The 57,671-nt window shown below is 62.2% G+C and carries 48 protein-coding genes, 1 tRNA gene and 4 pseudogenes (2 of these 53 running past the window's edge); 29 read left to right on the forward strand and 24 right to left on the reverse strand.

The features are described from left to right. The 7 genes and pseudogenes from A7A09_RS07080 to A7A09_RS07110 all read left to right on the forward strand — a co-directional run. A protein-coding gene (locus A7A09_RS07080) for an RsmB/NOP family class I SAM-dependent RNA methyltransferase (RefSeq protein WP_106690696.1) crosses the window boundary here: on the forward strand, window positions 1-721 show its 3' portion. The gene continues 536 nt to the left of window position 1, outside the view; the window shows 721 of its 1,257 coding nt (coding positions 537-1,257); its start codon lies off the left edge, out of view; its stop codon occupies window positions 719-721. A gap of 61 nt (window positions 722-782) precedes the next feature. Beyond that, complete coding sequence (gene purH / locus A7A09_RS07085) at window positions 783-2,372, forward strand: bifunctional phosphoribosylaminoimidazolecarboxamide formyltransferase/IMP cyclohydrolase (protein WP_106690697.1); 1,590 nt, start codon at window positions 783-785, stop codon at window positions 2,370-2,372. Between the two features lie 89 nt (window positions 2,373-2,461). Beyond that, complete coding sequence (gene lspA / locus A7A09_RS07090; RefSeq protein ID WP_106690799.1) at window positions 2,462-3,010, forward strand: signal peptidase II; 549 nt, start codon at window positions 2,462-2,464, stop codon at window positions 3,008-3,010. A gap of 29 nt (window positions 3,011-3,039) precedes the next feature. Next, a complete protein-coding gene (locus A7A09_RS07095; RefSeq protein WP_106690800.1) occupies window positions 3,040-3,561 on the forward strand; it encodes a DUF3035 domain-containing protein in 522 nt (173 codons plus the stop codon). A gap of 219 nt (window positions 3,562-3,780) precedes the next feature. Continuing rightward, a complete protein-coding gene (locus A7A09_RS07100) occupies window positions 3,781-5,190 on the forward strand; it encodes a circularly permuted type 2 ATP-grasp protein (RefSeq protein ID WP_170167039.1) in 1,410 nt (469 codons plus the stop codon). Between the two features lie 15 nt (window positions 5,191-5,205). After that, a complete protein-coding gene (locus A7A09_RS07105) occupies window positions 5,206-6,162 on the forward strand; it encodes an alpha-E domain-containing protein (RefSeq protein WP_106690699.1) in 957 nt (318 codons plus the stop codon). Between the two features lie 3 nt (window positions 6,163-6,165). After that, window positions 6,166-6,974, forward strand: a pseudogene (locus tag A7A09_RS07110) (transglutaminase family protein). A 102-nt stretch (window positions 6,975-7,076) separates the two neighbouring features. Here A7A09_RS07110 and yghU read toward each other — a convergent pair. Continuing rightward, window positions 7,077-7,946, reverse strand: coding sequence for a glutathione-dependent disulfide-bond oxidoreductase (yghU, locus tag A7A09_RS07115; RefSeq protein ID WP_106690700.1), 870 nt, complete (start codon window positions 7,944-7,946; stop codon window positions 7,077-7,079). A 263-nt stretch (window positions 7,947-8,209) separates the two neighbouring features. Here yghU and A7A09_RS07120 point away from each other — a divergent pair, with 263 nt between their 5' ends. Beyond that, a complete protein-coding gene (locus A7A09_RS07120) occupies window positions 8,210-10,366 on the forward strand; it encodes a malate synthase G (protein ID WP_106690701.1) in 2,157 nt (718 codons plus the stop codon). A 93-nt stretch (window positions 10,367-10,459) separates the two neighbouring features. Here A7A09_RS07120 and cobT read toward each other — a convergent pair whose 3' ends face one another. Continuing rightward, complete coding sequence (gene cobT, locus A7A09_RS07125) at window positions 10,460-12,328, reverse strand: cobaltochelatase subunit CobT (RefSeq protein ID WP_106690702.1); 1,869 nt, start codon at window positions 12,326-12,328, stop codon at window positions 10,460-10,462. A gap of 53 nt (window positions 12,329-12,381) precedes the next feature. After that, entirely contained in the window at window positions 12,382-13,353 is a 972-nt protein-coding gene (gene cobS, locus A7A09_RS07130; protein WP_106690703.1) for a cobaltochelatase subunit CobS, read from the reverse strand. Window positions 13,354-13,756: 403 nt separating this feature from the next. Here cobS and A7A09_RS07135 point away from each other — a divergent pair, with 403 nt between their 5' ends. From A7A09_RS07135 to A7A09_RS07165, 7 genes and pseudogenes are all read left to right on the forward strand, one after another. Beyond that, window positions 13,757-14,317 (forward strand): sigma-70 family RNA polymerase sigma factor, encoded by a 561-nt coding sequence (locus tag A7A09_RS07135; RefSeq protein WP_245999200.1) that lies wholly within the window; start codon window positions 13,757-13,759, stop codon window positions 14,315-14,317. Further along, window positions 14,314-14,676, forward strand: coding sequence for a hypothetical protein (locus A7A09_RS07140; protein WP_106690704.1), 363 nt, complete (start codon window positions 14,314-14,316; stop codon window positions 14,674-14,676). Before A7A09_RS07135 ends, A7A09_RS07140 begins: the two co-directional genes overlap by 4 nt. 81 nt (window positions 14,677-14,757) lie before the next feature. Then, a pseudogene (locus A7A09_RS07145) lies at window positions 14,758-15,761 on the forward strand (DUF808 domain-containing protein). A 203-nt stretch (window positions 15,762-15,964) separates the two neighbouring features. Continuing rightward, window positions 15,965-17,284 carry a sn-glycerol-3-phosphate ABC transporter substrate-binding protein UgpB gene (gene ugpB, locus A7A09_RS07150; RefSeq protein ID WP_106690705.1) on the forward strand — a complete coding sequence of 440 codons (1,320 nt, stop codon included), beginning with the start codon at window positions 15,965-15,967 and terminating at the stop codon, window positions 17,282-17,284. Window positions 17,285-17,344: 60 nt separating this feature from the next. Then, complete coding sequence (gene ugpA / locus A7A09_RS07155; protein ID WP_106690706.1) at window positions 17,345-18,223, forward strand: sn-glycerol-3-phosphate ABC transporter permease UgpA; 879 nt, start codon at window positions 17,345-17,347, stop codon at window positions 18,221-18,223. Further along, window positions 18,223-19,071 carry a sn-glycerol-3-phosphate ABC transporter permease UgpE gene (ugpE, locus tag A7A09_RS07160; RefSeq protein WP_106690707.1) on the forward strand — a complete coding sequence of 283 codons (849 nt, stop codon included), beginning with the start codon at window positions 18,223-18,225 and terminating at the stop codon, window positions 19,069-19,071. Before ugpA ends, ugpE begins: the two co-directional genes overlap by 1 nt. A gap of 1 nt (window position 19,072) precedes the next feature. Further along, the gene (locus tag A7A09_RS07165; protein ID WP_106690708.1) at window positions 19,073-20,080 is read left to right on the forward strand and encodes a sn-glycerol-3-phosphate import ATP-binding protein UgpC; all 1,008 of its coding nucleotides are present in this window, start codon (window positions 19,073-19,075) and stop codon (window positions 20,078-20,080) included. An 84-nt stretch (window positions 20,081-20,164) separates the two neighbouring features. Here the strand turns inward: A7A09_RS07165 and ntrX are convergent, their stop codons facing one another. The 5 genes and pseudogenes from ntrX to dusB form a co-directional block, all read right to left on the reverse strand. Next, window positions 20,165-21,556, reverse strand: coding sequence for a nitrogen assimilation response regulator NtrX (ntrX, locus tag A7A09_RS07170; protein ID WP_106690709.1), 1,392 nt, complete (start codon window positions 21,554-21,556; stop codon window positions 20,165-20,167). Then, complete coding sequence (locus A7A09_RS07175) at window positions 21,553-23,817, reverse strand: sensor histidine kinase NtrY-like (RefSeq protein ID WP_106690710.1); 2,265 nt, start codon at window positions 23,815-23,817, stop codon at window positions 21,553-21,555. Before A7A09_RS07175 ends, ntrX begins: the two co-directional genes overlap by 4 nt. A gap of 73 nt (window positions 23,818-23,890) precedes the next feature. Further along, a pseudogene (locus A7A09_RS07180) lies at window positions 23,891-25,320 on the reverse strand (response regulator). Window positions 25,321-25,332: 12 nt separating this feature from the next. Continuing rightward, window positions 25,333-26,451 (reverse strand): two-component system sensor histidine kinase NtrB, encoded by a 1,119-nt coding sequence (locus A7A09_RS07185; RefSeq protein WP_106690711.1) that lies wholly within the window; start codon window positions 26,449-26,451, stop codon window positions 25,333-25,335. Next, a pseudogene (gene dusB / locus A7A09_RS07190) lies at window positions 26,448-27,463 on the reverse strand (tRNA dihydrouridine synthase DusB). Before dusB ends, A7A09_RS07185 begins: the two are co-directional and overlap by 4 nt. A 227-nt stretch (window positions 27,464-27,690) precedes the next feature. Here dusB and A7A09_RS07195 point away from each other — a divergent pair. The 4 genes from A7A09_RS07195 (at window position 27,691) to A7A09_RS07210 (ending at window position 32,718) form a co-directional block, all read left to right on the forward strand. Further along, a complete protein-coding gene (locus tag A7A09_RS07195) occupies window positions 27,691-29,073 on the forward strand; it encodes an L-serine ammonia-lyase (RefSeq protein WP_106690802.1) in 1,383 nt (460 codons plus the stop codon). A gap of 109 nt (window positions 29,074-29,182) precedes the next feature. Beyond that, window positions 29,183-29,725, forward strand: a complete 543-nt coding sequence (locus tag A7A09_RS07200; protein WP_106690712.1) for a COG3650 family protein — start codon at window positions 29,183-29,185, stop codon at window positions 29,723-29,725. Between the two features lie 135 nt (window positions 29,726-29,860). Further along, window positions 29,861-32,050, forward strand: a complete 2,190-nt coding sequence (locus A7A09_RS07205; protein WP_106690713.1) for a YjbH domain-containing protein — start codon at window positions 29,861-29,863, stop codon at window positions 32,048-32,050. Beyond that, window positions 32,047-32,718, forward strand: a complete 672-nt coding sequence (locus A7A09_RS07210) for a YjbF family lipoprotein (protein WP_106690714.1) — start codon at window positions 32,047-32,049, stop codon at window positions 32,716-32,718. The genes A7A09_RS07205 and A7A09_RS07210 overlap by 4 nt, the downstream gene beginning before the upstream one ends. Before the next feature lie 506 nt (window positions 32,719-33,224). Here the strand turns inward: A7A09_RS07210 and A7A09_RS07215 are convergent. The 5 genes from A7A09_RS07215 to A7A09_RS07235 form a co-directional block, all read right to left on the reverse strand. Next, window positions 33,225-33,806, reverse strand: a complete 582-nt coding sequence (locus A7A09_RS07215; RefSeq protein WP_245999201.1) for a DUF1697 domain-containing protein — start codon at window positions 33,804-33,806, stop codon at window positions 33,225-33,227. 99 nt (window positions 33,807-33,905) lie between these two features. Next, complete coding sequence (locus tag A7A09_RS07220) at window positions 33,906-34,109, reverse strand: hypothetical protein (protein ID WP_419181811.1); 204 nt, start codon at window positions 34,107-34,109, stop codon at window positions 33,906-33,908. Window positions 34,110-34,308: 199 nt separating this feature from the next. After that, a complete protein-coding gene (locus A7A09_RS07225; RefSeq protein ID WP_106690715.1) occupies window positions 34,309-35,091 on the reverse strand; it encodes a metal ABC transporter permease in 783 nt (260 codons plus the stop codon). 23 nt (window positions 35,092-35,114) lie between these two features. Next, window positions 35,115-35,873: a metal ABC transporter ATP-binding protein gene (locus A7A09_RS07230; RefSeq protein WP_106690716.1), complete on the reverse strand. Its 759-nt coding sequence runs from the start codon at window positions 35,871-35,873 to the stop codon at window positions 35,115-35,117. Further along, the gene (locus tag A7A09_RS07235; protein WP_106690717.1) at window positions 35,870-36,364 is read right to left on the reverse strand and encodes a Fur family transcriptional regulator; all 495 of its coding nucleotides are present in this window, start codon (window positions 36,362-36,364) and stop codon (window positions 35,870-35,872) included. The genes A7A09_RS07230 and A7A09_RS07235 overlap by 4 nt, the downstream gene beginning before the upstream one ends. A gap of 95 nt (window positions 36,365-36,459) precedes the next feature. On the opposite strand from A7A09_RS07235, the gene A7A09_RS07245 reads away from it, so the two are divergent. Together A7A09_RS07245 and hemP are read left to right on the forward strand one after the other, a co-directional pair. Further along, window positions 36,460-37,506, forward strand: coding sequence for a zinc ABC transporter substrate-binding protein (locus A7A09_RS07245; RefSeq protein WP_106690718.1), 1,047 nt, complete (start codon window positions 36,460-36,462; stop codon window positions 37,504-37,506). 131 nt (window positions 37,507-37,637) lie between these two features. Then, window positions 37,638-37,814: a hemin uptake protein HemP gene (gene hemP, locus A7A09_RS07250; protein ID WP_106690805.1), complete on the forward strand. Its 177-nt coding sequence runs from the start codon at window positions 37,638-37,640 to the stop codon at window positions 37,812-37,814. Between the two features lie 39 nt (window positions 37,815-37,853). Here the strand turns inward: hemP and A7A09_RS07255 are convergent, their stop codons facing one another. Further along, window positions 37,854-39,074, reverse strand: a complete 1,221-nt coding sequence (locus A7A09_RS07255) for a pseudouridine synthase (RefSeq protein ID WP_106690719.1) — start codon at window positions 39,072-39,074, stop codon at window positions 37,854-37,856. Window positions 39,075-39,192: 118 nt separating this feature from the next. Between A7A09_RS07255 and A7A09_RS07260 the strand changes: the two genes are divergently transcribed. The 8 genes from A7A09_RS07260 to A7A09_RS07290 all read left to right on the forward strand — a co-directional run bounded on the left by A7A09_RS07260 (window position 39,193) and on the right by A7A09_RS07290 (window position 48,611). Beyond that, a complete protein-coding gene (locus A7A09_RS07260) occupies window positions 39,193-39,645 on the forward strand; it encodes a nucleoside deaminase (protein ID WP_106690720.1) in 453 nt (150 codons plus the stop codon). After that, on the forward strand, window positions 39,642-40,244 hold the full coding sequence (locus tag A7A09_RS07265) for an HAD family hydrolase (protein WP_106690721.1): 603 nt from the start codon (window positions 39,642-39,644) through the stop codon (window positions 40,242-40,244). The genes A7A09_RS07260 and A7A09_RS07265 overlap by 4 nt, the downstream gene beginning before the upstream one ends. Before the next feature lie 39 nt (window positions 40,245-40,283). Next, window positions 40,284-40,357 (forward strand) — tRNA-Gly (locus A7A09_RS07270). 493 nt (window positions 40,358-40,850) lie between these two features. Beyond that, entirely contained in the window at window positions 40,851-41,258 is a 408-nt protein-coding gene (locus tag A7A09_RS07275) for a toxin-activating lysine-acyltransferase (protein WP_106690722.1), read from the forward strand. Next, a complete protein-coding gene (locus tag A7A09_RS20505; protein WP_148043621.1) occupies window positions 41,255-42,130 on the forward strand; it encodes a hypothetical protein in 876 nt (291 codons plus the stop codon). The genes A7A09_RS07275 and A7A09_RS20505 overlap by 4 nt, the downstream gene beginning before the upstream one ends. Before the next feature lie 47 nt (window positions 42,131-42,177). Beyond that, complete coding sequence (locus A7A09_RS20510) at window positions 42,178-42,597, forward strand: hypothetical protein (protein WP_148043622.1); 420 nt, start codon at window positions 42,178-42,180, stop codon at window positions 42,595-42,597. Window positions 42,598-42,883: 286 nt separating this feature from the next. Further along, entirely contained in the window at window positions 42,884-47,752 is a 4,869-nt protein-coding gene (locus A7A09_RS07285) for a hypothetical protein (protein ID WP_170167040.1), read from the forward strand. A gap of 511 nt (window positions 47,753-48,263) precedes the next feature. After that, the gene (locus A7A09_RS07290; protein WP_106690729.1) at window positions 48,264-48,611 is read left to right on the forward strand and encodes a hypothetical protein; all 348 of its coding nucleotides are present in this window, start codon (window positions 48,264-48,266) and stop codon (window positions 48,609-48,611) included. 128 nt (window positions 48,612-48,739) lie between these two features. Here A7A09_RS07290 and A7A09_RS07295 read toward each other — a convergent pair whose 3' ends face one another. The 10 genes from A7A09_RS07295 to A7A09_RS07340 all read right to left on the reverse strand — a co-directional run. Beyond that, window positions 48,740-49,144: a hypothetical protein gene (locus tag A7A09_RS07295; protein ID WP_106690730.1), complete on the reverse strand. Its 405-nt coding sequence runs from the start codon at window positions 49,142-49,144 to the stop codon at window positions 48,740-48,742. A 3-nt stretch (window positions 49,145-49,147) separates the two neighbouring features. After that, window positions 49,148-49,684: a lysozyme gene (locus A7A09_RS07300; RefSeq protein WP_106690731.1), complete on the reverse strand. Its 537-nt coding sequence runs from the start codon at window positions 49,682-49,684 to the stop codon at window positions 49,148-49,150. Between the two features lie 445 nt (window positions 49,685-50,129). Further along, complete coding sequence (locus A7A09_RS07305) at window positions 50,130-50,408, reverse strand: hypothetical protein (protein ID WP_106690732.1); 279 nt, start codon at window positions 50,406-50,408, stop codon at window positions 50,130-50,132. A gap of 116 nt (window positions 50,409-50,524) precedes the next feature. Next, the gene (locus tag A7A09_RS07310) at window positions 50,525-50,713 is read right to left on the reverse strand and encodes a hypothetical protein (protein ID WP_106690733.1); all 189 of its coding nucleotides are present in this window, start codon (window positions 50,711-50,713) and stop codon (window positions 50,525-50,527) included. A 74-nt stretch (window positions 50,714-50,787) separates the two neighbouring features. Next, window positions 50,788-51,441 carry a hypothetical protein gene (locus A7A09_RS07315; RefSeq protein ID WP_106690734.1) on the reverse strand — a complete coding sequence of 218 codons (654 nt, stop codon included), beginning with the start codon at window positions 51,439-51,441 and terminating at the stop codon, window positions 50,788-50,790. Next, window positions 51,438-55,370, reverse strand: coding sequence for a phage tail protein (locus tag A7A09_RS07320; RefSeq protein WP_106690735.1), 3,933 nt, complete (start codon window positions 55,368-55,370; stop codon window positions 51,438-51,440). The genes A7A09_RS07315 and A7A09_RS07320 overlap by 4 nt, the downstream gene beginning before the upstream one ends. Before the next feature lie 2 nt (window positions 55,371-55,372). Beyond that, window positions 55,373-55,798, reverse strand: coding sequence for a DUF6950 family protein (locus A7A09_RS07325; protein ID WP_106690806.1), 426 nt, complete (start codon window positions 55,796-55,798; stop codon window positions 55,373-55,375). Between the two features lie 66 nt (window positions 55,799-55,864). Further along, a complete protein-coding gene (locus A7A09_RS07330) occupies window positions 55,865-56,419 on the reverse strand; it encodes a hypothetical protein (protein ID WP_245999203.1) in 555 nt (184 codons plus the stop codon). After that, window positions 56,416-57,060: a hypothetical protein gene (locus A7A09_RS07335; protein WP_106690736.1), complete on the reverse strand. Its 645-nt coding sequence runs from the start codon at window positions 57,058-57,060 to the stop codon at window positions 56,416-56,418. Before A7A09_RS07335 ends, A7A09_RS07330 begins: the two co-directional genes overlap by 4 nt. Beyond that, a protein-coding gene (locus tag A7A09_RS07340; protein WP_106690737.1) for a hypothetical protein crosses the window boundary here: on the reverse strand, window positions 57,060-57,671 show its 3' end. Its footprint extends 1,458 nt past the window's final position; 612 of the gene's 2,070 nt are visible here — the last part of the coding sequence; its start codon lies beyond the right edge, outside the window — the gene reads right to left on this strand; it ends in the stop codon at window positions 57,060-57,062. The genes A7A09_RS07335 and A7A09_RS07340 overlap by 1 nt, the downstream gene beginning before the upstream one ends.

Raw genomic sequence — 57,671 nt, forward strand, 5'->3', positions numbered from 1 at the left:
CGAAGGCGCAACAGAGCTGCCGACCGGATCGCTGCGCATCTCCGGCCATGTCCAGGTCTCGGCCCTGCCGGGCTACACCGAGGGGGCATGGTGGGTGCAGGACGCTGCTGCGGCCCTGCCGGTGTGCCTGCTCGATCCGCAACCGGGCGAGAGGATCGCAGATATCTGCGCAGCCCCCGGGGGCAAGACGCTGCAACTCGCGACAAGCGGTGCACAGGTGACGGCGGTGGATATCAGCGCCCCGCGGCTAAAGCGCGTCGCCGAGAACCTCAAACGCTGCCGCCTGAGCGCCGATCTGATCACGGCCGACGCCCTGGAATGGCAAGCCGATACAGCCCCCGACGCGATCCTGCTGGATGCCCCTTGCTCGGCCACCGGCACGATCCGCCGCCATCCCGACCTGCCCTTCCTGCGCGACGGCAGCGGCATTCCCGATCTGGTGGCGCTGCAATCGCGCCTGCTCGATCACGCGCTGGCCCAGCTCCCTCCCGGCGGAAGGCTGGTCTATGCCGTCTGCTCGCTGCTGCCCGAAGAGGGGGAGGCGCAGATTCGCGCCGCCTTGACCCGCCATCCCGGCCTTGTCGCCCGCCCCCCTGCACTGCCCGGCATCGACCCGGCATGGATCACCCCCGAGGGCGGGCTGCGCCTGCGCCCCGATTACTGGCCGGATCTGGGCGGGATGGACGGATTTTACATGGCGCGCCTTGGAAAGCCCGCCTGACGCTGGACCTTCTGCCCGCAGGCGGTTAGTTGATCGCCAAACCAGATGCGAGGCCCGCCACATGTCCCATCCCGTCACCCTGAAACGCGCCCTGATCTCGGTCTCCGACAAGACCGGGTTGATCGAATTCGCCCGGAAACTGTCGGCCCGTGGTGTCGAACTGCTCTCGACCGGGGGCAGCGCCAAGGCCCTGCGCGAGGCCGGGCTGACGGTGGTGGATGTCGCCGATGTCACCGGCTTCCCCGAGATGATGGATGGCCGCGTCAAGACCTTGCATCCAGTCGTGCATGGCGGATTGCTGGCGCTGCGCGACAATGCCGAGCATCTGGCCGCGATGGAGGCGCATGGTATCGGCCCGATCGACCTGCTGGTGGTGAACCTCTATCCCTTCGAGGAAACCGTGGCGAAGGGTGCCGCCTACGAGGATTGCATCGAGAATATCGATATCGGCGGTCCGGCGATGATCCGCGCGGCGGCCAAGAATCACGGTTTCGTCAGCGTCATCGTGGATGTGCAGGATTACGACGCCCTGCTGGCCGAGCTGGACGCAAATGACGATCACACGACATTGGAATTCCGCCAGCGCCAGGCGCAGATTGCCTATGCCCGCACCGCCGCCTATGATGCCGCCGTATCGACATGGATGGCGGGTGCCATCGGCGAGGAAACCCCGCGCCGCCGCGCCTTTGCCGGGACGTTGGCCCAAGGGCTCCGCTATGGCGAGAACCCGCATCAATCCGCGGCCTTCTACGTAACGGGCGAGGCCCGCCCCGGAGTCGCCAGCGCCAGGCAATGGCAGGGCAAGGAACTCAGCTACAACAATATCAACGATACCGACGCGGCATTCGAACTGGCCGCCGAGTTCGACCCGGCCCGAGGCCCTGCCTGCGCGATCGTCAAACATGCCAATCCCTGCGGCGTGGCACGCGGAGAGACCGCCATCGACGCCTACAAGCGCGCCTTCGATTGCGACCGGACCTCGGCCTTCGGTGGGATCGTGGCGTTGAACCAGCCCCTGGACGGTGCGACCGCCGAGGAAATCGTCAAGATCTTCACCGAAGTGGTCATCGCTCCGGATGCCGATGAGGACGCCAAGCGCATCTTTGCCGCCAAGAAGAACCTGCGCCTGCTGACCACTGGCGGACTGCCCGACCCGGCTGCAGCCGGAACGACATTCCGGCAGGTGGCGGGCGGATTCCTGGTGCAGGGACGCGATAACGGCCATGTCGCCCTCGACGCGCTGAAGATCGTGACCGAGCGCCAGCCTTCGGAAGACGAGTTGAACGACCTGCTCTTCGCCTGGACCGTCGCCAAGCATGTCAAGTCCAACGCCATCGTCTATGCCAGGGACATGGCAACCGTCGGTATCGGCGCGGGCCAGATGAGCCGCGTGGATTCCACCCGCATCGGCCGCCGCAAATCCGAGGACATGGCCGAGGCGCTTGGCCTGTCCCGACCACTGACCGAGGGTGCGGCGGTCGCCTCTGACGCCTTCTTCCCCTTTGCCGACGGAATCGAGGCGCTGGCCGAGGCGGGCGCAAAAGCCGTGATCCAACCGGGCGGTTCCATGCGCGACGAAGAGGTGATTGCCGCCGCCAACCGGCTTGGCCTGGCAATGGTCTTTACCGGCCAGCGGCATTTCCGTCACTGATGGCCGAGGCTCCGAAATCCGGGGGCGTCAGGCCCAAGGCGCCACGTGCGCGCAGGCCCACCCCCCCGCCCGAGCCGGTTCGCGCCGATATGCGGCTGACGGGCTGGATCGCTGCAGCGATCATCGCACTCGACCAGGCATTGAAATACTGGGTCGTGCATGTCCTGCAGCTCGACCGGCTCCACGAGATCGATGTGCTGTCCCCGTGGCTCAACCTGCGCATGGCATGGAACCAGGGGGTGAATTTCGGGCTGTTCTCATCCGGGGAAAACACCATGCGTTGGGTGCTGATCGGCATCGCGCTGGCGATTTCGCTCTGGGTCTGGATCTGGATCTGGCGGGCGGCTCCGGGACTGCTTGCGCGAATATCCGCCGGGTTGCTGATCGGCGGCGCGCTTGGCAACGTGATCGACCGGATCGCCTATGGCGCGGTCGCGGATTTCCTGAACATGTCGCTGCCCAGCTGGCAAAACCCCTACAGTTTCAATGTCGCGGATATCGCAATCTTCGCGGGTGCCATCGGTCTGGTCCTGATACCGCAGAGAAAACCCGATCCCGAACCGCAGAAGCCGGCAAGAAAGCCACGCGCCAAACCCAGGAACGACAAGCCTCGTGACGAGGCGGATAATTCGGGTTAGAACGGGGCGGAATGATAAAGGGGCGGATCATGCGGGCAATCTCGCTGACAATCGGTATCGCGGCGCTGATGGGCATGACCGCTTGCGGCGGCAACCCGAAGCTGATGAATCTTGAAAGCGGGCAAAAATCGCCGGATGAATTCGCGATCCTGCCGACCAAGCCGATCAGCATGCCACCGGATCTCGCCCTGCTGCCCACTCCGACGCCCGGTAGTTCCAACATCACCGACCCGACCCCGGTCGCGGATGCGGTGGGTGCCATGGGCGGCAATCCTGCCGCATTGACCGATCAGGGCGTTGCCGCGTCGGATCAGGCGATGGTGGCCTACGCCTCGCGCGCGGGCAACGATCCCGCCATCCGCACGACGCTGGCACAGGCCGACCAGAGATGGCGGGAGCGCAACAAGCCCCGCCCGCTTGAGCGTCTGGCGGGCACCAGCGTCTATCACCGCGCCTACAGGCCGGTATCGCTCGATCCCTATGCGGAACAACAGCGCTGGCAGCGCGCGGGCGCCCGCACGCCAAGCGCCCCTCCCCGGCCGGAGGAATAACCACTTCCCGGCATCTGCGTGAAGAGACGCGGGTTTTCAATCTGCCCGGAAGATCGACGTACAGGCCGATGACGGCGATACGATCCCTGCATGACCTGCACAAACCCGTGTTTTCTCGCGATCGCGGCCTTTCCGCTATAGACTTCGCCAAATCTCTCCCCAATCATTGACCCAAAGAATGCCCATCAAGGGCGTCGCGTTCAGAGTCCGGGGGAAATCATGGTCTACTATAACGAGATGTTCGAGGGCGAGTCCGTCCGCGATCCATATGCCCGCCTCAGCGAATGGGTCGAAACCATGCCGGAGGATTTCCGGCAGATGAAACAGGCCGAGGCCGAGGCCCTGTTCCGGCGTATCGGCATCACCTTCGCGGTTTACGGCGAGGGAGGCGATCCCGACCGGCTGATCCCCTTCGACATGATGCCCCGAGTCTTCGAGCAATCCGAATGGCGCAGGCTGGAACGCGGCATCAAGCAACGCGCCCGCGCCCTGAACGCCTTTCTGCGCGACGTCTATGGCCGGGGCGAGATCATCCGCGCCGGCCGCATCCCGGCACGGCTGGTCTATCGGAACGAGGCCTATGAAAAGGCTGTTACCGGCATCGTGCCGCCGCGCGGCGTCTATAGCCATATCATCGGCATCGACCTTGTCCGCACCGCCAAGGACGAGTTCTTCGTGCTCGAGGATAATTGCCGCACCCCCTCGGGCGTCAGCTACATGCTGGAAAACCGCGAGATCATGATGCGCATGTTCCCGCAGCTTTTCCGCCAGAACCGCATCGAGCCGGTCGAGCAGTATCCCGATTTGCTGCGCCGGACCCTGGAATCGGTGGCGCCCGCGAAATGCGACAGCCGTCCGACCTGCGTGATTTTGACGCCGGGCCATTACAACAGCGCCTATTACGAGCACAGTTTCCTTGCCAACCTGATGGGCGTCGAACTGGTCGAGGGGCAGGATCTCTTCGTCGATGGCGAATTCGTCTATATGCGCACGACGCAGGGGCCAAGGCGCGTCGATGTCATCTATCGTCGGATCGACGACCCGTTCCTGGACCCGCTCTGCTTCCGCCCCGATTCCATGCTGGGCGTGCCGGGGCTGATGGATGTCTATCGCTCGGGCGGGGTGTCGATCTGCTCGGCCCCCGGCGCGGGCGTGGCCGATGACAAGGCGATCTATACTTTCGTGCCGGAAATGGTCCGCTTCTACCTGGGCGAGGAACCGCTCCTGAACAATGTCCAGACCTGGACGCTGTGGAAGGACGAGGATTACAAATATGTCATGGCGAACCTGTCCGATCTGGTGGTGAAAGAGGTCCATGGCTCGGGCGGCTACGGCATGCTGGTCGGGCCAAGGGCCAGCAAGGAGGAGATCGAAACCTTCCGCAAGAAGATCGAGGCCAACCCCTCGAACTACATCGCCCAGCCAACCCTGTCGCTTTCCACCTGCCCGACCTTCGTCGAGCAGGGCATCGCCCCGCGCCATGTCGATCTGCGCCCCTTCTGCCTTTGCGGCGACCGGATCGAGCTGGTGCCGGGCGGGCTGACCCGTGTCGCGCTGCGCGAGGGCAGCCTTGTCGTCAACTCGTCGCAGGGCGGGGGCGTCAAGGACACCTGGGTCCTGTCGGAATAAGGGGAGGGATCAGACATGCTCAGCCGCACCGCCTCGAACCTGTTCTGGATGGGCCGCCACCTGGAACGCGCCGAAACCGCCGCCCGCCTGCTGGATGTCGGCCAGCGCATCACGCTGCTGCCCAATACCGCGGTCGGGTATCAGAACGAATGGAACTCGCTTTTGCAGGCATCCGGGGCCTCCGACCAGTTCCGGCAGAAATACAGCGAGGTCACGCAGGAGAATATCGAGGAATTCATCTTCTTCGACCGCGACAACCCCTCGTCGGTCGCCAACTGCATCGAAAGGGCCCGCGAAAGCGGCCGGATCGTGCGCACCGCCCTGACGGGACAGGTCTGGGACGCGCTCAATGTCACCTACCAGGAATTGCGCAAGATCGAGAAAACCCCGCGTTCCAAGCTGGACACCGCGACGCTGACCGATTTCACCACCAGCCATACCTCGACCGTGCGCGGGGCCATCAACGCCACGCAATTGCGCAATGATGGCTGGCATTTCATACATACCGGCTTCGGGCTGGAGCGCGCCGACGCCACCGCCCGGCTGCTGGATGTGAAATATTTCGTGCTGCTGCCCCGGATCGAGTTCGTCGGCTCTGGCCTGGATACCTATCAATGGATGGTGATCCTGCGGGCACTCTCGGCCCATCGCGCCTTTCATTGGGCCTATGGCGGCGACATCACCGCCGCGCGGGTCGCCGATTTCCTGATCCTGAACGGGGAAAGCCCGCGTTCGCTGGTCACCTCGCTTTACGAAACGGTCTGGCATCTGGACGGGCTCGTCCGGCGCTATGGCGAGAACGCGCCCGCCACCGCCCGCAACCAGGCCCGGGCCACGCTGGACGCCTTGCAGGCGCGCGATATCGACACGATCTTCGACGAGGGGCTGCATGAATTCCTCAGTTGGTTCATCGGCGAGATCGGCACCGTCTCGAACCTGGTGCATCAGGACTACCTGCTGGGAGGGGCGTGATCCATGAAACTGCGTATCTCGCATGAAACCGTCTATGGCTATGACCAGCCGATCCGGAACCTGGTGCAAAGCCTGCGCCTGACGCCCTCGGTCTTCGAGGGGCAGAAAACCCATGACTGGCTGATCGAGATCCCGGGCGGCATCAGGGGGCCGGGATTCCGGGACGCGCCGGCGACTGGATCGAGGGCTGGACCCTGCGCGGCCCGGCCCAGGAGATCGCCGTGCGGATCAGCGGCCATGTCGAAACCCGCGACTTGGCTGGCGTGCTGCGCGGCCATCGCGAGACGATCCACCCGCTCGCCTATCTGCGCGACACGCAGGCGACGGCGCCGGACAAGGCATTGCGGAAACTGGCGCAATCGGTCGGCACGCATGACGACGCGCTGGACCTGGCCCATAGACTATCGGCTGCGGTCAACGAGGCGATCGCCTTCCGCCCCGGCGTGACCCAGGCACGAACCACCGCCGCCGAGGCGCTGGCCCTGGGCGAGGGCGTCTGCCAGGATCACGCCCATGCGCTGATCGCGCTTGCCCGCCTACGCGATCTGCCTGCCCGCTATGTCTCGGGCTACCTGCACTCGACGCAGGACGGACAGCCGCACGAGGCCGCCCATGCATGGGCTGAAATTCATGTCAGTAATCTGGGTTGGGTCGGTTTCGACGCCGCAAATGGGTGCTGCCCGGATGAACGCTATGTCCGCCTTGGCTCCGGCCTGGATGCGACCGATGCCGCTCCGATCCGTGGAGTTGCGATGGGCAGCGGGGCAGAGCGGCTGGCGGTGACCGTGCAGGTGGAAGAGATGGCGCAGTAACCGCGTCACTTCCCTGCCCCGCATCAGCAAACTTGCCAGGGCGGGGCAGGAAAACAGAGTTGCAAGCGAAAGACCGTTCCGGCGAATGCGACGGCCGGAATGCTAGCCCTGGTCAGAGGGTTTCTGCGGCAGCTTGTCGAAATCCGAGGCATCGTGGCGCTCGTCCATCTGCTCCCACGGCTCGCCGTTCCTGCGGTTGACGATCCGGCCGCGCTGCACAGCGGGACGCTCCGCGATCTCGTCTGCCCACCGGCGCAGATGCTTGTATTCCGAGACGTTCAGGAACTCACCCGCGTCATATTGCCTACCGAAGACCAGATTCCCGTACCATGGCCAGATTGCCATGTCGGCGATGCTGTATTCCTCGCCACCGATGAAGCGCCGCTCGGCAAGCGTGCTGTCCAGAAGATGCATCTGCCGCTTGGTTTCCATGGTGAAGCGGTCGATGGGATATTGCATTGGCCAGGGCGCATAGGCGTAGAAGTGACCAAAGCCGCCACCCAGATAGGGGGCCGATCCCTGCAACCAGAACAGCCAGTTCATCGCCTCGGTCCGGGCGGCGTGATCGCGCGGCAGGAAGCGTCCGAATTTCTCGGCCAGGTACAGCAGGATATGGCCGGACTCGAAGACGCGCACCGGCTGGCTTCCGGAACGGTCCACCATCGCCGGGATCTTGGAGTTCGGGTTGACGGCGACGAAACCCGACGAGAACTGGTCACTGTCGCCGATCTTGATCAGCCATGCGTCATATTCAGCGCCGCTCTCTCCGGCGGCAAGCAGTTCCTCCAGCATGATCGTGACCTTCTGCCCGTTGGGCGTGGCCAGCGAATACAGTTGGAACGGGTGTTTCCCGACCGGCAGATCCCGGTCGAACTGCGCGCCGGAGGTAGGCCGGTTGATGCCCGCCCATTCGCCGCCATTCTCTGCATCCCAGGACCAGACACTGGGCGGCTGATATTGCGTATCGTTCATGATGTGATCTCCTGAGGGGATGCCCGAGACATAGGGAACCCGGCACGGTTGTGCAATTCGGAAGCGCAGATATTGCGAGGACGGAAAAACGCGCGCTTTACCCTCACTCTCTGGAAAATTTTTCCCGAATCTCTTGGCAGCCGCCGCAGCTTGGCTTAGCTCGGGTTTGAGTTTCGGTCTGCGACGGTATACCGAGACATCGGAGACAAGACGGAATCACCGAAACGGCGGGTGCCGGTCAGCCAGACAGAAGGTCCAAGAAGATGGAAGCCACATATATCCAGCGCCATGGTTTGGAAGTCGATCAGGGCTTCGCCCGTTTCATCGAGGAGCAGGTCCTGCCCGGCACGGATATCGACGCCGATCGCTTCTGGTCGGGCTATGCCGAATTGCTGGACGGTTTCGCCGCCGAGAACCGCGGCCTGCTGGCCCGGCGCGAGGAGTTGCAGGCGGCCATCGACGAATGGCACCGCGCCCGCGGCAATCAGCCATGGGATGCGGCGGCCTATCGGACCTTCCTGACAGAGATCGGCTACCTGGTTCCCCAGCCCGCGCCCTTCAGCGTCGAGAATGGCGCCGTCGATCCCGAGATCGCCAGCATCGCCGGGCCACAACTGGTCGTGCCGGTCAGCAATGCCCGTTTCGCGCTGAATGCCGCCAATGCGCGTTGGGGCTCGCTTTACGATGCGCTTTACGGAACCGACGTGATGGGTCCGCCCCCCGCAGGTGGCGGCATCGATCCGGCTCGCCGCGACGCCGTGGTGGCGCGGGCGGCGCAATTCCTGGACGAGACATTCCCGCTTGCCTCGGGCAGCCATGCCGATGTCACAGCCTATCGTACCGATGCAAGCGGGCTGGTCGCGCTGGTTGACGGGACCGAGGTCGCGCTGGCCGATCCGTCGGCCTTCATCGGCGCGCGGCAGGAGGGGAAGGATACCGCGCATGTGCTGCGCCATCACGGGTTGCATGTCGAACTGGTCATCAATCCCGGTCATCCGATCGGCGCGGCCTCGGCCTCGGGCCTGCGCGATGTCGTGATCGAGGCGGCGCTGACCGCGATCCAGGATTGCGAGGACAGCGTCGCCGCCGTCGATGCCGAGGACAAGATCGGCGTTTACGCCAACTGGTTGGGGCTGATGAAAGGCGATCTGGCCGAGACCTTCGAGAAGGGCGGCAAGAGCACGACCCGCCGGCTGGCCGATGACCGCGAAGTGACGCGACCCGACGGCAGCCGGATCACCTTGCCCGGTCGCGCGTTGTTGCTGGTGCGCAATGTCGGGCTGTTGATGACCACGGATGTCGTGCGGCTGAACGGCGAGGACACGCCTGAAGGACTGATGGATGCGATGGTGACCATCGCCTGCGCCCTGCATGACCTGAAGCGGGGCAAAGGCCCGAGCAACAGCCGCGTGGGTTCGATCTATGTCGTCAAGCCGAAGATGCATGGCCCGGACGAGGCGGCGTTCACCGACCGCGTCTTTACCCATGTCGAGAAAGTCATGGGCCTGCCCGCCAATACCGTCAAGCTGGGCCTGATGGACGAGGAGCGCCGGACCTCGGCCAATCTCGCCGCCTGCATCCACGCGATCCGCAACCGGGTGGTTTTCATCAACACGGGTTTCCTCGACCGCACCGGGGACGAGATCCATACCTTGATGCAGGCCGGTGCCTTTGTCGGGCGCGAGGGGATGCGGAAATCCGCGTGGTTGCAGGCCTATGAGGATGGCAATGTGCTGATCGGGCTGGCCTGCGGAATGCGCGGCAAGGGACAGATCGGCAAGGGCATGTGGGCCAAGCCCGACGCCATGGCCGAGATGCTGGAGGCCAAGATCACCCATCCGATGGCGGGCGCGAATACGGCCTGGGTCCCCAGCCCGACCGCCGCGACCCTGCATGCGCTGCATTACCACAAGGTCGATGTGGCCGCGCGCCAGGAAGAACTGGCGGGCAACCCGATGCCCGATCCCGACCTGCTGCTGACCCCCGCCCTGACCGGCGACGAGCCTATGTCGCGCGACGAGATCCTGCGCGAGGTGGATAATAGCTGCCAGGGCATCCTGGGCTATGTCGTGCGGTGGGTCGATCAGGGGATCGGTTGCTCGAAAGTGCCGGATATCGACGACGTCCCCTTGATGGAGGATCGCGCCACCTGCCGGATCAGCGCGCAATATATGGCGAACTGGCTGGAGCAGGGGCTGGTCAGCCGCGATGAGATCGAGGATGCGCTGCGCCGCATGGCCACCAAGGTCGATGAGCAGAATGCGGGCGATCCTGCCTATATTCCCATGGCCCCCGCATTCGATGGCCCGGCCTTCGCAGCGGCGCGGGACCTGATCGTTGACGGGACGCGCCAGCCTTCGGGATATACCGAACCGGCGCTGCATGCCCGGAGGAAAGAGGCAAAGGCGATGCGCGGCTGATCGAGTTATTGCTGCTGACCGCTGACACAGACCGGTTCCCGGGTCCCGCCGAGGAAAGAACAAGATACTTACGGCGGGAACCAGGTGCGAAGATCACGCCCGGCGCAGCGCCGACATTCCCATCACCCGGGCACGCTTGCGCGGATCGCTGTCGAACAACGCCGCCAATTGCTCGGTGATCGCGCCCGCCAGTTGCTCGGCATCGGTGATCGTCACGGCGCGTTCGTAATAGCGGGTCACGTCATGGCCGATCCCGATGGCCAGAAGCTCGACCGCCTTCTTGCGCTCGACCATGGCGATCACGTCGCGCAGATGCTTTTCCAGGTAATTCGCCGGGTTCACAGACAGCGTCGAGTCATCGACCGGCGCACCGTCCGAGATCACCATCAGGATCTTGCGCGCCTCGGGCCGCTTGACCAGCCGCTTATGCGCCCATTCCAGCGCCTCGCCGTCGATGTTTTCCTTCAGCAGCCCCTCTTTCATCATCAGCCCCAGATTGGGCCGCACCCGCCGCCATGGCGCATCGGCGGGCTTGTAGATGATATGGCGCAAATCGTTCAGCCGCCCCGGCGTCGCGGGCCGTCCGGCCTGCAACCACGCCTCGCGTGCCTGCCCGCCCTTCCATGCCCGGGTAGTGAAGCCGAGGATCTCGACCTTGACGCTGCAGCGTTCAAGCGTCCGCGCCAGCACATCGGCGCAGATCGCCGCGATCGAGATCGGACGCCCCCGCATGGAACCGGAATTGTCCAGAAGCAGCGTCACCACCGTATCGCGGAACTCCATATCCTTCTCGACCTTGAAGCTCAGCGGCGTGGTCGGATTCGCGACGACCCGGGCAAGGCGTCCGGCGTCCAGAACGCCCTCTTCCTTGTCGAATTCCCATGACCGGTTCTGCTGCGCCTGCAAGCGCCGCTGCAACTTGTTCGCCAGGCGGCTGACCGCGCCGCGCAAGGGTTCAAGCTGCTTGTCCAGATAGGCGCGCAGCCGCTCCAGCTCCGCCGGATCGGCCAGATCCTCGGCACGGATTTCCTCGTCCCATTGCTGGCTGAACACCTTGTAGTCGGGCGACGCCTCGCTGACCGGAGGGGGGATGTCCGGCGGGCTCTCGGCCTCGGGCATCTCGGCTTCGTCGGTCAGCTCGTCTTCGGACTGGTCGTCCATGCTGACCTGCGCCTGCCGCTCGTCCTGCTGCTGCTCCTGGCTGTTTTCGGGTGAGGCCTCGGCATCCTCGCTGTCATCCTGGTCGCGGGACTGGTTGTCGCCGGCCTCCTCGTCCTGTTCGGCGTTTTCCTCGGCATCGTCCTCTTCGGGCTCGTCCGGATCCTCGCCCAATTGGTCGCCATAGCCCAGATCGCTGATGACCCGGCGGGCAAGGCGCGCGAAGGCGGCCTGATCGGCCAGAACCTCGTTCACCTCGCCAAGCGTACCGCCGGCCTGCTGCTCGACAAAGGGCCGCCAGAGATCGGCCACGTGCTGTGCACCGGCAGGCAAGGGCCGCCCGGTCGCGGCCTGCCGCAGGATATAGCCTGCCGCCACCGACAGCGGCGCATCCGAGGCCGCCTTGATCTGCGCATAGCCCTTCTTCTCGGCATCCGCGCCGATCTTGGCGTCGATATTCGACAATGCGCCGGGCATGTCGCGCGCGCCCAAGGCCTCGCAACGGGCAGTCTCCATCGCCTCGTAAAGCTCGCGCGCCATCGGCCCGGCGGGGGCGAATTTGGCATGGGTCGCGGCGTCGTGATGGCGCATCCGCATGGCGAGCGCGTCGGCGGTGCCGCGCGCCAGCAACACCTCGTCCCGCCCCATCCGGCGGCTGACCTGCGGCAGCCGCATCGTATCGCCCGAGACCCCGGCAGGATCGGCGCTGAAGGTGACGTTCAACTCGTGCTCGTCGGCCAGCGTGCGGGTGGCCTCGGTCAGGGCCTTCTTGAACGGATCGGCGGGGTTGTCGGTGGTCTTCATGTTCTATTCATACTCCCCCGGATCAGCCGAGTCGAACCCGCGGCATGCCGCGATCACCCGGCCATTGCCGCCGCGCTTTCCGGCAGTTCCTCGTCGAACAGGCGCTGATAGAACTCGGCCACGGTCTGGCGCTCCAACTCGTCGCATTTGTTCAGGAAGGTCAGCCGGAAGGCATAGCCGATATTGTCGAAGATGCGGGCGTTCTGAGCCCATGTGATCACCGTGCGCGGCGACATCACCGTGGACAGGTCGCCCTGCATGAAGGCGGTCCGGGTCAGGTCGGCCAGCGTCACCATCTGGCTGATCACCTTGCGGCCCTTTTCGTTATTGTAGTTCGGGTTCTTGGCCAGCACGATGGCGGCCTCGGCGTCATGCGACAGATAATTCAGCGTCGAGACCAGCGACCAGCGGTCCATCTGGCCCTGGTTGATCTGCTGCGTGCCGTGATACAGCCCGGTCGTGTCGCCCAGCCCCACCGTATTCGAGGTGGCGAACAGCCGGAAGAAGGGATTCGGCGTGATCACCTCGTTCTGGTCCAGAAGCGTCAGCTTGCCGTCAGCCTCCAGCACACGCTGGATCACGAACATCACGTCGGCGCGGCCCGCGTCATATTCGTCAAAGACGATAGCGGTCGGGTTGCGCAACGCCCATGGCAGGATGCCCTCGTGGAACACCGTCACCTGCTTGCCATCGACCAGCTTGATTGCATCCTTGCCGATCAGGTCGATCCGCGACACGTGGCTGTCGAGATTCACGCGAACGCAGGGCCAGTTCAGGCGTGCGGCGACCTGCTCGATATGGGTCGATTTGCCGGTGCCGTGATAGCCCTGGATCATCACCCGGCGGTTATAGGCAAAGCCCGCCAGAATCGCGAGCGTCGTGTCGGGGTCGAATTTATAGGTGCTGTCAATATCGGGCACGCGATCGCTGGACTCGGCAAAACCCTTTACCTTCATATCGCTGTCCAGACCGAATGTTTCGCGCAGGTCGATCTCTTCGGTGGGTTTGGCGTTCATGTCCAACATTGTCTGGCCCTTTCCTCGCATCCGCGCCTTGATTGCGCATTCATTCGCCGGGTGCAAGCATGAGCAGCGGGAAGAGCACGACAATCGCAATCATTCCCGCAGGATTATGCTTACCCCGACACAAGGGAAACTCTGCCGACAGGACTGGATGGCATTTTCGGGCCGCGCAGGGGGCAGGGACATCCAGCAACCTGTCTATTGACGATAAATTGGCATTTCCGATCCCGCCGGCACGGTTCTTCCCAACGGCGCCACTTGCCGGGGGTTTCCGCGATTCTCACGCGTCGCCGCGCGCCTGGATGCACCTGCGGGACCCTGGGCGACGCCCGTCCGGTGTTGCGTTGACGCTGTCTGCCGCACCCAATAAGGTTGACGCCGACCGCACCCCGAACCGAGGCCACGCGTGAAGGATTCCGCCAGAAATCGATTGGAAGAGATGATCGCAAGCACCGCTTCTGGGGATCGCGACGCCTTCGCGATGCTTTACGAGGCGACGTCTTCCAAGCTGCATGCCATTTGCGTTTCGGTGCTGAAGGATCGCCCCGAAGCGGAAGAGACGCTGCAAGAGATCTATATCAGGATATGGCGGGAAGCGGACCGTTATGGGGCGAGTGACCTCTCGCCCATGACCTGGTTGATCACCATCGCCCGCAACCGCGCCGTCGACCGGCTGCGCGCCCGCAAGTCGCGCACCGCGACCTCTCCCTCGGATGAGGCCGCATCACTTCCTTTGACCGGACTGGGAGCCGAGCCCGGGGTCGCCACGACCCGCGTGCAGGAGCGCAGGCTACCGGACGATTGCCGGGCCGAGATCGGCAACGATCGGGCCGAGGCCGTCCGTGCCGTCTATATGGAAGGTCTCACCTATGCTGATCTCGCCTCCCGCCACGACATGCCAATCGGCAGCGTCCGCGACTGGCTGCGCCGCAGCTTGGTGCGCCTGGGGGATTGTGTCAGCCAATGACGGAAGAAACCCCGCTTACCCCGCAGCAAGAGGATGACGCGCTGGCGGCCGAGCTGGCGCTCGGCCTATTGGACGGCGAGGACGCGCAGAACGCCGTGGCACGCCTGTCGGCGGATCCGGCATTCGCGCAGAATGTCCGTGACTGGCAGGAACGTCTTGCAGGCATGGCCGAGGGGATGACCCCGGTGATGGCCCCTGCCCGCGCCTGGCAGGGTATCCGCGAAAGGCTCGGCCATATCGCCGCGCCACTGACCGAGGATCCGACCAGGACGCTTCCATGGTGGCGTGGGCCTGCGGGCCTGCTGGCCGGGCTGATCGCGATTGCCGCCATCGCCGCCTTCCTGTGGCTGCGGAACTAGGTGACAAAGGTCATGCGGACTTGAAACTACTCCCTCTCCTTGCGCAGATGGGTGACAGGCAGGAAACGGGTTGAGGGAAACATGAGCGGGTTGATTGCGCTTCTGGACGACGTGGCAAGCATTTCCAAGGTCGCGGCGGCATCGATAGACGACGTGGCGGGACAGGCCGCCAAGGCCGGGGCCAAGGCAGCGGGCGCGGTCATCGACGACGCGGCCGTGACCCCGAAATACGTCCATGGCTTCGATGCCAGCCGCGAACTCCCCATCGTCTGGAAGATCGCCCGCGGCTCGATCTTCAACAAGCTGGTGATCCTCCTGCCCGTGGCGCTGCTGCTGTCGGCCTTCGCGCCCTGGCTGATCGCGCCGCTGCTGATGATCGGCGGCGCTATCTGTGTTTCGAGGGCGCGGAAAAGATCGCCCATGCCCTTGGCCACGGACAGGAGCATGACAGCGAGCAGCATACACATCCCGAAAGCGACGGCGCCGCGCTGGAAGAACAGCGGGTGGCCGGTGCGATCAAGACCGATTTCATTCTCTCGGCCGAGATCATGACCATCGCGCTCTCGACCATCCCGATCGAGGACTCGCTGCTGGCGAAGGCACTGATCCTCGCCGTGGTCGCGGTCGGCATCACGGTTGCGGTCTACGGTTTCGTCGCGCTTATCGTGAAGGCCGATGATGTCGGCGTCCACCTGGCGACCGAGCGCGGCGGAGCCATTGCCGCGTTCGGGCGGGGGATCGTCAAGTTCATGCCGGGTTTCATGAAGGCGCTGACCATTATCGGCACCGCCGCGATGATCTGGGTCGGCGGACAGATCATCCTGCACGGGCTGGGCGAGATGGGCTGGCACGCACCCTATGACTGGGTGCATCACATGGCCGAGACCGCTGCCCATGCCCTGCCACAGGTTTCCGGGCTGGCCGAATGGGTAACCACCGCCTTCCTGGATGGCGTTTTCGGCCTGATCCTGGGGCTGATCCTGATTCCGGTCGTGGAAAAAGTCCTCAACCCGGTCCTGTCGGCAACGATCCTGCCATTGATCGGGGCTGCGAAACGGTTGCTCGGCGGGGCCGGGCAAGGCTGAATCGGCATTTTCGCGCGGGTTTCCCCACCGACCCTTGCAGAACATCCGGGAACATAATCGAACATTTTCGCATATCCGGCGGCTCGAAACCGTTGACCGGACGGTCAAAGGCTGTCACATTTCATTCACAATAATGTTGCGCCTTCGTCACAACCGCCGGTTAGGTCCGGCTGCGAACCGCAACTCCATGGGGAGGAAAATAAATGCTTCGACTTTGCACCGCATCCGCGGTGGCGCTGGCTGCTTCGCTATCCGCTGCCAATGCCAAGACCGATATCCAGTGGTGGCACGCCATGGGCGGCGAACTGGGCTCCAAGCTCGAGGAAATCGTTCAGGGCTTCAATGAAAGCCAGGGCGAATACAATGTGATCCCTTCCTACAAGGGCACCTACCCCGAAACCATGACCGCCGCGATCGCGGCCTTCCGGGCCAAGGAACAGCCTGCCATCGTGCAGGTCTTCGAGGTCGGCACCGGCACGATGATGGCAGCCGAAGGCGCCATCGTTCCCGTGCATCAGCTGATGGAAGAGCAAGGCGCCGAATTCGACCCAACCGCCTTCCTGCCAGCCGTTGTGGGTTACTACACCGACACCGACGGCAACATGCTGTCCATGCCGTTCAACAGCTCGACCCCGATCCTGTATTACAACAAGGACGTGTTCGAGAAGGCCGGCCTCGACCCCGAGACCCCGCCCAAGACCTGGGGCGAGATGGAAGAATTTTCCAACAAGATCATCGAATCCGGCGCGGCCTCCTGCGGTTTCACCACCGGCTGGATCAGCTGGATCCAGGTCGAGAACTTCAACGCCTGGCACAACCAGCCCATCGGCACCGAGCAGAACGGCTTCGGCGGCCCGCAGGCACGTTTGAGCGTGAACGGCCCGGTGCAGGTGAAGCATTGGGAAAACCTGAAAAAATGGGCCGATGAAGGGATCTTCGAATATGGCGGCCCGGTCGGCGGTGACGACGCTCCCCCGAAATTCTACTCGCAGGAATGCGCGATGATCATGAACAGCTCGGCCAGCCGGGCGGGCGTCATCGCCAATGCCAAGGATTTCGAACTGGGCTACGGCATGCTGCCCTATTATGACGATGTCGAGGGCGCGCCGCAGAACTCGATCATCGGTGGGGCCACGCTCTGGGTGCTGTCGGGCCGCCCGGACGAGGAATATGCCGGGGTCGCGGAATTCTTCGAATATCTCTCCAGCCCCGAGGTCCAGGCCGACTGGCACCAGTTCTCGGGCTACCTGCCGATCACGCAGGCGGCCTATGACCTGGGCAAGGAGCAGGGCTATTACGAAGAGAACCCGGGTTCCGAGGTGGGGCTTCAGCAGATCACGCTGAACGAGCCGACCGAGAACTCCAAGGGGCTGCGCTTTGGCAATTACGTCCAGATCCGCGGCATCATCGACGAGGAATTCGAACAGCTGCTGTCCGGGGACAAGGACGCCCAGGGCGCGCTGGACAGCCTGGTCGAACGCGGCAACGCGCTGTTGGAAGAGTTCGAAGGCCAGAGCCAGTAACCACATTTCGGGGGCCGCGCCGGATCGCGGCCCCCGTTTCCCTTTTCGACCGGACCCCCGATGAAGCGCACGATTTTCAACAACCAGTTGCTGCCCTGGCTCTTGCTGGCGCCTCAGCTTGCCATCACCTTCATCTTCTTCATCTGGCCAGCCGGTCAGGCCATCCGGCAAAGTTTCCTGCGCGAAGACGCATTCGGCATCAATACCAGCTTTGCCGGGCTGAATAATTTCCAGGGACTGCTGGGCAATGCCCAATACCTGAACTCGATGAAGGTCACGGTGATCTTCGCCGTCTCGGTCACCGTGTTGTCGATGGGCGTGGCGCTTCTGCTCGCCGTCGCGGTGGACCGTATGCTGCGCAGCTCGCGCGTCTACACGACGCTTCTGGTCTGGCCCTATGCGGTCGCCCCTGCCGTCGCCGGTATCCTGTGGTGGTTCATCTTCAACCCGACCGTCGGCATCATGCCCTATATCCTCGACGTGATCGGCTATGACTGGAACCACAACCGCTCGAAGACCGACGCGATGATCCTTGTCGTCATCGCCAGTGCATGGAAGCAGATCAGCTACAATTTCCTGTTCTTCGTGGCGGGCCTTCAGGCCATCCCGGCCAGCCTGCGCGAAGCGGCCGCCATAGACGGCGCGGGCCCGGTGCGGCGCTTCTTCGACATCACCTTCCCGCTTCTGTCGCCCACAACCTTCTTCCTGCTGGTGGTCAATATCGTCTACGCCATGTTCGAGACCTTCGCGGTCATCGATTCCACCACCGCCGGCGGCCCGGCGCAGGCCACCAATATCATGGTCTACAAGGTCTATTTCGACGGCTTCATCGGCCAGAATCTCGGCAGTTCGGCGGCGCAATCCGTGATACTGATGCTGATCGTCATCGCCCTGACCGTCATCCAGTTCCGTTGGGTCGAGAAAAAGGTCGAATACTGATGATCGAGAACCGTCCCGGACTGACCTTCCTTGCCCATCTGGTGCTGATCGCCGGAGTCCTGATCGTCGCCCTGCCTGTCTGGGTGGCCTTCGTCGCCTCGACCCGCGGCGCGACCGATTTCATGTCCGGCACCATCCCGATGTGGCCCGGCCCGCATCTGATCGAGAATTACAGCCGGATGCTGGATACAGGACTGTCGACCAGCGGCACCCCGCCCGTCGGGCTGATGATGTTCAACAGCCTTGTGATGGCGCTCTCCATCGCCATCGGCAAGATCGCCATCTCGATGCTCTCGGCCTTCGCCATCGTCTATTTCCGCTTTCCCTTCCGCGGGCTGGCTTTCTGGTGCATCTTCATCACCCTGATGCTGCCGGTCGAGGTCCGCATCGTGCCCAGTTTCCAGGTCGTCGCCGGGCTGGGGCTGCTGAACTCCTATGCCGGCCTGTCGCTGCCGCTGATCGCCTCGGCCACGGCGACCTTCCTGTTCCGGCAGGTCTTCCTGACCATCCCGGACGAGCTGACCGAAGCCGCCCGCATCGACGGTGCCGGACCGATGAAATTCTTCCGCGACATCCTGCTGCCGCTGTCGCGCACCAATATGGCGGCGCTGTTCGTCATCCTGTTCATCTATGGCTGGAACCAGTATCTCTGGCCACTGCTCATCACCACCGACGCGCAGTATTACACCATCGTCGCCGGCATCAAGCGCATGGCCGACGTTGTGGACGGCCTGCCCCAATGGCACCTGGTCATGGCGACCGCCATCCTGGCGATGCTGCCGCCCGTGGCGGTGGTCATCGGCATGCAGCGGCTGTTCGTCAAAGGTCTTGTCGAGACGGAGAAATAAATTGGCATCGATCACGCTTGATAATCTCGGCAAGGTCTATCCCGGCGGCACCCGCGCCGTGGGGGACGTGAATATCGACATCGCGGATGGTGAATTCATCGTGCTGGTCGGCCCCTCGGGCTGCGGCAAATCCACGCTGCTGCGCATGGTCGCGGGGCTGGAAAGCATCAGCGAGGGCGAGGTCCGCATCGGCGATCGCGTCGTCAACGATGTCGAACCCGCCGACCGCGACATCGCCATGGTGTTCCAGAACTACGCGCTTTACCCGCATATGTCGGTGCGCCAGAATCTCGCCTACGGGCTGAAGAACCGCGGCACTCCGAAAGCCGAGATCGAGCGCCGCGTGAAGGAGGCCGCAGAGATCCTGCAGATCGGTCCCTTCCTCGACCGCAAGCCCCGCGCGTTGTCGGGCGGACAACGCCAGCGCGTCGCCATGGGCCGGGCCATCACCCGCGAACCGGCGGTCTTCCTGTTCGACGAGCCCTTGTCCAATCTTGATGCCAAGCTGCGCGTGGCCATGCGGCTGGAGATCAAGGAGTTGCAGAAACGCCTGCGCACGACCTCGATCTATGTCACCCATGACCAGTTGGAGGCAATGACGCTGGCCGATCGCCTGGTGGTGCTGAACGGAGGCCGGATCGAGCAGATCGGCACCCCGCTCGACGTCTATCGCCGCCCGGCCTCGACCTTCGTGGCAAGCTTCATCGGCAGCCCGGCAATGAACCTGCTCGACGCGAAGGCCGTGCCGCATCTGCCCGGCACCGCCCATGCGGGCACCATCGGCATCCGCCCCGAGGACCTGAGCCTCGCCGAGGATGGCCTGATCGAAATGAACGTGATGGCGGTGGAAGAGCTTGGTGCGCAACGGCTGGTGCATGGCCGGACCAGCGGCGAAGCGATCACCATCGCACTGCCTTCGGACGCTCCCCTCGGCGATACGCTAAAGTTGGGATTCGACCGCAAGAACCTGCATCTGTTCAGCCGCGACTCGGGTGCCCGGATCGATTGATCGTCCTGTCCCGGAACCGGATATGCCCCCGGCCGGGATCCGGCCGCACGGAACAGCGCGAGTGGCTCGCGGCCTGTCCCCCGGTCACTTCCCGGTCATCGCCTCTTCCTCTGCCCGCATGCCACCGACGACGCCAAGGGATTTCAGCTTGCGGTGCAGGGCGCTGCGTTCCATGCCGACGAATTGCGCCGTGCGGCTGATATTGCCGCCGAAACGGTTGATCTGGGCCAGCAGGTATTCGCGCTCGAACATCTCGCGGGCCTCGCGCAGCGCCATGGCCGTGACCTGTGGGCCAAGGCTGAGCGCATCGCTATTGTCCGGGGTCGCACCCTGAGGCTCCAGTTCGGAAGGCTTGATCGGGCCGCTTTCCTCGGCAAGGATCAGGACCCGCTCGATCACGTTGCGCAACTGCCGGATATTGCCCGGCCATCGCATCGCCTGTAGCGCCGCGATGGTGTCGTCGGGCAATTCACGGCCGATCAATCCCTGCGTCTTGTTGAATTGCTCGATGAAATGCTGCGCCAGCGGGCCGATGTCCTCGCGCCGTTCGGACAGCGGCGGCACGACGACCGGCACCACGTTCAGCCGGTCATAGAGTTCCTGGCGGAAGCGGCCGGCGGCGATTTCGGCGGGCAGGTCGCGATTGGTCGAGGAGATCACCCGAAGATCGACCCGCACCTTGTCCGATCCACCCGCGCGGGTGAATTGCTGCTCGGTCAGCACCCGCAGGATCTTGGGCTGTGTGCCAAGCGGCATGTCACCCACCTCGTCGAAATAGATCACCCCGCCATGCGCCTGTTCGAGAAGCCCCGGCTCGATCCCTCTTTCCGGGGATTCCCTGCCGAAGAGCACCTCTTCCATCCGCTCGGGCTCGATCCCGGCGCAGGAGACGGTCACGAAGGGTGCGGATTCACGGGGACTGTGGGCGTGGATGTAACGGGCGGCAAGTTCCTTGCCCGCGCCCGGTTCGCCCGCCAGCATAACGCGGCCATTCGACTTGGCCACCTTGTCGAGATTGTCGCGTAGCCGCTTGAAGGCCGCTGAATGGCCGATCATCTCGGTCAGGCGGGGCTCGCCGCGCTTGAGGCTGTTGTTCTCGCGCCGCAGGCGGCTGGCCTCCATCGCGCGGTTGATGACCACCATCAGCTGGTCGATATTGAAGGGCTTCTCGATGAAGTCATAGGCACCCTGCTTGATCGCGGCGACGGCGATCTCGATATTGCCGTGGCCCGAGATGATGATCACCGGCACCTCGGGATTGTTGTGCTTGACCTGCTTGAGGATGTCGATCCCGTCCATCCGGCTATCCTTGAGCCAGATATCCAGCACCATCAAAGCGGGTTCCTGTTCGTTCAGCGCCGCCACGGCCTCGTCCGAATCGGCGGCCAGCCGGGTCTGGAAACCCTCGTCCTTCAGGATGTCCGCGATCAGTTCGCGGATGTCGCGTTCGTCATCGACGATCAGAATATCAGTCATGTCGTACCTGCCTCGTCTCTCTCTTGCCTGGTTCTTCGTTGCATTCCGCGTACGGGGTTGCGTTCCCGCGGTAGACGGATCTCGGCCATTGCGCCGTCGCGGTCCGGCGCATCGGTCAGGGAAAGGCTGCCGCCATGCTCCTCGACGATCTTCTTGACGATGGGCAGACCGAGGCCGGTGCCCTGCGTCTTGAGCGTCACATAGGGTTCGAACAGCCGCGAGCGGTCGGCGGGCAGGCCCGGGCCGTTATCGATGATGCGGATCGTCACGCTGTCATGATCCGTCTCCATCGTGACCGAGACGCGCGGTGTCCAGCCTTCGGGCGGCTTCCCGGCGCGCTCCTCCACGGCCTCGCCCGCGTTCTTCAGGAGATTGGTGAAAGCCTGCCGCAACATGCCCTCGTCGCAATCGACGATCACCGGCTGGTCGGGGATAGCGGCTTCGAGCGCGCCTTTCAGCGCGTCCTGCTGAAGCAAGACCGACGCGCGCAGCAATTCGGCGAGGTCGATCTCGGCCCGGTCGGGTTCGGGCATCCGGGCGAAGCGGCTGAATTCATCGACGATCCGGCGCAGGTCGCCGGTCTGGCGGATGATCACCTCGACATATTGATCCAGCGAGGCCTTGTCCTCGGGCCCCGCCAGCGGCGCGAACTTGCGCCGCAGCCGCTCGGCGGAAAGCTGGATCGGAGTGAGCGGGTTCTTGATCTCATGCGCAACCCGGCGGGCAACATCGCCCCACGCGGCCATGCGCTGCGCGCTGACCAGTTCGGTCACGTCATCAAAGGCGACCACGTAACCTTCCAGATCACCTTCGGTATTGCGCCGCACCGCCATCCGCACCAGCAGGCTTTCCATCTGGCCGTTGCGGGTCAGGCGGATCTCATCCTGCACCGTTTCCGCAACAGAGGCGGAGAGGCGCTGGAAAAGCGCCGCGAATTCGGGCACGGCATCGGACAGGGGAGCATCGATATCGCGGCCCGGCTCCAGCCCCAGAAGGCGAATGGCCGAGCGGTTGAGGAAATCGATCCCGCCCTGCGCGTCCAGGCCGATCACGCCCGAAGTCACCGAGGTCAGCACATTGTCGAAAAGCCGCCGCTGCTCATCCGAGGCGCGATAGCTTTCGACCAGTTCCTCGCGCTGCGTCTTGAGCTGGCGGGTCATGCGGTTGAAACTTTGCCCGAGCGTCTGGATCTCGTCGCCGGTATCGGGTTCGGGAATCTGCAGGTCGAGATTGCCGCGCCCGACCTGTTCGCTGGCCTCGGCCAAAAGGCCGATCGGACGTGACAGGCGGCTGGCGAACCAGAGCCCCATCCACATCGCCGCCGCGACCAGCAGCAGGGCAAAGCCCAGATAGACCAGCGAGAATTCGAACAGCACCTGCCCGCGGGTCTGCTCCAACTGTCGGTAATCGCCGATGGTTGCCCTTGTATCGTCGAGCAGCCCCAGCAGGTTGCCGTCCACGTCGCGGGTGACATAAAGGTAACGGTCTGCCAGCGGCGGCAAGGCGACCAGCGCCCGGAATTCGTTATTGTCCCAATCCTCGATCAGGACCAGACCGTCGGATTGCGCCCGGTCAAGCTGCTCGCTGCTTGGTTCCTCGTACCAGAACAGATAGCTGCGCTCGCCGCGCGACCGGATCGTCCCGGTGCCGTCGATGACATAGGCTTCGCGCAGCCCACGCTGGATCAGTGCCTGCCCCTGCACCAAAAGCTGGCGCATCTCGCCATCGCCGATCATGGGATTGGCCCGGCCCGCCTGTGTCAGCACCCCGGCCAGGGCGCGGGCATCCTCGGTCAGGTCGTGGCGGTGTTCCTCCTGATAGGCCTCGGCGGCGGCCTGCGAATTGGTGACGACCTGCTGCACCCGGTCGGAGAACCAGCCCTCGAGGCCGATATTGACGAGGAACCCCGCGAACAGGGCGACCAGCACCGTCGGCACCAGCGCCAGCCCGGCAAAGATCATCACCAGCCGGCGATGCAGCCGCGACCCGGCATCCGAGTGGCGCCGCGCCGAGATCAGCCGGGCCATCCGGGCCAGCACCAGCGCGATCAGCACGATCAGGTAGAACAGGTCGAGCAGCAGGACCATCCGCAAGGCCTGCCCCTGCGCATCCAGGCTCAGCGGCCCCAGAACGCTGAGCGTGGCCACCATCAGCAGCGCACCCGCGATCAGCAATCCCCAGGTGAGCACGCCACGCCATTGCCGCCCCAACCGGATTTGCGCCAGCCTGTCCCAAGTCAGCCCGGATATGGACTCTGCCATGACCCCCACTCGCCGTCTTTCGCGGCTTCACTGTTGCAGCGCCGTGACTCCGGCGCGCCTACCTGTGGCGGTTTTACATCAGTTTGCGGCGGCGTGTCACCTCGATATTCAGCTCTGTCAGTTTTTTGCGCAGTGTATTGCGGTTAATTCCCAGCAGATCGGCACATTTCAGCTGATTTCCGCCGGTCGCATCCAGCGCGACCTCCAGAAGCGGGCGCTCAATCTCGTGCAGGATGCGGTCATAGAGGCCCGGAGGCGGCAATTCATCGCCATGCAGGTCGAAATATCGCTGCAAATGCGCCTCGACCGTATCCGACAGCCGCGCATTGGCGGCGGGGGCGGTCCCGCCGCTTCCGGTCTCTGCCGCCAATGCGCCAGTTCCCGCAGCCGCTCGCACACCGCCCTGCTGGCTCAGCGCCTCGCGCATTTCGGTGGCGGAAATCTCCGGACCGCTGGCGGTCAATGCGAGGCGCCGCATCAGGTTTTCCAGTTCCCGCACATTACCGGGGAAGGCATAGGCACGCAGCAATCCCGCCGCCTCCTCGGCCAGGCCACGCTCGGGCAGGCCCTGGGTGGCGGCACGGGCCAGAAGATGCTCTGCAAGCGGCAGGATGTCGTCAACGCGGGCGCGCAGGGGCGGCACCGAGACCGTCACCCCCGCCAGCCGGTAATAGAGATCCGAGCGCAGCCGGCCCGCCGCCATGTCGGCCTGCGGATCGGGACCGGTGGTACTGACGATACGCGGCAGCCGGATCCGCTCGGATTCGGCCTCCAGCGTCTCGATAAGCCCGATCAGGCGGGCCTGTGCGGCCTGGTCGAATCCCGCGGGATTCTCGATGATGATCGTGCCGCCCCGGGTCTTGTCGGCGACACGGGCGAAGACATCCTCGCCCGCATCGGCCGAGGTCAGCACGACGAAACCCTGTTCGCTCCGGTCGGACAGGTCGTGAAAGCTGCGCGCGATGATCGATTTGCCGGTGCCGGGCTCGCCCGCGATCAGCACCGGCAGATCGGCGTTCAGCACCCGTGCCACCATCCGGAACAGGGCCTGCATGGCAGGCGCGTGACCGATCAGCGGCATGGCGGGATCGGCGCTGTCGCGCGAAGCCGGTGTCTCGGGCGCGAAATCGGATTTGCGCGGGCGGCGGGACAGCGCCTGCCCAGCCTTGGCCATCAGGTCGGGCAGGTCGAAGGGCTTGGGCAGGTAGTCGAAGGCCGCCGCCTCGGTCGCGCGGATCGCGGTGACGATCGTATTCTGCGCCGAGATCACGATGACGGGCAGATCGGGCCGCACCTGCCGGATGGCGGGGATCTGGTCGATGCCATTGCCGTCGGGCATCATCACATCGGTGATGACGAGGTCGCCCCGCCCTTCCCCGACCCATTTCGACAATTGCGAGAGGCTGCCGGTGGCATGCACCCGGCAGCCGCCCGCGTCAGCGCCTGCGTCAGCACGGTGCGGATGGTGCGGTCGTCATCGGCGATCAGAACGGTTCCGTCCATGGGAGTAGGTCCTTATGCCTTGGGCAATGAAATTCGAAACAGGGTATGGCCGGGGCGGCTGTCCACGCGGATCAGCGCGCCGTGATCGGTCACGATCTTGCTGACCAGCGCCAGCCCCAGCCCGGTGCCGTTCTCGCGCCCCGAGACGAAGGGCTCGAACACCTGTTCGGCGATCGCCTCGGGCAGGCCGGGGCCGTTATCCTCGATCTCGATCTGCAGGGGTAGCGCGCGGCCCTTGGGCCAGCTGTCGTCGGGCGGCAGGCGCAGGCTGTGGTCATAGCTGCTGCGCAGCCGGATGGTGGCGCCGGGGCGTTCCCCCAGGGCTTCGGCGGCATTCTTCACGAGATTCAGGCAAACCTGCACGAGTTGGTCGGCATCAGCCAGCGCATGGGGCAGCGAGGGGTCGTAATCGGTGACGATGCTCACCTTCTTGGCGAAACCGACGGTTGCAGAGCGCCGCACCTGCTCCAGCACATCATGGACATTCACCGGCGCGAGCTTGGGAGCGGAAGTATCGCCGAAACGCTCGACCTGCTCCAGCAGCGACACGATCCGGCGGGATTCGCTGACGATCATCTCGGCCATCTCGCGGTCCTCGGGCGGGGCATTCATCGCCATCAGCTGCGCTGCCCCCCGGATTCCCGCAAGCGGGTTCTTGATCTCATGCGCCAGCATCTCGGCCATGCCGATGGCGCTGCGGGCAGCGGAGCGGACGGCGCGGCTTTGGTAAAGCACGCCGCTGTCATCCTCGGGCACGATCAGGATCGAGGCCGCGCCATCGATCCCCTCTGCCGGCCCGGCATGGACCGAGGCATGGCGCGTCTGATGGCCGCCCGCCCGGTCGCCGATCTCGAAATGCACACCGGGCTGGTAGAGCGCCTCGTCACCCCCGATGACCCGGTTGAAGAGAGGTCCAAGGGAGGGACGGATACGCAGCCGCTTTACCATGTCCTCGCTGTCCAGCGGTTTTCCGACCATCGAGTTGCGCGAGAGGTTCAGCCAGATCTCCGCCGCGTCATTCATCGCGCCCACCCGGCCCTTGTGATCAAGGATCAGCGCCGGCAGAGGCAGTTGCAACCAGCCCGGACCGGGATTCGCCTCGCGGAAATCGGCCGGGCGCGGACAGGTCATGCGGCGGCCTTTTCCGTTCCGGGGCCTTGCGCCTCGGTGAAGGCGCGGCGGATCAGGGCGATGGTCGCGGCGGGACTGTCGGCGCGCAGCATCTCGGCCCGCATCGGCGCGCCATTCGCATCGGCATACCAGCCAGATGCTTGCGGGCGACGCGCAGCCCCAGCTCGGCACCGTAGAAATCCAGCATGTCCTCGTAATGCTCTTCGACCGCCTCGGCCAGCGCCGCGCCCTGCGGGACGACCGGGGCGGGCGTGTCCCAGAGCCGGTGGGCGATCTCGGCCAGCCGCCAGGGCGCGCCCTGTGCGCCCCGCCCGACCATCACCGCATCGGCCCCCGATGCCTGCAAGGCAGCCCGCGCCGACACCGCGCAGGTCACGTCGCCATTGGCCACCAGCGGAGGACGGCCCGGCAGGTTCGCAACCCCGGCAATCTTCGTCCAGTCGGCATGACCCTTGTAGAACTGCGCCCGCGTGCGGCCATGCACGGTCAGCATGCGCACCCCGGCATCGCGGGCCCGCCGTGCCAGTTCGGCGGCGTTGAGGGAACTATCGTCCCAGCCAAGCCGCATCTTCAGCGTCACCGGCACCCGGACCGCACCGACCACCGCCTCGATCAGCCCCAACGCATGATCGAGATCGCGCATCAGCGCCGCGCCCGACAGCCCGCCCGTCACCTTCTTGGCCGGGCAGCCCATGTTGATGTCGATGATCCGCGCGCCCATCCCCTCGACGATCCGGGCTGTCTCGGCCATCGCCCCCGCCTCGCGCCCGGCGATCTGGACCGAGACCGGCAGCCGCCCCTCGGTCAGCGCCTTTGCGCGCACCGCCGCCCGCGTCGAAGGGCGGGGCGTGACCATCTCGGTCGAGGCGACCATCTCACTGACCATCAGCCCGGCGCCATGACGCGCCACGGCGCGCCTGAAGGGCAGATCGGTGATCCCCGCCATCGGCGCCAGGAATACCGGCGGCCCAAGTCGCGTATCGCCAATCATGATCGGTTCGGGCAATTGCATGTCTCGTTCCTTCGGCTTGCTTCGATCCGCCTGCAAGGGCATGAATGCCAGCCCCTGCCGACCCTTCGCATGGATGACTGGGGCTGCTTAAATTTCGCGCTTACTGCCTATAATATAGGCATTCGAAATGCGATGCCATGTCGCAATTCACCGGCCCGACCGTCGCTTCCAGCATGGCGGTTTCGTCCGACCCTGCTTACATATGCCACAATCAGCAAGAGGGCATCATGTTCCTGTCGGTCTTCGATCTTTTCAAGCTGGGCGTAGGCCCGTCCTCGTCGCATACGATGGGGCCGATGGTCGCCGGGGCGCGGTTCCTCGCGGCCCTGCGCGAACAGCCATTCCGCGCCCAGGGGCTGAAGGCAAGCCTGCATGGCAGCCTCGCCTTCACCGGCAAGGGGCATGCCACCGACCGCGCCACGATCCTCGGGCTGGCGGGATTCCTGCCCGAGACCATCGATACCGGGGTCGCCGAAGCCGCCCTGGCCGCGAATCGCGAAAGCCTGATCCTGGCGCCCGAGGGCCTCGGCGAATTGCGGTTCGATCCGGACCGCGACCTGCGTTTCGATTTCGAGAATGCCCTGCCCGGCCATGCCAATGGCATGACGCTTTCGGCCACCGACGCGCAAGGTGACGTGATCTTTCACCGGGTCTACTACTCGGTCGGCGGCGGCTTCGTGCTGACCGAGGAGGAACTGGCCCGCAAGGGAGAGGAGGACCGCAGCGACGCGGCCCCCAAGGTCCCCTATCCATTCGCGAGCGCCGCCGAGATGCTGGCAATGGCGGAAAAATCGGGCAAGTCCATCGCGCAGATGAAGCGTGCCAACGAGTTGATCTTTCGCAGCGATGCTGAACTGAGGGACGGTCTGGCCCGGATCTGGCAAGTGATGCGGGATTGCATGGAGCGGGGGTTGGCAGCCGAGGGTATCCTGCCCGGCGGGCTGAGCGTCCGCCGCCGCGCCCGCGCCATCCACGAAAAACTGTTGGCCGAACGGGGCATGAACCTGACCGCGCCGCATGTCATCAATGACTGGATGTCCACCTATGCCATGGCGGTGAACGAGGAGAACGCCGCTGGCGGGCAGGTCGTGACCGCGCCCACCAATGGCGCGGCGGGGGTAGTGCCCGCCGTGATCCGCTACTGGCTGGACCATGTGCCCGGCGCAAGCGAGCGGGACCTCCCGGATTTCCTGCTGACCGCCGCTGCGGTCGGTGGGCTGGTCAAGCATAACGCCTCGATCTCGGGCGCGGAATGCGGCTGCCAGGCCGAGGTGGGCTCGGCCTCTGCCATGGCGGCGGCGGGGCTGGCCGCAGTACTGGGCGGCACGCCGAGACAGGTCGAGAACGCCGCCGAGATCGCGCTGGAGCATCACCTGGGCATGACCTGCGATCCGGTGAAGGGGCTGGTGCAGGTGCCCTGCATCGAACGCAATGGGTTGGGCGCGATCAAGGCGGTCAGCGCGGCCAGCCTTGCCATGCGCGGCGATGGCAGCCATCTCGTGCCGCTGGACTCGGCCATCGAGACGATGCGCCAGACCGGCCAGGACATGAGCGAGAAATACAAGGAAACCTCGCTTGGCGGGCTTGCCGTCAATGTCCCGAATTGCTGAGTCAATCCGGCAACGTTTTGCGAATTGACGGGCGCGGCGCTTGCCCCGGAGCCCTACCATTGCTAACGCTTGCGGGGACAGTGACCCATTCAACCAGAGGCCAATGCCCATGAATCCGCGTTTCGCCCTCCTTGCCCTGCTGAGTTTGCCGCTTGCCGCCTGTGACGAGGCCGCAATGGCCGATCTGCGCCGGGGCATCGGCATGGAAGCCGAGGAAACCCAACCCGAGGATCCCGCGAAACCCCGCCCACCCGCGGTATCCCCGCTGGAGGTTCCGATCGAGACCAGCACGGCCGAAGCCAAGCTTGCCGTCAATGCCGATGCCGAGACGTTGAACACGGCAGCCTTTGTCGCACGCGGAAACGAGCCTTTCTGGAGCGTGGAAGTCAGCGGCAACACAGCCATCTACAAGACCCCGGAGAACCAGGGCGGCCGCAAGATCAATGTCAGCCGCCTGACCTTCGCCCAGGGTGTCGAATATGTCGGCACGATGGACGGGCTGGTATTCAAGGTAAGTTTCCGTGGCGCCGATTGCACCGACAGCATGTCGGGCGAGAAGTTCCCGATGTCCGCCTCGCTGACCGTCAGGGGCCGCACCCATAACGGATGCGCCATGCCCGCCAGCAGCGCATCCGCCGAACCGCAGGGTTGATGGTGTTTCCGCCCCTTTGGCTCAGCCATTGTGGCGCGGAAACATCCCTCGCCGCAAAATCGGGCTGCGATGGGGTGCCCGAAGCGCCCGATGCCGCTAGTATCACCTGAACCGCTGTTATCAAGGATGCCGCCAATGCGAGGTTCCCGCCTGACCAGCCGCCTGATGGCAACCACCCTTCCCGTCGCCTTCCTGGTCGGATCGGTCACAGGCACCGCCATTGCCGAGCCGATGCAGGCGCGCAACATGACCACATTCGGCATGCCCGGCGGGATCGATACCCCCACGGCCGAGGCGCTGCCTGACGGGACCCTGGGCGCCACGTTGTCCTATTCGGAATACGCGCGGCGCCACAACGTGGTGTTCCAGGCCATGCCGCGCCTGACCGCGGTGTTGCGCTATTCCCGGGTCGAGGGTATCGAGGATCGCCGCAATAACAACGACCATCTATGGGACCGCTCCTTCGATCTGCGTATCCAGCTTTTGGACGAGGCCGGATGGCGCCCGGCCGTCGCGGTCGGCCTGCAGGATTTCGTCGGCACCGGCATCTATTCGGGCGAATATATCGTCGCGACCAAGAACATCACACCGACTGTTCGCGCCTCTGCCGGGATTGGCTGGGGGCGGATTGCCGGCGAGACCCGCTGGCCGCTGGAGCGTGGCGATCAGGGTGGCAAGCCGAATGTCGATGACTGGTTTACCGGCAGCGCCAAGCCCTTCGGCTCGATCACCTGGCAGGTCAATGACCGGTTGAGCCTCGCCGCAGAATATTCCAGCGACAACTACAAGAACGAGGTCGAAGGTGTCGGCGGCGATGAGCCCGGCAACCTGAACCTCGCCGCCTATTACCGCTTTGGACAGGGTTACGAGGTCGGCCTTTACACGCTTGGCGGCGAAACATTCGGGGCGCAGTTCTCGTTCTCGCTGAACCCGCGCAAGGCACCCTATCCCTCGGGGCTGGAAAAAGCCCCCGCCCCTGTTCGCCCCCGCCCCGCCCCCGCAGCGGATCCCGAGGGCTGGTCGGGCCAATGGGCGCAGGACCCCACGGCGCAGCCGGCGATCCAGCAGGCATTGTCCGACGCGCTTGCCAAGGAAGGGCAGTTGCTCGAATCCATGGCCCTGTCGGGGAATCGCGCCGAGGTGCGGATCCGCAACCAGCGCTATATCCAGCAGGCCGAGGCGGTCGGCCGGACGGCGCGTCTGATGACACGGGCGCTGCCGCCTTCGGTGGAAACGCTGGTCATCACCTCGTCGGCGGACGGAATCCCGACCTCATCGGTGACGCTGCGCCGCTCGGATGTCGAAAGGCTGGAAAATACCGAGGCAAGCAAGGTCGCAAGTGCCGCGGCCCTCACCGATGCCCGCCCCTATCCCGGCGACCTGGTTACGACCGATGGGATGTTCCCGCGCTTTCGCTGGCATATCGGGCCATATCTCGACCTGGGGCTGTTCGATCCGGGCGAACCGCTGCGCTATGAAGTCGGGGCAGAGGCGCGCGCGACCTATGAGATCATGCCGGGCCTGATCCTTGCCGGTACGCTGCGCCAGCGTGCCTTCGGCAGCATGGACCAGCGCGGGCCGAGCAAGGGCAGGGATCCCGACAATCCCAACAAGCCCCGCGAACATTACCCGCCCGAGGAATACGAAGCCAGACCCGAACTGGAGACCCTCAATGGCGTGCCGCGCGTCCGTTCGGATACGCGGATGTATCGCAGCGACGGGCCGACGATCCCGGAGTTGACGGTGGCATGGTATGCGCGCCCCACCGACACGGTCTATACCCGCGTGACCGCCGGTCTGCTGGAACGTGCCTATGGCGGGGTTTCGGCCGAGGCGCTATGGAAGCCGGTCAATTCGCCGCTGGCCTTCGGGGCGGAGATCAACCGGGTCCGCAAGCGCGATTTCGACGATGTCTTCGGCTTCCGCGACTACGAGGTCACGACCGGGCATGTCTCGGCCTATTACGAGTTTGCCCAGGGTTACACGGCGCAGCTCGATGTCGGGCAATACCTGGCGGGGGATCGCGGTGCGACGATCACACTGACGCGCGAATTCGCGAATGGTTGGCGGATCGGGGCCTTCGCCACGAAAACCGACCTGAGCGAGGATGAATTCGGCGAAGGTTCCTTTGACAAGGGGATCAGCATCTCGATCCCGATTTCCTGGGCGACCGGCCAGCCCTCACGGCAACGCGCCAGCAGCACGCTGCGCGCATTGTCACGCGACGGCGGCTCGCGGGTGAACGTCAACGGGCGCCTTTACGACAAGGTTCGCGACAGCCATTCGGTCAAGCTCTATGAAGGCTGGGGGAGGTTCTGGAGATGAGCAGCAAGGCTTCGATCCAAAAGGCCGTCCTGGCCTGCGCGGCGCTCGCCGTCCTGGCATCCTGCGGCAATGAAAGCAGCGATCAGGGCGACAGCCCCTTCGTCATCGCGGCCAAGACCGCCAGCGGGGCCATCGCATCCCGGCGCGCATCAGCGGACAACGCTCCGGCAAAGCCGCCGAAGACACCCGCCGAGATGGCCGCCGAAGCGCTGCGGGTCAATCCGAACCCATTGATCATGGCGGGTTTCGAGTCGCTCGGGCGCAGCCAGGTCATGGCGATGACCGACCGGAATGGCGGCATGCGAACCTATATGACTCCTTCGGAAGAAGCCCTGATCATGCGCGATGGCATGCTGGTTGGAACGCGTGGCCTGGGCAATGATTTGTCGGTCGCAGAGCCCGCAACGGCGGCACTGATCCGGGCCGGGCGCTCGGGCAGCGCGCCACGGGTCATGCGCTATTTCAGCGGCGACGGGCTGGAACGTCCGCTCAGTTTCGATTGCGATGTCGGTCCCGGTCCGAAGGCCGGAGTCATCGTCGAAAACTGCCGGGGACATGGCGTCAGCTTCCAGAACAGCTTCATGGTGCAGGGCGGGCAGATCCCCGTCTCGCGGCAATGGATCGGGCCCTCATTGGGCTATGTGACCATCCAGACCCTGCGCCCCTGACAGGCACGGCCTGTCCAGCAACCCGGAGACCCCGGAAGGGGCCGACTGGTCCGTCATGCCATCGAAGGATGCCGAACGATGGCGCCGAGTATCGCATCAGAGTCAGCGCGCAACAGCCGGGCGGCTTGACGCAGATGGTGCCACGTCATCCGTCAACCTCCGGGCAGGCTTCCTTGCGGTAAGGTCAATGCCGGAGGATGGCGGCAGGCGGGAACTGATCCGGATTCCAGTGAGGTTCATTCCTGCAAAGGGATTTCACCATGGCTTATAGCAGACATGCACAGTTCTTGCCCTGGCGGCCTGTTAGGCCCCGGAAATCGATTCCCCGATGCCCATTGCGGTAGCCCTACATGACGAGACACGGTTCCATCGTACCAACGGCAAAGCGTGACCATCCGTCACAAAGGCTGGACACGCACCGCGACGCAGTCTCAACTTCACCTATCGCGTGGTTCCCGCAATTCGAGCCCTTCTGCGCCTTTCGCGGCATTACCCCAATGATTCGACTAGGCTCCATCAGCCGAGATTTCAGTCAGCTTGGCGACCGTGTTCAGGTTCCGGACAGTTCCGAGCTCCATGGCGGAAAGATGAAGCCGGGACCGCCCCATGCCGGATGGATAATGAATGAATATCTCGCGATCGCCGAGCTGGATTTCTTCGTCCGTACGTCTCTTTGCCGTGTCCAGAACGTCCGATGGCGTCGCTTGATCGAGGAACAGAACGCCGATCTGGTTAGGTGCCGCTTTCGGAAACGGATTTCTCGCGAGAATCTCGTGCAAACTGTGGGGATCCCGCATGATAACGCCTACAGGCTTGCCCATCCGTTCGTGAAGCCTTGCCTCAAGTTCACTTTTTGCGGCTTCGCTCGTCCAACTGGTTCGGAATACAACGTTGCCGGATTGAATGTAGGTACGGACCCCCTCGAACCCGATTTCCTCGCATATGGCGCGTAGATCGGCCATCGGCAGTTTTCCCGTTCCGCCGACATTCACGGCCCGGAGAAGTGCTACAAATATTGCCATGAGTTCAGTCCATTCCGTTTCCCTGTCCATCCAACCATAGCCAGCGAAAGGCAGAAAGATCCGCATTCCAGTTATTCAAGGCATTTGTGTTGCGGCAAAAAGAAAAGGGCTGACCGGAAGGTCAGCCCCTGAAAACAGATCGGGTATTTCCGATCCGCTTCGAAATCAGCTGTCGTCATCGTCCGAAGCGACGGCGGCGATCACACCCAGCAGCAGCAGGGCGGGAACAACCAGGCCGGCGTTCGAGGATGCAGGCTGTTCTTCGACAACGACCGGCTCGACGTCGACGACGGGGGCAACATAGCCACCGGCCAGAGCCGAAGAAGCGGTCAGGCCGAGAGCGGCAGCGAAAGTAGCGAATTTGGTCATGATCATGCTCCGTTTCGTTTTGAAGGCTGCCGTTTCCGGCAACATCGCTGCGACAGTTACACAATCCTACGCAGTTGAAAAGCAACATTACTACTTCACCTGCGCGGCTTGCGCCCACTGTTGCATATTGGCCAACACTTGAATCGCGGAGCGGTTCCAGGCAATCGGAAGCGTCCGGAAAAAATGTTGCCATTCTGCACTATCTGGAACGAACCCCCTGTGCAAACACGAAAAATACGGTCGCGGCAGCAACGACGGAGGGACCGGCGGGACTATCGAGATAAAGGCTCGCAAGAAGCCCCGTCAGCACCGATAACGCGGCGAGAATCGAGGCGATGGCAGCCATTCGCTCGGGAGTCGCCGCAAATCGGCGAGCCGTCGCCGCCGGGATGATCAGCATCGCCGAAATCAGCAGCGAACCCACGATTCGAATCGCGATCGCCACCACTAGGGCGAGCGCGATCGACAGCGCAAGACGCTCCAGCCGGGGATCGATTCCGGCCGCCATGGCCAGTTCCTCGTTCACCGAGGCGGTGACCAGCTTCTGCCAGCGCCAGACCAGCAGGGCCAGCACCGACAGCGCCCCCGCCCATATCCAGACCAGATCCGAACGGCCGACTGCCAGGATATCCCCGAAAAGATAGCTGGCCAGATCGACCCGCGCCGCAGGAACGAAACTGATCGCGACCAGTCCGAAGGCCAGCGCCGAATGGGCGATCACCCCCAGCACCGTGTCCATCGCCTGCCCGCGCGCGGTAAGCGCCGTGACCAGCACCGCCACGGCCAGCGCGACGGTGATCGTCCCGGCATAGATGGACAGGTCGAAGGCAAGGGCGAGCGCCACGCCCAGGATCGCGGCATGCGCGGTCGAATCGCCGAAATAGGCCATGCGCCGCCAGACCACGAAGCTGCCGAGCGGCCCGGCCACCAGCGCCAGCCCCAGCCCGGCGAGAATCGCGCGTATCAGAAAATCATCCAGCATCCTGTTCCGATCCTTGGCGGGGCTTATCCATGCTCGGCACAGTCATGCTGCGGGCCGTGGTCATGGTCGTGGTCGTGGTCGTGATGGTGGCGATAGAGCGCCAATGTGCCCCGCGCCTCGGCACCGAACAATGCGCGGTATTCCGGGGCATTGCCGACATCCTGCGGTGTTCCTTCGCAGCAGATATGCCCGTTCAGGCAGATCACCCGATCCGATGAGCGCATGACCACCAGCAGGTCGTGACTGACCATCAGCACGGCCGCGCCGGTCTGGTTCCGCACATCCTCGATCAGTCGATAGAAGCCGACCATGCCGGGCTGATCCAATCCCTGCGTCGGCTCGTCCAGCACCAGGAGTTGCGGATCGTGCAGCAATGCGCGCGCCAGGAGGACGCGCTGAAACTGTCCGCCGGAAAGTTCGGTCAGTTGCCGCGCCTCCAGACCGGCGACGCCGGTTCGCGCCAGCGCATCGGCGATGGTCTCGGCCCCGACCCAATGCGGCAATGACAGGAATCGCCGCACGGTCATGGGAATGGTCCGGTCCAGTTGCACCTGCTGCGGGACATAGCCGATTCGCAGCTCCTTGCGCCGGGAGATCATGCCGGAAACCAGCGGCATATGGCCCAAAAGTGCCCGGATGAGCGAGGATTTCCCCGATCCGTTCGGACCGACGACGGTCACGATCTCGCCCGGAGAGATGCTGAAATCAATGTCGTGCAGCACCGGCTCGCTTGTGCCGGGGCGGTGGATGGTCAGTTTTTTTGAGGTAATCAGGGCGGTCATTCCCGCCCCTCGGCACAAACGGGGCATAGCCCGAGCGCCTCTATCGTCGCACGCTCGACCGTGAAGCCCTGCCCGCCCGCGGCGGCCTGCAATTCGCCGCGGACCCTGGGGGCATTGGTTTCCGCCACCTTGTCGCATTCGCGGCAGATCAGGAAGACCGGGGCGTGATCCTCTCCCGGATGGAGGCAGGCGGCGAAGGCGTTCAATCGTTGCAGGCGATGCGCCAGCCCGTGCTCGACCAGGAATTCCAATGCCCGGTAGGCGACCGGGGGCTGGCGGCCGAAACCGTCATCGGCGAGCCGGTCCAGAACCTCATAGGCGCCCATCGCGCGATGCGCCTCGAGCAGGATCTCCAATGTGCGCCGCCGGACAGGTGTCAGCCGGGCACCTTCCCGGCTCAGCCGTTCCTCGGCCTCGACCAGGGCGCGTGACTGGCAGGCCGCATGGTCGTGAGGGGCGAAAGCCTCGCCATGATCTGATTTTCCGTGCAATTTGTTACCTTATCACAGATCTCTTGACTTGTTATTACATAACATGGGATGAGCTGCGCCCGCAACACGGCCCGCAACTGATCGAGGAAGTTATCATGCGCCTGACCATGCCCACCGCGATATTGACGCTATTCGCCGCACCTGCACTGGCAGAACCGCCCCAAGTCGTCACCGATATCCCCGTCACCGGATCGCTTGTCCAGCAGGTAATGGGCGATCTTGGAGAGGTGCGCGTGCTGATCGGCGAGGGTTCCGACCCGCATCACTTCCAGCTTCGTCCATCGGATGCCAGGGCGCTGCAATCCGCGGACCTGCTGGTCTGGATCGGCCCCGAACTGACCCCATGGCTTGAGCGCACCACCGCCAACCTGGGGGAAGGCGAAGCGCTATCGCTTCTGCACGTGCCCGGCACGCATCTCCAGGAATTCGGCGCGGATCACGGGGATCACGACGACGCTCATGAGCACGAGCACGCGGACGAACATGAACATGAACACGAGGAGCATGCAGAGGATCACGCCGGCCACGACCACGAGCATGAAGATGCCGGTGAAGATCAAGGGCATGATCACGATCATGCTGAAGATGCGCAGGACGAGCACGGCCACGACCATGACGGCATCGACCCGCATGCCTGGCTCGACCCTGCCAACGCCCAGCTATGGCTGACATCCATCGCCGAAGCCCTGGCCGCCCGCGACCCCGACAATGCCGATGCCTATGCCTCGAATGCCGAAGCCGCCATCAGAAGGATCGACACACTGGAACAGGAGATCAATACCCGGCTTGAACCCGTCCATGATCGTTCCTTCGTCGTTTTCCACGATGCATATGGCTATTTCACCGCGCATTTCGGGCTTCAGCCGGGAATTGCCGTGTCGCTTGGCGATGCGTCCTCGCCCTCGGCCGCGCGCCTGAACGAGGTTTCCGCCCGGATCGCCGAATCAGGCGCCGCATGCGCCTTTCCCGAATATGGTCATGATCCGGCATTGATCGACAGCGCGACAGAAGGAAGCGGGATCGGGGTCGGGGCAGAGCTCGATCCGGCTGGTCGCGGGTTGGAAGCCGGTGCGGCGCTTTACGGGGAATTGCTGCAAAACATGGGCAATGCGCTGGCCGATTGCCTGGCGAAAAAGGACTGACACGCGATTTCTGCGGCGAAGTCATGCCCCGGATTTCGCCGCAGATTCTATTTCCGACTCTTTTCCTTTGACATTACCGAGTAAATTAGTCAGCTTTACTCCAGAACAACTTTTCAGGAATGAGGCTGACCATGACCGCGACGCGCCCTGCCGACTTCACCCGCCCCGGAACCAGCGTTCTGGCCCGACTGCCGCAGCATGACGCCAACGAGCTGACTCGTGGCGGGAACCAGGCGCTGATCGTTCTGGACGAGCAGGTCTATCAGCTCCGCATCACCCGCGCGGGCAAGCTGATCCTGACCAAGTAAAAAGGGCGCTCGCGCGCCCCTCCCTTCGGTTTCCTGCCTTCAGCCCCTTGGCCCGCCGCGCGGCTTCCCCGGGGGGCGTCCGCCCGGCTTGCCAGCGGGCCGTCCGGCAGGTTTGCCACCGAAGGTTTTTCCGCTGCCACCGCCCTTGCCCGCATTCCGGGGGCCCTTGAAGCCCGGTTTGCCCGAATAGTCGCGCGCGCCCTGTCCCCCGGCAGGTTTCGCGCCAAAACTGCGCCGTGGGCGGTCGCCCGCCGCGCTATCCCCCGCGCGGGATTCGCTTGTCCGTTCCCTCTTGCTCCAAGGCTTGTCGCCCCGCGCCGGGCGATCCCCATCAGGTTTCGGGCCGGTGCCGAACTTGCGGGGCGCCCCGCCCTTGCCATCCGCACGACGCGGAGCCCGGTCATCGCCGCGCAATGGGCGTAATTCGCCACGCTCCCCCCGTTTGCCCAAAGGCTTACGCGGAGCCTCTGCCCCGCGCGGGCGCATTTCACGCTCTTTCCCCGGGGCCTCGCCCGTCAGCAAGCCGCCAAGCTGGTCACGCAGGACCCGGCGCTTTACCTCGGTCACCTCGTTCTTTTCCATGCCGGTCAGGCGGAACGGACCGTAACCCACGCGAATCAACCGGTTCACCTGCAGACCGATATGGGCCATGGCCCGCCTGATCTCGCGATTGCGGCCTTCGCGGATGCCCACGGTCAGCCAGGCATTTGCCCCTTGCTGACTATCCAGCTTGATCTCCATCGGCGCGAATTCCTCGCCATCGATGGTCACGCCCCGGCGCAACGGCGCGAATGACAGATCGTTCGGTGTGCCATTCACCCGCACCCGATAGCGGCGCAGCCAGCCCGTCGAGGGCAGTTCAAGCTGTCGCTTCAACTCCCCGTCATTGGTCAGCAGCAACAGCCCCTCGGAGTTCAGGTCGAGCCTGCCGATGGTCATCACCCTTGGCAGATCGCGGGGCAACGCGTCGAAAACGGTCTGACGGCCCTTGTCATCCGCCTCGGACGTGACCAGCCCGACCGGCTTGTAATAGAGCCAGAGCCGAGTTTCCTGCGGCTCCTCCAGCTTCTTGCCGTCAACCGTGATCTTGTCCGAAGGCGATACGTCCAGCGCCGGGCTGGCGATCTTTTCCCCGTTCACGGTGACGCGGCCTTCGAGGATCATCCGTTCCGCCTCGCGGCGGCTGGCGACGCCTGCGCGGGCCATCACCTTGGCGATTCTGTCGCCGGTGGATTTGCTGTTGTCGGGACTGTCGGTCATGACGGGTTCTCCTGCGCATCTCTGCGGTGGCAAAGACGTCCTTCTACGCGCAATCCTTACCGCAAGGAAGCTGCTTTTCACCGCTTGCGCCGTCAAGCCCGGCTTGCGACAAGCGGATATGGCCGGTTTCACATCCCATATGGCACAGGCCCTGGCAGAAGCGCGGGCGGCAGCGGAACGTGGCGAGGTGCCCGTCGGCGCGGTGATCACCGATCCCGACGGGCGTGTGGTCGCGGCAGCCGGAAACCGCACGCGCGAATTGTCGGACCCCACCGCCCATGCCGAGATCCTGGCGATTCGCGCCGCCTGCACCGCCGCCGGATCCGAGCGCCTGCCCGGTCATGATCTTTGGGTCACGCTGGAGCCCTGCCCGATGTGCGCGGCGGCCATCTCGGCGGCCCGGATCGCGACGCTGTATTACGGTGCCGAGGATCCGCGGATGGGCGGCGTCGCGCATGGTGCGCGGGTCTTTGATCATCCGCAATGCCATCACCGGCCGCAGGTCTATGACGGGATCGGAGGCGGAGAATCCCGCAAGCTGCTGCAATCGTTCTTTGAGGAGCGCCGATGAAACATATCGTATTCGACCTTGGACAGGTGCTGATCGAATGGTCTCCGGAACCCGCATTTGCTGGGCATTTCGACAATGCGGAAGCTATCCGCGACTGGATGGCGCGGGTCGATTTCGACGGCTGGAACCGGTTGCAGGACGGCGGCCGCACAATGGCCGAGGGGCTGGCGGCGGCGCGGGCCGCCCATGGAGAGGACGCCGCCCCGCTGGAAAGCTACACCGCGAATTTTCCCCTCACCATCGCTGCGCCGGTTCCCGGCAGTTGGGAAATCGCCGAATCGCTGAAATCGGCGGGGCACCGGCTATTCGCCATCACCAACTGGTCGCATGACAATTGGCCCGCCGCGCTGACGGGCTATCCACGGCTGCAGACGCTGTTCGAGGATATCGTGGTCTCGGGCACCGAGGGGCTTCTGAAACCCGAGCCCGGGATCTACCTGACTCTGATCCGCCGCAACGGCATCGCACCAGACGACTGCATCTTCATCGATGACAGTGCCGCGAATGTCGAGGGCGCGCGGGCGGTGGGCATGGACGCCATCCGGTTCACCGGCAGCGAGGCGCTGCGCATGGCCCTCAAGGAACGCGGCATTGGATAGCTTGCACCTTGCCGCGCAGCCTTTTATACGGGGCGTGTCGCGGGTGTAGCTCAATGGTAGAGCAGCAGCCTTCCAAGCTGAATACGTGGGTTCGATTCCCATCACCCGCTCCACTGCATATTTATTACTCGAATCTATTCAGACACTTACAAAAAATGTGTCCCGCAGAGAAGTCAGGCTTGGGACACTTTCACGGATTGTGCAGCTTGCCTTCACACCGATTCATCGACCAGCTTCAACATCATCACCCTGAGGGACAGCCACCGTCATGGCTACCAGAGGAGCGCAGGCCCATACGGCATCTAGGCACCCCGTTCGTTTGACGCGGTCAGGATCACCGGCATTGTCTCCGGGTTGGCGCCTTGACTTCAACGTTCAATGAGTCGCCTCTTCCGCTGACAATGCTCGCTCACCCCCAATCAGAATTCAACAAATTACTTACCAATCAATGCATTGACGGAAGATGTCCACCTCCAGCTACGCATGGCGTGCTGCGGCTTCACAGTGGTGAACCTGCCGTCTTTGTGATGGGCGCGTTTCATGCTATAGGATTCTCGAGAGCGGTTCGAAGTGTTGCCGGAGCAACGTGATTTAAGAGGTTGAATAATGAAGAAGCGCGGCGAATCTCTGACAACTGCTGCGACCGACCCTGTTGCGGGCAAAACGGTAGCTGAAATTCTCGGCGAGATCGCTTGGCTGATGACGCAAGACCCCGAACATGCCGGGGCGTCCATCAACAAGCTCGAAACACATGTGATGCCTGGCATTGTACTGCGGCAGCTTCACATCCAATATGCCGAAATTCCAAGCCCGCCTGCTTCCGGAAATATGAATCCCAATCTGCAACCTGTTTCCGTTGAGATATGGGCTATGGTGAGCGAGGCTGTCGCTGCCCGTCTGAATGCCGATCCTGCGGCATCTATTGGTATTGCGGAGTGGCGATCCGGTTCAATTCGACAAAGCGTGTTTTGTGCGACGCTGCCTGGATTCCGCCCTACGGAAAATCAAAAATGATGGACCTAATTGTGGATTTAATCCGCATTGCCAGTTTTTCAGTGGCGGGATGTGTATCAGTATACGCGGCGCCGCATGAGATGTCTACGCGTGAAGGATATTCTAACATTGCCGCGCTGCAGGACGACCGCATCGGATATCACTGGCAGCATGGCGTGTGGTTCGCCTATCCGTTAGTTTATCATAACCCTAAGCCGCTAGAGGAGTTTATCCCTACATTACTTGACAAAGAAGCATTGTCGAAAACTCTATTGGACAATCAAGAACGAACTGGTTTCGCAGAAGATGGCAAGTATGACCCCAGCGTAATCACAAAATATAATGTTGGAGGTGTATTTGCCTTCAAGCTTGATGATCTTTCTCCAGTTGAACATAATGTTTTCTTTTATGCGGACATCACAGATGATCCGGATGATCCAAATGATGCCGATCTGGTAAAAATGGAAATTCTCTGGGCGGGCGGACAGGCACCGAAACCAGGAATAGATATCACACGCCGATTTGGCATTTATCTAGAAAAGCGCGGCCTTGCGCCACCTCTGGGACAGGGGCATCTTGTTGGCCAAAGTACATCTCAAGAATTGCCCCCTGCTGGGTATAAAATACTCCCTCGAAACCATTCTGGCGAAGACTATAGTATATATGAACAAGCCGATAATTTCGTTGCAATTCTTCGTTGCCTTGTTGAGTACGGTTCGGAACCGGCCCCGCAGCCTTTATGTCATGGCCAAATACATGAAACAACTTCAGATACCTATCTTTATGTTCGTTTCCCAGAGAGTGTAGTTTACTTCCGCAATAGCTGGTTAGGTGTGGCGCAAGCCACTTTCAGTCTTGTTAATTCTTGGCGCGCTGAGGGTCAAAATATCTAATGATTTTGTCACGCGGATATCAATTGAGATGAATAAAAGTATATAGTATGAAAAAGATCGCCACAATATTAATCGCCCTTTCCGTTGCGCTTGTGGTAGCGGTACTAGTTCTTTGGGATACTTTTGCGGACATAACAACACTTCCATCAGAAGACGGCCCGCTCAATCTACCTTTAGATGAAGGGCGCTCTTATGTTTGCATTTCATCCCAATATGAAATTCCCGATATGGAAATACAAAAGTATATCGACGGGACTTGCTGGGGTGGAAATGAAGTGCCTGTAGGGAGCACATATATAACTCAACTGAAATCGCCAAATAAATGTAATAAATTTCGCATTGATGCGAACTTCATATCAGGCGAGCCCTACGGAACTCGATGTTTTACCAAAAATGAAATTGATGGGTATAATCTTATCATAAGGTCTGGGATTATTGAAATGGAGCAAGGGCAATATAATGACTGAGTCAATTTCAAAGATCTATGCTAGATATATATCCAATGGAGGTCCGTTAGACCAAGTCCGAATAGATTATATAATCTCCAACGGTCAAGGGCAATCAGATTATAATGCTGTTGCGCACGCCCTCACATCCGCTGGAATATCGTATCATCATGGAGAATATTGGACAAATCTATATGGAGAACTCCGTGAGCTGCGAACAACACTTTCTGGTGGTGAGGGGTTTTCATTAGATTCCGGTCGCGACATTTTCAACAATCGAATTGGGATATCCATATCAGAATATGCTTTGGAAAATAAACTTCCAGAATCTGCTCTTAGAGACCTTACCGCAGACGCTCTAGGAAGAGGGCTTCTTATTGTTGATGAGTTTGAGGACTCTCGCCTTATCCAAGGCGAAGATTATATCTTCATTGGCACATCGGTATATGATGGCCCATCCGCTGAAATGGCAAGAACCTTAGAACAAAAATATGGATTGGAACCTGGTTCTCTATCGGTTGGCACCGCCACAGGTGAAGGGGAGCGTGTTTATTGGGAGTCGTTGGATAGTTCAGATCGTCCGCAACCGAAACCTGAAATTGATGATTTAATAGGCGTTCATTGTTTCCCAGGTCACACACCTATTGCAATGGCAAATGGCAGCAGCGCCTCCATTGAAACCCTATGCCCTGGCGATCTTGTACTTGCTTTTGATCCTTTGGCGGAGCTTGGTCGAGGTGCACTGGTTCCCAAGCGGATCGTACGCGTGTTTCAGAACGAAACACCGGAATGGCTGCGCCTGACCTGGCAGTCAAATGGCGAAGAGCAGGAACTGACTGTTACTCCAGGGCACCGTTTCCTGAACACGAATGGCCTTTTTCAGCGCATTGATGAAATCCTTGAGGACGATATCTCTACTATCGTGCTTGACGACGGAACTCTTGCCATGGTGAAGGCCGAGCAGATTGTTTGGTCTGAAGAATTCCGGTATATGTTCGAGGAAGTGGAAGCTGTTGCGATGGCAGCGGGCGATGGCTTGACTCATCGCCCGGCGGGGGTGTGGCGAAGCTATAACTTCGAGGTTGAAGATTTCCACACCTATGTTGCTGGTGGCGTGCGTGTGCACAACGACAGTCAAGTTGTTATCGATTTCGCGGGAACTATTGGCCGGACGTTCGGCACGCAGTTGGCAAATGTCTTGCTTGAGGACGGAAGCCAGTTCGAGAAGCTTCTCGGCGGAACTGTACTTGGCACGATTACAGAGAATATGGCCGAGGTCATCACGGATGTTGGTTACCATGCCTTCAATGGCGGGCAAGTCAACTTCGGACAGGCCCTTGAACGTCAGCTCAAGGATCTTGGTCCTGAATTTGCGGCCAGTTTGACAAATGCCGCGACCTCGCTTCTCGTGGCAGAACTTGGCGAAGAGCTCGGCCTTGATGGCTTCGGCGCAGAGCTCTTCGGCGTCACCGGCTCGGCTTATGCTGGCAGCGTCGTCGAACAGATGGCCAATAGCTATGCGGAATCCGGGAGTGCCTTCGCCGATGTAAGCTGGGATGTCCCCTGGGAACAAATCAGCGGAGCTGCTGGAGCTTTTTTTGGATCGAAACTGGCCCATAAAATCCTTCCTGCAGAGTCGCTGGAAGGCTCTCTCGGCGGAGGTCTCGGATCGGTGGTCGGTCTCGCAGGGGCGACCAGTATTTTCGGCCAAGGCGTCGGGCTGCTCAGCAATTTCTTGATTCCCGGTGTCGGTGCCTTTTTTGGTACATTGCTCGGCACGCTTTTGGGTAATTGGCTTGGCGACAAGCCCGAACCGGAAGGATTGATCGATCTGTTCGTGGATCGGGATGGCAATACCTTCATGACCGGAAATATTCTGCTCTATGCGACGATGTCTTCGAATGATGGGTTTCCCAAGGAGGTGACCGAGAGCCTCGGCCTGGCCATCCATGAACTGACGCTTGATTATCTCAAGAACATCAGTGCACTCGATCTAGCGAACGCGAATATTGATAATTTCCACCTGAGCGACAGCTTCCAGGAACAAACCGGGCTCGACGCCAACCCGTTGGTCCGCGTTCTGCAGCGTATGAAAATAGAACCTGACGGGGACAACGGGCTCAAGTACTTTGTGAACGATCAGCGTGTCGATTCACCGGAGAAAATGGTCGATGCGGCACTTACGGATTTCTTGGAGGAAGCGCAGCCTATAGGCGGCGATCTCCTACTTAAACGTGCCGTTGCCCGTTCACCAGCAACGGACTCGATCACGTTGGCGGCTCACGCGGCAGCTGCCGAAGAATATGGGAAATATCTTGAAGATCGCGACACCATAAATGCATTGATCGCAGCCGCGCCTGATAGTGCCTTCGCTGCCGGATGGGCGATCGTACTGGCACAAGCCGAAGAGCTCAAGCTCCGTACCGTGAACAAGAACGACTTCAACGGCGGCTTGCACGGTTTCCTAGCCTCATTGGAAGAGGCCGGGCTGGCTGTCAATCCGGGTGATGTCAGCATCGGACGCGATGCCAATAATCGCGTGACGATCGAGCTTGCCGTTGATCGGCAAGATGCGGTACCGGAAACAGCGTTTGTCGCGGCACAGAATGTCAAATACGTGGAGACCTCGTCTGGGGGAAAACTCCAGTTCGCTTTCAATAACAGCATGGGGGCCGTCGGCTATACCGATGTGACCGGGAAGGTCGTTGATGGCGCTCGGATTGCGGTTCAGGGAGAGACGACTGGACGGGATTTTTGGATCGCCCCCGATGACCGCAGCTTTGTTTTCGAGGACGTGGGAACCCATACGATCAAGGTTGGTCAAGCCGAGATCGAAAGCAGCGACGATATCCTGATTGGTCGCGATGGCAATGACATCATTCGTGCTGGAACCGGTTGGGACTGGGTGCAGGGCGGCAACGGCAATGACCTGCTCCGAGGCGGCGAGCAGGCAGATACCCTTTTCGGCGGCAACGGTAAGGACACGCTCTATGGTGAGCAGGGATTAGACTATCTGGAGGGGGGAGCAGGGGGCGATGTTATCAGCGGCGCGGGGCATGAACAGTCTGGCGGCATCATTACCGTTTATGATGGGGACACGGCCGGTTACACTCAGTCAAACGCAGCAGTGGGTATCAATCTGGACCTCGGAACGGCCCGTGGCGGGCATGCCGAAGGTGATAAGCTGACCTATATTTTGAACCTGGTGGGATCGCGCTACGACGATCATCTGTACGGGAATGACAATCGGAACGTGCTCGAGGGTGGAGCTGGTGCCGATACACTCAATGGCGGCCCAGGTACGGAGTTTCCGGACTTTGCGTCCTATGCAAGAGCTTCGGTGGCCGTGTACGCATCGCTGGCCGATCCGTCCCGCAATACGGGTGACGCCAAGGGTGATGTCTATCGCAGCATCGAGGGTCTGCTCGGTTCCGCCAACGGCGACACGCTTGTCGGTGACGGCGGCGACAATTTCCTTTGGGGAGAGGGTGGCGATGATCTTCTTCTGCCCGGCAGAGGTGTCAATGGCATTTTGGGAGGTTTCGGCCTCGATCTTCTAAGCTACCGCACTTTGAACAATGCTCTCACCATAAATCTCGGCAACTGGAAGAACAGCAGCGCGGATGTCGCAAATGATACGGTGTATGATGTAGAGGCCTATCAGGCTACAAAATACGACGACACGTTAATCGGGTCCGCGCAGGGTGACATTCTGCTTGGGTTCAATGGCAACGATCATCTCAGAGGCCTCCAGGGCGGCGATGCCCTTAACGGTGAAGCCGGGAATGATACACTCGACGGGGGCGAAGGTACCGACACCTTGACCGGCGGCATCGGAAATGACGTCTATATTGTCGATAATGCCGGAGACCGCGTCATAGAGGCCGTGTCCGGCGGTACAGATCGGATTCACACTTCTGTCAGCATTGATCTGGATAAGGCAAACAGCAGTTATTATGGCAATGTTGAAACTGTCACGATGGCAGGGAGTGCAGACCTCAGTGCCCGTGGGTCGTCTGGCAACAATTCGCTGACGGGCAATGCCGGAAATAACATTCTCGATGGCAGATCTGGGAATGACAGTCTTGACGGAGGTCTCGGCAACGACACGATTATCGGTTCATGGGGCGTAGACACGATTAATGGCGGGGCTGGAAATGACACGTTCAGTTTCACTGGCAGCAGCTCTTCCGTTTCTATTGATCTGATCACGAACAATCATACCGGCTTCGCTGCAGAAACGCTGATACATGAGGTCGAAAACATCGCTGCAGGTAGCGGCAATGATACGCTGCGCGGCACATCCGGGGGCAACATTCTGGATGGGGGAGCGGGCAGCGACCTGTTCATCGCCACCGGTGGCGCAGGCGACAAGCTGATTGGCGGGACTGGCCGGGATACGGTGAGCTATCAGAATGCGTCTTCCGGGGTGTTGGTGGATTTCCTCAATCCTGGCGAAAATACGGGGGTCGCCGACGGCGACACCTATGTCGGCATTGAGGACTTGTTTGGCTCTGCGCAAAACGATCAACTTCGTGGCAACAATTCCAACAACAGCATTCGTGGCGGCGATGGGCATGACCGCCTCGAGGGGAGGAATGGCACGGACTGGCTTCGGGGCGAAAACGGAAATGATACTTTGGATGGCGGTGCGGGAGCCGATAACCTCATCGGCGGTACCGGCAACGATGTCTATGTCATCGACAATACTGGCGATCGAATCAGTGAGCTTGCCAATGAGGGGAGGGATCGCGTGCATGCGAGCATTTCGATCGACCTGGCAGGCAACGAGGGGGCCTATGCCAATAATGAGATTGTAACCTTGTCGGGAAGCGACAACCTATTTGCCTATGGCAATGCAGCGGCCAATTCTCTGGTTGGCAATAGCGGCAATAACCGGATTGCGGGACGGGCGGGCGATGACACCCTGACCGGAGGGGCGGATGCGGATAGGTTCATCTTTCGGAATGGCTATGATCGCGATGTAATCCAGGACTTCGAAAACAACGTGGATACGATCGAGGTCACAGGCTTCGGCGTCAGTAATTTTACCCAGGCACGCAGTCACGCCACACAGGTCGGTAATGACGTCATCTTCGACTTCGGCGGAGATGATGTGCTCACGGTCAGGAACATCACCATCAGTGCTCTTGCAGATGATATGGTCTTCAGCTGACAGGTAAGTCTGTGGTGAGGGCTGCGACGAGGGTGCAGGCGAGCAAGGGTGGCGCTGGTCGGGGGGACTTTCGTTAACAGTGATCGCTTGGATCGGGCTGTGTCGACAGCCCGATTCCCTGCCGCGCAACGCGCGGTGGGAAGTTTTGCATTTCCTTGATACGAAACCCATCCGGAACGGTGTCCACAGGCCGACACGATGGCGGCGTCCCGAGCATCATATAGGTAGTCATGCGGATGGATCTGGGCTCAGGAACTTAGGTAGACAGGTCTCGTCCAGAGTGAACTGAACCAATGTATACTGCGTTCTGCTTGCCTCACTTCTTAAGCGGGCAGTTTTTATACAATCGTTTCAACAGTTATAAAGTGTGAAACGCATCTTTGCCTGGAAGCTTGATGCAGTCGATGGCGGGGATAGGGCATTTTCCCTATCCCCGCCGTCTGTGTCTCGGAACCACGCAAGGCCATCCATTGACAGCTGAGCCATTTCACGTAATTGAGACCGCATCGCCATGAGCATCTCTGCGTCAACGATTCATGGCGGCAGCCTCACGCGCTTCCTGTCGCGCGAGGCGTTTCTGAGTGAGTTTTACACGGCAAAAGGCGGAAGCCAGAGTATGCCCATTGTGAAAGACCTCGACGAAGACATCAAAACAATCTTCAGCCAGATCGATCATCTGGATACCCATCTGATCGAGTTGGAAACGGAAGTGACGGCCCGGTATCTGCTGAACGATCCCGCGGCGTTGATGCGGCTGCAGAAGCGCCTGCGCGGATGGAAGCTCACCAAGACAGAATATGGCCTGTCGCCGCCCTTCAAGATCACCGCGACCTTCACCCGCAAACGCAGGCATGGGTAATCATGCGTATGGCTTCTGCGCCATCAGCCTGGGTAAGCTACCCGTATTGATCGTAATATATTTGGGTGAACAAGTCATATTATGGCCCGCGTCTCCTCCCGTCGAGCGCGGGTCTTTTATGTCACGATTCACTGCGCGCCGGCGTAACGCAGCTCTTCAGTCAGCCGATCCCGGCCGAAAATCGTATCCAGCCGCTCGCGCAGCTTTGCCCGCGCCATCTGCTCGAGTTGCGCCTGTGACGGGCCGAGCCTGCGGATCGCATCCGGCACGGAACTGCGGACATAGTCGACAACTTCGCCGATGGCCCGATCCGGCACGGCAACCGAGGGATGCTTTTGCAGCGTGTCGATGATCGCGCCAACACCGGAATTCAATGCCAAGTGCAGCGCGTCCCGATGCCGGGCCTCGATCTCGATCCGCCACCGCTCCGGCAACCGGCGGAAGAACCAGGCGAGCGCACCCAGGATCAGCCAGGCCGCATAATCCACGATGATCGGCTGCAGGATATTCTGCAGGCTGTCGATGACGCTCATGGCTCACCTTCCAATGGTAGAAAGACAGAGCTGCTGCTCGGCAGCGCGGCGGTTCACGAGGCCCTGGACAACCCTGCCGCCGGCCCTGTTCCAGCGTGGCAGTTCATTGCAGGCATCCTGCCATCGCCCGGCATTGGCGCGCCTGGCCAGCGTGGATCCGCAAGCGGCGCCGGTGCCGACATTGTAGGACCAGGACGCCAGCGCGACCTGGACGCCCTCGGGCTGCTGTGGCAGCGCCGGGATGCAGTTGACTAGGCGGTCTCGAAACTCGCCCAGGGCATCCATCAACATGGCACTGCACTCGGCCGAGCTGTATCGATCCCCCTGCTTCACACCGCGGGTCTCGCCGTAACAGACCGTCCAGACCGGTGGGCTGGCGATTCGATCGAGATAGGCCTCGGTGCGCTCACCCTCCCAGGGGCCGACGAAGGCAGCAGCCGCGGCGAGGATCGCGGCCGTGCCGGTTGTGGCGGCAGCCCTGCCCCTGGTCGAGACAAGCGATTTCAGCCACGCCAGAAGCGTGGTCAGGAACTGGATCATGATTTTCTCCTATGAAACGAAAAAGCCCGCCGGAGCGGGCTTGTTGTGACGACGGATGCGTGGTTACGATTGCGGGCCTTTGTTCCCGAATTGGGGCACCAACATGGAATGGATATTATTGTCTGGCGGCGCGAGCCTGCTGTTTATCGGGCTATCCGTTTGGGGTCTGCCACAATATAAAACTGCCATGCGATCTTGGGCTATAGGAAGCGGCATCTTGTGTGCCGGACTGATCGTAGGACCTCCTATTGACCGTATAGTTGGAGCATTGACGGTGCTCGCAGCCCTGTGGTGGGTCGCAAAGAATGCAATCACAGGAAAGCTTTAAACGGCCAATTTCGATTGATTGTCCGGCCAAGCCGGGATTTATTTCCGAGGCCTGCCCATCTCGCCGTGGGTTGGCATGGGGCTGGATGGTTTCGGCATATTTTCTATCCGGCCCCGCTCACCAGATTTTCTGGAAGATCATGGCCACGGCCGCACCGATGACGGCGACACCACCGCGATCCATCCAACGGAAGAAATGGCCACGGCCATAGGTCACACGCTCCAGCTCCGCGACCCGGTCGATCAGCTTCGCGAGCGTGCCGTCATAGCCATCCATGCGCTTGAACAGGGTCACCATGCGTTCCTCCATGCGCACCAGCGTCACGAGCGCGTCCTCGATCCGTGCCATGCGCGCGTCGAGGCGATCGATGGCGCGACTGCTGTCCTGGTCAGGCATTTCGCTTCCTTGCAATCAGGCATGAAAAAGCCCGCTCGAAAGCGGGCCTGGAAGGTCAGATCGTCTGGTCCCGGAGTTCGACGGCGTCGATGTCGTTTCGAGACCGGGTAATTCAGTCAGTAATCGTTGGCCAGGGCCAGGAGAACTCCGCTGATGATCACGGTCCAGACAAAGGTCGGGACCTCGGAAGTCGGGCTTTTCTCCGCGACCACCACATCCGCATAGGCCTGGTCCTGTGAATATCCGGCCGTGGCGGTCGATACCGCCAGAGCAATCGCGATCGAAAACGCCTTTAAATTCTTCATAATTCCTCCAGTGAATTGGGTGCCATGTAACAATTGCACCCGGGATTCATGCCGTCCAGACAAGAGTATTGGAATTACAGACCTTCGGCGCTCAACGCGTGATCCACGTCGCGCTGACAATTCGCCTTGATGTCCTCGACATCGATGATCGTCTCCGGATGTTTCGCGGCATTGAGATATTGCCGGATCACCCCTTCGATGACAGCGAAGGCCAGTCGGCATTTCTCGGCCTGCGCGACAATGATCTCGGCGACTTTTGTTGGATTGTCCGCCGTCAGACCTGCGCCGGTCTCATAGGCGAGTGCCGGATACTGACCTGCATCCGGCTCATCGATGCCGGTTTCCTGCCCGGCAGCCATGGCGGCAAGCCATTCTTTCGCCTGCCTTTCCTTGTCGAGATAGGAGAGCTGCTGCCCCTCGGTGACCGTCACGTAGCGGCTGCGGGTTGCGCCGCGAATATCCGTGATCGCCTTCAGCGCAAGGACTCGCCGCTCCTCATTGGATCGCGGATCGATCCAGACACCCTGTTCATAGTCGAATTCAGCCCAGTCCCCCGGTCTTTCAGGGTACGGGGTTGGCGTATTCCCAACGAAATACTGGGAGCTCCCGTCAAAATGTCCCTCGTACAGCCTCTGCCCATCCTGGATATTCAGCTCGGCTGTTTTCAGGTCCGGGACATCGAGGGTCGAAACGATCTCGCCTTTGATATCTACTACGGTGAATATCATTTCTTGAACTCCGAAACGACGATGGCCGCTTTATCCAGATCGGAACTGAACTGGGAATGGACTTCGGCAGTCATATTGTTACCTGTCCCCGATGTAATATGAATGAGAGTTGCCGAGGCTGAAGGCTGAAGGTTTGCTTCTTTGGCCTGCGTTCCATTGACCGAAATCCTCAGTTTCAGGACATTTGAGGTTCCGTTATTTGCGAAACCCCAAATAACCACAGTGGATCCGTTCTGGGTCGGGAAGGTCACGGACACCGATCCCGAGCCGGTGTTGTTGTTTGAGTACTGCCGGGTGACCGCTCCATCTGCAATCTTGATCGTCCCCACCGACAGGTTCTTGATATGGGCGGTGTCAATGGCCGCATTGGCGATCTTCGCCGAACCGATGATGCCGTTGGCGATCTGTGCAGACAGCGTGATGAGCTCGCCGGTCGTGACCAGATCAGACGTGATGCTGTTCGGAGTGATCAGCGTGCTGCCGGGGTTCTTGGCCCGGGCGACGAGATCGCCGATATTGATGTTGTTGTCGGTCTTGTCCCGGTCCACGCGGATATGGATCCGGGCCTGCTGCGCATTGCCGGGAGCGGTGAACGTGGCGTTGTAATCCGTGACTCCCGTATCCGTTACATCATTGGTGATGTGGTTTTGCCCAGCAATGGCTGCCCCGGATTCATCAAACCACTGAACCCGCACGTTAATGGTATAGTTGCCCCCGGACTGCGCCCGCAGGGCAAAATAATAGGGCTTGCTGTTATCGACCGAAAAGCGCCGGGAACTCACGAAGGATGTGAATCCTGTGCCGCCCGCATGGTTGTATCTCAGCATGCCTATGCTGCTGAAGATGGCCCCTGAATTACTCAGGACGAAAGGGCCGGACGGCAGATCCCACGCCGCTTCCGATTGAAACTGGTTGTCCGGCACGAGATTGGCCGGATCAAAGATCGTCAGCGCATAAGCCCCAAGAGTGCCTTCTGCGATGGTATAGTCGCCGAATACCTTGACCACGCCCCCGGAGCCAGATTCATCGTCCCAGGCCACGATCCGCAGCCCGGCCTCTCCCGCACCTGCCACGGCACGGATCGTATATGCCGATTGCGCAAGGCCGGCCGTGGCCAGGGCCGTCTGGCCGGCATCCACGAATGCCTGCCAGTCCTGGAACTCTGCCTCGACCGTATTGGTGATGTTCGCGATCGATTGCTGCGCATTCGTCGCCGCGGCCATGGCCGAGGTCGCGCTGGCCTGTGCGGCAACGGCATCGGTGACATCCGTGATCTCAACCCAGGCAACATGAGCGTACGCGGTTGTGCCCTGAGCCGCAGACGTATGCAGCAAAGGAGCCCAATGCGTTGCGGCTGCCGCCCCTGAAGGAATTGTGAATGTCGTATCAAAATACTGCCAGCTATCGCCGATCAGGGCCTGCTGCCAGTCATTCCGAACAAGCGTGGAGGTTTCTGCATTAAACGCTCGGATACCAACATATAACGAGCCACCGTTGACCCCTCGACCGAGGCCACGAACGCGGATTGTCCTACCTCGAGTATCACCTATCCGCGCTGGCGACTCAATAAGGACGCGCCCAATATCATTGAAGCCGATACGCAACGAGCTGGTGAACCCGTCCGGAGCTCCGGTGGTTGAGACGATATCGGCCGTGGTGGTTCCAGGTTCGCCAGTATTTGTATTGGAAGTCTGCCACCCGCCCATATCCTCATCCATGAAACCGGTCTTGTGGTTCATGGAGCCATAGGCGGACTGGAACTGAACGATCTGCCCCTCAACCCCGTCCAGTCCAGCCTCCAGGTCGACGTAAAGCTGCGCGACCTCGGTATCGAGGTTTGCTTGCACCTGATCGGCCTTGGCGCTGGCGGCGGTCGCATCTGCCGCCGCTTGATCTGCCTCGGCCTGGGCATCCTCCACGGCCTGCTTGATGTTGTCGGCGAGATCAGCCCATTGCAACAGGACCTCCGGCGTCGTGACGGTCAGCCAGGGCGACCAGACGGATTTCGGGGTGCGATCCGAGAGCAGGCGGGCGCGGACCTCGTAAGTCTCGAACGGCAGGACATTGACCAGGAACCAGATATGCGGATCGACAAAGCCCCGGTTCGTGTCGATGACGATATCCGTCTCGCCCTGCACGCGGGCCTGTATCTGGATATGTGTCGCGCCGGGGACGTTCTCGTCGCAGGCCACGCGAATGGCCGGGCGCCGATCGGTGCTGTCCCCATCCTTGACGGTTGCAGGCAGAACCGTCAGGCCGGTGATCGGCTGCGTGAACGGCGCCGGATTGACCGGCGTGGCGATATCGGTCGGCATCTCGAAGCCGCTCGACCAGTCGTAATCACCCGGATCGACTTCGCGCAGCGAGACCAGCACATTCATGCCCGGCGTCTTGGCGACGCTCTCGACCACGAACAGCTTGTTCTCGTAGCCATTGCGATTGCTGGTCCAGGAGATCATGTCCACGCCCGGCTCCAGGGCATAAGCCTCGGGTGGCAGATGGAACTGATGTCGGCGGAAGCGTCGGAAATCCTGCATCTGCGCCCGCTGCAGCCGCTGCACCTGCTTGCCATAGGGTGCGGCAGGATAGCTGACCGAGGTCGGCAGGTGGCGCCCGCCATCAGCGGTGGTGGCCTCCGTGTCGATGAATTCCGGGCTGTCCTTCGTGGTCCATTTCTCGCCCGGCTCGGGATAGGTGGCCGACAGCGCGTTGAAGGTGTCGCTGACCGGATTGAACGGCTTCAGCGACTGCCCCTCGGTGATGATGATGCTGTCATCGGTGATCGCCATCGCCGCCGCGCCGGGCAAGCCGACGATCGGCTTGATCATCCCGCCGACCTCGGCGAAATGCATATTGGCCGCCTTGCCGATCTCCTCCAGCACGCTGGCCGGCGTCATCGACACCTCGATCTCCATGCCGCAGCGATAGGCGGGCTCCGTTCCGCCACCGGCGAGGGTGACCGGGTCATCGCATGCATTGGCGGCCGCCATCCATTCGGCGGCAGGAAGGCGCCAGGTGGCCAGGTTCTTGCCGCCCCAGACCCATTCGCTGCCGAAATGGATGCCCCGGATGATGTTATAGGCAATGACGGCCGGGTTGCGGCTCGGCTCGTAGGTCTCGGGCTGGCCCCATCGATGCGCACCGATGCCCCCCGCCGTGTCATCCTTGCGGATATCGTACATTGGCAAGGCGTCCGGCTGGAACAGATAGGCCGGATAGCTGGTCAGCGTGTCATCGTCATATTGCGTGGTGATGATGACATAGGATTTGCCGGTGCCGACCATGTCGGCGGTCCAGGGATAATCGGGATCGCTGCCGAAAAAGCTGACCAGGGCATCATCGGCAGCCGTCTGCGTGCCGTCGATGAAGCGCACCCAGATGCGCGGATCGGTGGTGTCGGCATCGTCCCGGTAATTGTTCAGCGGATGGCCGAGCGGCAGCATGCCGGCGGGAACCGTCCCGGCGTCATATTCCTGCGCGGTGCTGGCCGAGGGGCTGCTGACCGCGCTTTCGCGGTTCCACAGGACATCGCCGGCCGCGTCATCCACCCACATGCCCACCAGGCCGGGTTGCGGCAATGCCGATATCTCGATCACATCGGTGATGAAGCGCGTGTCCTTGCCCCAGGAGCCGATATACTTGCGCTTGCCAGCCGTGACGTAATCGCCGGCGATGAAGGAGAGCGGATTGTCATCACCCCATTGCACGTCGAATTTGACGCTCAGTTCCGGCTGATCGGGCTGCGGGGTCAGCGCCTGGCCGAGCAGGGATGCGCCGATCCCGATCGCCGTGCGCAGCAGCGCCGCACCGATTCCGCCCGCCGCAAGCGTGCTGCCGATCCAGGAGACCGCCGCGGTGACGGGACCGGCATATGCGGGAGCGGCCGCCAGCGCGGTCAGCGCTGTCGTCGCGAGTAACAGTTTCTTCATATTCAACCGACCTTGAATGCCCTGGTCATGTCCGCGCGCGGGAGGCGGCCGTGACCCTGTTCCGTCATCACGATGACGCCGCTGGCATCGACAATGCAGAAGGCCTCACCGATCGGGCCCTCGGCGGCGAGGATGCCGAGATCGCCGACACGGGCCTGGGAGGGATGGATTTCCGGCAGGTGCAGGGCGGCGAAATCCCCCAGGTTGTCCGCGCCGCTGTCGCCCAGGAGTTTCAGGGCGGCCCTGGGTGAGCGGTATTTGCCGCGATAGCCGCGCGCCAGGTCCGCACCGGTGATCGCCTGCACGGCGCCGCAGACCAGCCCGAGGGCGCAATCCTGCTTGCCCCAGGCAAAGCCCACGCGGCGTTGCCGGTCCATCTCAGCGGCAAAACGGCCGCGCCAATCATCGCGGCGGGTGAGTTGATGCATGGTCATGTCTTCCGGTACCATTGGGTTTCGCGCGAGCTGATCACCGAGGCGTATTCGCAGAACCGGTCATTCGCGCGCCGACGTTTTTTGATGCACGTTCGACGACTTCGCCGGATTGGTGGCAGTGAGCTGCGACATGATCTCGGAGCGGACCTGGAAGCCGATATTGCCATTGCCGCCCACGGCCGGTGTGGCGATCTGCAGCTCATCGACGATCCCGATCCAGATCAGCTGCGGATTGCTGGTGATGTCACCGCCCGTCATCGTGGTCGCATGCACCTCGCAGGGAGCCAGCCGCACGTCAAAGCCCCGCACGAGCTGCTGCGCGATATCCGCGATCTGGCTCATGCCGATGGTCAGCGCATTATCCGTCAGGTCCATGACATATTGCAGCCCGTCGAGGGACAGGTTGCAGCCGCCGAAATACTGGCGGCTGGTCAGCCCGCCCTCGGGCGTCTGGACATTGAGGACGAGGTTTTCATCACCGGACCAGAGGCCGACCGGGACCTCCACCCCGCCACCGAGCGGGCGGGCGAAGACGGTCACGAAATAGACCGGCTTGATGCCCTGGTCCCGTGCGGCCTGCAGGGATGTGACAAGGCTGGGGTCGAGTATCTTCATGGGAGTTTCTGCAAGATGGTAAGGGAGGCGCCGGATGCGTGATCGCCGAGATTCATGCGATAGGGACGAAACCCGCCGGGCGGGATGATAGCCCGGAAATAGGGTTCCACGAGGAGCACGGCCTGCCCCGGAGCGACCCAAAGCGGCAGCACCGGCCGAACCTCCCTGCCGAAGATGGTGCCATCGGAGACCGGCGAGGAGGTTTCCAGGAACTGGCCGAAATACACCTGGCCATTGGGGCCGAGGATGGTGATGTAATCGCCGATCGTGGCCACGAACCCGTTGGGCAACCCGGCCAGGCCAATCTGCGTTCGATTGGCGCGCACGGCATCGACCGTGACCGCCTCGAGCCCGGAATTGTCGCCGAAGGCGGGGCCAGGATAGGACGGATCGGCCAGCAAGAACGATCGGCTTACCCCGTCCAGCGCATGGATCCGGGCATTGATGGCGCGCGCCTCGGGCTTTGCGACAGGCTGCAGGGGAAACTCGGCGGTCCAGAGGGGCCGGGCCAGTTCAGCGCCCCAGTAGCGCCCGTCACCGCTGCCGGAGAGCTCGTCATTGCGCTGCAGATCGAATGTGACATCCCCCGCATGCAGAAGCTCGGAGAGGAAGGCCAGCGGATAGGGATAGGTCAATGCCATCAGCGGAGCCTCGGGTTGCGTTGATATTTCTGGATCTGGTCCGGGATCGATCTGGAAATCTCGATCCCCATGCTGGCGGCGGATTGATCCGCGACGTCGGCCATGCGCAGCTCGAACAACTCGCTTGGCACGATCTCGAGGACGCCACGGGAGTCCTGCGCGCCGCTCGCATCGCGCACCATCCGGGTCGAGAGATCATGCGGAATGACCGTCGAGCCGCCGGGCAGGCTGACCAGCTCGCCGCCGCGCTCGTTGATCCGCGCCAACCCGCCCCGGAAATTCTCGACGCCATTGGCGAAGCCGGGAATGCGGAACCCGCCCAGGGGATTGAGCCCGGCGCCACGCAGCGCGTTTGTCAGGGGATCGCCCGTGAGGCTGTTGAACAGGCTGCCGAGGCCGGAGGAGAGCAGCTTCTTGCCGAATTGCTGCAGCACATCCGCCATGCTGCGCGTGCCGGTGATGACATCGGCCGCGAGATCGCCGAATTTCTTGCCCATGTCCTCGGTGGCTTTCGTCGCGCTCTTCACGGAGTCCTTGAGCTTGTCGATCCCGGCCTTCGCAGCGCCGCCGGCGGAGCTGCCCGCCCGGCCAGCCGCGCCGCCGGCACCATC

Source organism: Paracoccus methylarcula (assembly GCF_003007735.2).
Taxonomy (GTDB): Bacteria; Pseudomonadota; Alphaproteobacteria; order Rhodobacterales; family Rhodobacteraceae; genus Paracoccus; species Paracoccus methylarcula.

Bases quoted from the DNA above. Each gene is read 5' to 3' on its own strand.
- A7A09_RS07225 (WP_106690715.1), bottom strand. From the start codon at position 35,091: ATGCTGGATGATTTTCTGATACGCGCGATTCTCGCCGGGCTGGGGCTG.
- yghU (WP_106690700.1), bottom strand. From the start codon at position 7,946: ATGAACGATACGCAATATCAGCCGCCCAGTGTCTGGTCCTGGGATGCA.
- A7A09_RS07325 (WP_106690806.1), bottom strand. From the start codon at position 55,798: ATGCATCAACTCACCCGCCGCGATGATTGGCGCGGCCGTTTTGCCGCT.
- A7A09_RS07185 (WP_106690711.1), bottom strand. From the start codon at position 26,451: ATGACCTGTCCGCGCCCGGCCGATTTCCGCGAGGCGAATCCCGGTCCG.
- A7A09_RS07220 (WP_419181811.1), bottom strand. From the start codon at position 34,109: ATGACCAAATTCGCTACTTTCGCTGCCGCTCTCGGCCTGACCGCTTCT.
- ugpA (WP_106690706.1), top strand. From the start codon at position 17,345: ATGAAGCGCACGATTTTCAACAACCAGTTGCTGCCCTGGCTCTTGCTG.
- A7A09_RS20510 (WP_148043622.1), top strand. From the start codon at position 42,178: ATGAAAAAGATCGCCACAATATTAATCGCCCTTTCCGTTGCGCTTGTG.
- lspA (WP_106690799.1), top strand. From the start codon at position 2,462: ATGCGGCTGACGGGCTGGATCGCTGCAGCGATCATCGCACTCGACCAG.
- A7A09_RS07120 (WP_106690701.1), top strand. From the start codon at position 8,210: ATGGAAGCCACATATATCCAGCGCCATGGTTTGGAAGTCGATCAGGGC.
- A7A09_RS07230 (WP_106690716.1), bottom strand. From the start codon at position 35,873: ATGACCGCCCTGATTACCTCAAAAAAACTGACCATCCACCGCCCCGGC.
- A7A09_RS07095 (WP_106690800.1), top strand. From the start codon at position 3,040: ATGCGGGCAATCTCGCTGACAATCGGTATCGCGGCGCTGATGGGCATG.
- A7A09_RS07315 (WP_106690734.1), bottom strand. From the start codon at position 51,441: ATGATATTCACCGTAGTAGATATCAAAGGCGAGATCGTTTCGACCCTC.
- A7A09_RS07175 (WP_106690710.1), bottom strand. From the start codon at position 23,817: ATGGCAGAGTCCATATCCGGGCTGACTTGGGACAGGCTGGCGCAAATC.
- A7A09_RS07260 (WP_106690720.1), top strand. From the start codon at position 39,193: ATGGCCGGTTTCACATCCCATATGGCACAGGCCCTGGCAGAAGCGCGG.
- A7A09_RS07200 (WP_106690712.1), top strand. From the start codon at position 29,183: ATGAATCCGCGTTTCGCCCTCCTTGCCCTGCTGAGTTTGCCGCTTGCC.
- A7A09_RS07300 (WP_106690731.1), bottom strand. From the start codon at position 49,684: ATGATCCAGTTCCTGACCACGCTTCTGGCGTGGCTGAAATCGCTTGTC.
- A7A09_RS07195 (WP_106690802.1), top strand. From the start codon at position 27,691: ATGTTCCTGTCGGTCTTCGATCTTTTCAAGCTGGGCGTAGGCCCGTCC.
- A7A09_RS20505 (WP_148043621.1), top strand. From the start codon at position 41,255: ATGATGGACCTAATTGTGGATTTAATCCGCATTGCCAGTTTTTCAGTG.
- A7A09_RS07295 (WP_106690730.1), bottom strand. From the start codon at position 49,144: ATGAGCGTCATCGACAGCCTGCAGAATATCCTGCAGCCGATCATCGTG.
- A7A09_RS07100 (WP_170167039.1), top strand. From the start codon at position 3,781: ATGGTCTACTATAACGAGATGTTCGAGGGCGAGTCCGTCCGCGATCCA.
- A7A09_RS07305 (WP_106690732.1), bottom strand. From the start codon at position 50,408: ATGCCTGACCAGGACAGCAGTCGCGCCATCGATCGCCTCGACGCGCGC.
- A7A09_RS07255 (WP_106690719.1), bottom strand. From the start codon at position 39,074: ATGACCGACAGTCCCGACAACAGCAAATCCACCGGCGACAGAATCGCC.
- A7A09_RS07215 (WP_245999201.1), bottom strand. From the start codon at position 33,806: ATGCGGATCTTTCTGCCTTTCGCTGGCTATGGTTGGATGGACAGGGAA.
- cobS (WP_106690703.1), bottom strand. From the start codon at position 13,353: ATGTTGGACATGAACGCCAAACCCACCGAAGAGATCGACCTGCGCGAA.
- A7A09_RS07290 (WP_106690729.1), top strand. From the start codon at position 48,264: ATGAGCATCTCTGCGTCAACGATTCATGGCGGCAGCCTCACGCGCTTC.
- A7A09_RS07335 (WP_106690736.1), bottom strand. From the start codon at position 57,060: ATGGCATTGACCTATCCCTATCCGCTGGCCTTCCTCTCCGAGCTTCTG.
- ntrX (WP_106690709.1), bottom strand. From the start codon at position 21,556: ATGACTGATATTCTGATCGTCGATGACGAACGCGACATCCGCGAACTG.
- cobT (WP_106690702.1), bottom strand. From the start codon at position 12,328: ATGAAGACCACCGACAACCCCGCCGATCCGTTCAAGAAGGCCCTGACC.
- A7A09_RS07275 (WP_106690722.1), top strand. From the start codon at position 40,851: ATGAAGAAGCGCGGCGAATCTCTGACAACTGCTGCGACCGACCCTGTT.
- A7A09_RS07205 (WP_106690713.1), top strand. From the start codon at position 29,861: ATGCGAGGTTCCCGCCTGACCAGCCGCCTGATGGCAACCACCCTTCCC.
- A7A09_RS07210 (WP_106690714.1), top strand. From the start codon at position 32,047: ATGAGCAGCAAGGCTTCGATCCAAAAGGCCGTCCTGGCCTGCGCGGCG.
- A7A09_RS07105 (WP_106690699.1), top strand. From the start codon at position 5,206: ATGCTCAGCCGCACCGCCTCGAACCTGTTCTGGATGGGCCGCCACCTG.
- hemP (WP_106690805.1), top strand. From the start codon at position 37,638: ATGACCGCGACGCGCCCTGCCGACTTCACCCGCCCCGGAACCAGCGTT.
- A7A09_RS07310 (WP_106690733.1), bottom strand. From the start codon at position 50,713: ATGAAGAATTTAAAGGCGTTTTCGATCGCGATTGCTCTGGCGGTATCG.
- ugpB (WP_106690705.1), top strand. From the start codon at position 15,965: ATGCTTCGACTTTGCACCGCATCCGCGGTGGCGCTGGCTGCTTCGCTA.
- A7A09_RS07320 (WP_106690735.1), bottom strand. From the start codon at position 55,370: ATGAAGAAACTGTTACTCGCGACGACAGCGCTGACCGCGCTGGCGGCC.
- A7A09_RS07245 (WP_106690718.1), top strand. From the start codon at position 36,460: ATGCGCCTGACCATGCCCACCGCGATATTGACGCTATTCGCCGCACCT.
- ugpE (WP_106690707.1), top strand. From the start codon at position 18,223: ATGATCGAGAACCGTCCCGGACTGACCTTCCTTGCCCATCTGGTGCTG.
- A7A09_RS07330 (WP_245999203.1), bottom strand. From the start codon at position 56,419: ATGAAGATACTCGACCCCAGCCTTGTCACATCCCTGCAGGCCGCACGG.
- A7A09_RS07140 (WP_106690704.1), top strand. From the start codon at position 14,314: ATGACGGAAGAAACCCCGCTTACCCCGCAGCAAGAGGATGACGCGCTG.
- purH (WP_106690697.1), top strand. From the start codon at position 783: ATGTCCCATCCCGTCACCCTGAAACGCGCCCTGATCTCGGTCTCCGAC.
- A7A09_RS07265 (WP_106690721.1), top strand. From the start codon at position 39,642: ATGAAACATATCGTATTCGACCTTGGACAGGTGCTGATCGAATGGTCT.